The sequence below is a fragment of the Streptomyces kunmingensis genome, assembly GCF_039533535.1.
Classification (GTDB): domain Bacteria; phylum Actinomycetota; class Actinomycetes; order Streptomycetales; family Streptomycetaceae; genus Streptomyces; species Streptomyces kunmingensis.
In genome coordinates this window covers 1-56,393 of the sequence record NZ_BAAATS010000010.1, presented here as the reverse complement: position 1 = coordinate 56,393, position 56,393 = coordinate 1, and the positions used below count along the sequence as shown (strand labels likewise).

Genomic DNA, 56,393 nt, shown 5'->3' with positions numbered 1-56,393 from the left:
GAGACTTCACATCGACACACCCTCTACACTGATCGCCATGGAGGACGAGGTCGACCGTCTGGTCGCAGCGTGGCGCCGGGAGCGCCCCGACCTCGACGTGGAGCCCCTCGAGGTGCTCAGTCGGGTCAGCAGGCTCGCGCGCCATCTCGACCGCGCCCGCCGCCTCGCGTTCGCCGAGCATCAGCTGGAGCCGTGGGAGTTCGACGTCCTCACGTCGCTGCGCCGCGCCGGGGAGCCGTATCAGCTCTCACCCGGGCAGCTCCTCACGCAGACGCTGGTGACGTCAGGCACGATGACCAACCGTATCGACCGCCTCACCAAGAAGGGCCTCGTCGAGCGGCTGCCGGATCCCAGTGACCGGCGTGGTGTCCTGGTGCGGCTGACCCCCGAGGGGCGGGACCGGGCGGATCAGGCGCTGGCGGGGCTGCTCGCGCAGGAGCGGGCGATTCTGGCGGAGCTCTCTCGCTCCGAGCGGGGGGAACTGGCGTCTCTGCTCCGCCAGTTGACGGCCCCGTTCGACAACATCCCGGGTTGACGGGCCCCGCCCCGGCGCCACGGGTGCGCGGCTGCGGGCCGGTGGGGGCTTCTCGCGCAGTTCCCCGCGCCCCTGATAGTTCTCCGGCTGCGGGCCGGTGTGGGCTGGTCGCGCAGTTCCCCGCGCCCCTGCGAGGCGCACTTCGTGCGCCGTCTTCAGGGGCGCGTGCGACGCGCCCTCCTGGGGCTGCGGCGAAGCCGCATGCTTCAGGGGCGCGGGGAACTGCGCGAGCAACCGCGACGAGCGCGCAGCCACGAACAGTCCGCCACCCCTACGGCGCGTAGCTCTCAGGGGCGCGGGGGCTGCGCGAGAAGCCCCACCGGGCCGCACCCATCAACACGAACCGCACCCCGCAGGGCCTAGCTGGCCGCCTCCAGATCGACCGGCCCCACACCCGCCCGCCGCGCAAGCGCAACCGCGGCCAGCGTGGAGTGCACACCCAGCTTCCCGAGCACGTTCTGCATATGCGTCCGCACCGTATGCGGCGACAGGAACAACCGCTCGGCCACAGCCTTACGGCCGAGCCCCGCCACCATGCACCGCAGAACCTCCCGCTCGCGCGGGGTGAGCGACTCGACGAGCCGCTCGGACTCGGTGCGGTGCTTGCGGGCCGCGGTCAACTCCCGCAGTACGCCCGTCAGCAGCGCCGGAGGCAGATGCGTCTCGTCGCGCAGCACCCCTCGTATGACGGTCAACAGGCGCGAGAGGGAGCAGTCCTTGGCGACCCAGCCGGAGGCACCCGCCTGGAGCGCGAGCGCCGCGCGGCGCGGATCGTCCCGCTCGGCGAGCACGACCGTACGCACGGCCGGCTGGCCCGAACGGACGCCCGCCACCAGCGAGATGCCGTCGACGAGCCCTTCCTGCGCGGGACCGTCCGGCACGACGGTCGGTGGACGCATGCCCTGCATGGACGCCGCGCCCAGGTCGGCGTCGACAAGCAGCACATCGAATCTGCGCCCCTCGGCGGCCCCCCGGTCGAGGCAGCGCAGGGCGGCCGGGCCGCTGCCCGCGGCCGACACGTCGACGTCCGGCTCGGCGGCGAGCGCCGCGGCCAGGGACTCGGCGAAGATGCGATGGTCGTCGACGACCAGAACCCGGATACGAACCACGTGATAACCCCCTTCCCCACACTCTCGCTGAGTGCGGGGGTACCCCATCGTCGGGAGATGGATCAACGCGGGTACGGCGCCCGGGGTGCGGGTCACCGCGGCCGCACGGCCGCCGCCGTGCCGGAACCGCTACCCCCACTCCGGGCGTCGTACCCGGCTGTCTCGCCCCCTGATCAACACCGGCCCCCACCGGTGTTGTCCCTCAGAGTAGGGCCGCGGGCCATGAGGGGAAGCCAATTCACAGAACTGGTTACCCGTTGGCCGGTCGACGACTGTCCGGCGCGTTTATGGTGAGACACATGTTTCGTATCGAGACAGAAGTCGACAAAGAGCGCGGCCTTCTGCTCCGGTCGCTGCTTCAGGACGCCAACCGGGCGGCGTCCCCCGCCCTGCGCGACCTGCGCGGCACCGCGGCCGAGCGCGAAACCCCGTTACAGGTGTGGGCGCTCGCCGAAGACGGCTCCCTCGCCGCGGGCCTCGACGGCCACACCTGGGCGACCTGGCTGCATGTGAACCTGCTCTGGGTCGCCGACCAGCACCGCGGCGCGGGCCTCGGCTCGCGGCTGCTCGCGGAGGCGGAGCGCGTCGCCCTCGAGGAGCGCGGCTGCGTCAACTCCCGTGTGGAGACCTGGGACTTCCAGGCCCCCGGTTTCTACCGGCAGCACGGCTACGACGTGGTCGCCGTCGTGCCGGACTACCCACCGGGGGTCAAAGAATTCACGCTGACGAAGCGATTGGGCTGAACCCGCTCGGTTCAGGCCACCCGGTGAGCGCCCGGCGACGGCACCGCGGGGAACACGCGCGGGGCCGTGTAACCGGCCTCCTGGAAGGCCGACAGGACCGACTTGGTGACGGCGTCCGCGTCGGCGCTCTCCACCAGGACGACCGCCGAGCCGCCGAAGCCGCCGCCGGTCATCCGGGCGCCGAGCGCGCCGGAAGCGTTGGCCGTGGCGACGACGAGATCCAGCTCCGGGCAGGAGATGCGCAGGTCGTCACGGAGCGAGGTGTGGCCCTCGGTGAGGATCGGGCCGATGGCGCGTACGTCGGAGGACCGGCCGGTGTCGAGGAGGTCGATGACCTGCTCCACACGGTGGTCGTCGGAGACGACGTGCCGGACGTAGCGGACGACCTTCTCGTCCACCCCCGACTCCTCCAACTTGCCCAGCGCGTCGGCCAGTTCGGCGTACGCGACATCGCGCAGGTGCGAGACGCCGAGGACGCGGGCGCCCTCCTCGCAGCCCGCGCGCCGCTCCGCGTACGCACCGTCGCCCAGCTCGTGCTTGACGCGGGTGTCGACGACGAGGAGCTGGAGGCCCTGCGCCGACAGGTCGAACGGGACCTGGCGGATCGACAGGTCGCGGCAGTCCAGGTGCAGCGCGTGGCCCTCGGTCGCGCACGCGGACGCCATCTGGTCCATGACGCCGCACGGGACACCGACGAAGACGTTCTCGGCGCGCTGCGCGAGGACCGCCAACTCCGGTCCACTCAGGCCCAGTTCGAAGAGTTCGTTCAGCGCGTACGCCGTCACGACCTCCAGGGCGGCCGAGGACGACAGGCCCGCCCCGGTCGGCACCGTGGACGCGAGGTGCAGGTCCGCGCCGGTGATCGTGTGGCCCGCGTCGCGCAGCGCCCACACGACGCCCGCCGGGTAGGCGGCCCAGCCGCCCTGCCCGTACTTCGACAGCGGGGTCAGCTCGTCGACGCGCAGTTCGGCGACGGGGGCGTCGATGTCGGCGGAGTGCAGACGCAGTACGCCGTCCGTCCGCCTGGCCACCGCCGCGACCGCGGTGTGCGGCAGCGCGAGCGGCATGACGAAGCCCTCGTTGAAGTCGGTGTACTCGCCGATGAGGTTGACGCGGCCGGGGGCCGCCCACACCCCCGCGGGCTCGTACCCGTACAGATCACTGAACTGTGCGGCGACAGACATGCCTTGACTACCTACCCCTGCTACGAGTGACGACTACTGCCGGACGGCTACGGCCGTGCCTGGGCGAACTGCCAGGCGTCGGCGACGATTCCCGCGAGGTCCGCGCGGGACGGGTTCCAGCCGAGGCGCTCGCGCGCGGTGGCGGCGGAGGCCACGAGGACCGCCGGGTCGCCGCCCCGGCGCGCGGCGCTGACCTCGGGGATCGGGTGCCCGGTGACCTGGCGGACGGTCTCGATGACCTCGCGGACGGAGAAGCCGTTGCCGTTGCCGAGGTTGCAGATGAGGTGCTCGGCCGGGCGGGCCGCGTCGACCGCGAGGAGGTGGGCCTCGGCCAGGTCCGCGACGTGGATGTAGTCGCGCACGCAGGTGCCGTCGGGCGTCGGGTAGTCGTCGCCGTAGACGGAGATGGCGTCGCGGCGGCCCTGGGCGACCTGGAGGACGAGCGGGATGAGGTGCGACTCGGGGTCGTGCCGCTCACCGCAACTGCCGTACGCGCCCGCCACGTTGAAGTAGCGCAGCGACACGGCGGCCAGGCCGTGCGCGGTCGCCTCGCCGCTGATCATGTGGTCGACGGCGAGCTTCGAGGCGCCGTAGGGGGAGGTGGGCGCGGTGGGGTCGGTCTCCGTGATGGGGGTGGAGACGGGCTCGCCGTACGTGGCCGCGGTGGAGGAGAAGACGAGCTTGCGCACGCCCGCCTCGCGCATGGCGGCAAGCAGCGCCATCGTGCCGCCGACGTTGTTGTCCCAGTACTTCTCGGGCTTCACGACGGACTCGCCGACCTGGGAGAACGCGGCGAAGTGCAGCACCGCGTCGTAGGAGGCGTCGAGCCACTTGCCGGCGTCGCGGATGTCGCCCTCGACGAAGACCGCGCCCGCGGGCACGCCCTCGCGAAAGCCCGTGGAGAGGTTGTCGAGGACCGTGACGTCGTGGCCCGCTTCGATCAGGTGCTGGGCGACGACGCTGCCGACATATCCCGCACCACCCGTGACCATGTACTTCTTAGGAACGGCCTTGCCCATTACTTGCTCGCTACCTCTCGCAGTCGCTCGGCCGCGGTCTCCGGCGGCACATCGTTGATGAACACGCTCATGCCGGATTCGGAACCCGCGAGGAACTTCAGCTTGCCGGAAGTGCGGCGGATGGTGAAAAGCTCGAGGTGCAGCGCGAAGTCGTCACGGTTGACGCCCTCGAACTCGTCCAGCGTGCCGAAGGGAGCCTGGTGCCACGCCGCGATGTACGGCGTCGGCGGCTCGCCCTCTCCGAAGATCCGGTCGAAGCGCTTCAAGAGTTCCAGATAAACCTGGGGGAACTCTGTGCGCGCGGCGTCGTCGAGCCCGAGCAGGTCCGGGACCTGCCGCTTCGGATACAGGTGCACCTCGTAGGGCCAGTGCGCCGCGTACGGCACGAAGGCCACCCAGTGCTCGGCGTCGATGACGATGCGCTCGCCGTCCGCGAGCTCCTTCTCGACCACGTCCGCGAAGAGGTTGCGGCCGCCGGTCTGCTCCTTGTGCTGCGCGACGGAGCGGAGCATCAGGGCGGTGCGCGGGGTGGTGAAGGGGTAGCCGTAGATCTGGCCGTGCGGGTGGCCGAGGGTCACGCCGATCTCGGCGCCCCGGTTCTCGAAGCAGAAGACCTGCTCGACGGAGTCCAGGTGGGAGAGCTCGGCGGTCCGGTCGGTCCACGCCTCCAGGACGAGCCCCGCCTGCTCCTCGCTGAGGTCGGCGAAGGACTTGTCGTGGTCGGAGGTGAAGCACACGACCTCGCAGCGGCCGGAGTCACCGGCGAGCGAGGGGAAGCGGTTCTCGAAGACGGCCACGTCGTACGAGGAGTCCGGGACCTCGCTGAGCCGGTCGCCCTCGGTCGGGCAGAGCGGGCACTGGTCGGCCGGCGGGTGGTAGGTGCGTCCCTGGCGGTGCGAGGCGATCGCGACCGCGTCGCCGAGCAGCGGGTCGCGGCGCACCTCGGAGGTGGTGACGGTGCGGTCGAGGGGGCGACGGTCGACCGCCTCCCGCACGACGTCGTCGCGCGAGTCGTAGTAGATGAGCTCGCGCCCATCAGCCAGCCGGGTCGACGTCTTCTTCACGTCCGACACTCCTCATCGCACCAAACAAACAGAACCGAACACAACAAAGCATAAGCCAACAGGGCCGTCAAGGGAACGGCACTGTCCGGAGTGTCCGGGCCACTCCGGGGTACTTCGAGCTACTCCGGAGTACTCCCGATCACAATCAAACAAAGAACATCAAGGTAAGTGTTCACTTATTGAACGCTGAGGCGTAGGTTCCGGTCTGATTCAGTTCGCGCAACGAAGCGAGTTCCCATGCAGTCCCCCACACTGTCTGCCTCCACAACCCTGGCCGAAGGGCTACGGCTGCCCACCAACGGCCTCGACTACGCGATCCTCGCGATCTACTTCGTCGTCGTCCTCGGCATCGGCTTCATGGCCCGCCGCTCGGTGAAGACGAGCCTCGACTTCTTCCTCTCCGGGCGCTCCCTGCCCGCCTGGGTCACGGGTCTCGCCTTCGTCGCCGCCAACCTGGGCGCCACCGAGATCCTCGGTATGGCCGCGACCGGCGCACAGTACGGCGTCGCCGTCGTCCACTGGTACTGGATCGGTGCCATCCCGGCCATGGTCTTCCTGGGCCTGGTCATGATGCCGTTCTACTACCGCTCGAAGGTGCGCTCGGTCCCGGAGTTCCTGCTCCAGAGGTTCGACAAGTCCGCACACCTGCTCAGTTCGATCCTGTTCGCCTTCGCGGCCATCCTGATCGCGGGCGTCAACCTGTACGCCCTGTCGATCGTCGTCGAGGCGCTGCTCGGCTGGCCGCAGTGGGTGGCCATCGTGGTCGCGGGTGCCTTCGTCCTCGCGTACATCACCATCGGCGGCCTCTCCTCCGCGATCTACAACGAGGTCCTCCAGTTCTTCGTGATCCTGGCGGCCCTCATCCCCATCTGCATCATCGGCCTCAAGCGGGTCGGCGGCTGGGGCGGCATGAGCGACGCACTGACCGCCCAGCACGGCGACAACTTCATGTCGGCCTGGGGCGGCACGGGTATCGGTGACGCCAACCCGCTCGGCGCGAACTGGCTCACGATCATCCTCGGCCTGGGCTTCGTGCTCTCCTTCGGCTACTGGACGACGAACTTCGCCGAGGTGCAGCGCGCCCTGTCCGCCAAGAACCTCTCGGCGGCCCAGCGCACCCCGCTGATCGCCGCGTTCCCGAAGATCTTCATCGTCTTCCTGGTGATGATCCCGGGCATGGTCGCCGCGGTGCTCGTCCCGAAGATCGGCGGCCCCGGCTCGGACCTCACCTACAACGACGCGATCCCGTACCTGATGCAGGAGCTGCTGCCGAACGGTGTGCTCGGCATCGCGGTGACCGGCCTGCTCGCCGCCTTCATGGCGGGCATGGCGGCGAACGTCTCGTCCTTCAACACCGTGTTCACGTACGACATCTGGGCCAAGTACGTGAAGACCGACAAGCCGGACGGGTACTACCTGAAGTTCGGCCGTCTGATCACGGCGATCGGTGTGGTGGCGTCGGTCGGTACGGCGTTCATCGCGTCGTCGTTCTCGAACATCATGGGCTACCTGCAGACCCTGTTCTCCTTCTTCAACGTCCCGATGTTCGTCGTCTTCATCATCGGCATGTTCTGGAAGCGCGCGTCCATGAAGTCGGGCGTCTGGGGCCTGCTCGCGGGCACGACGGCCGCGATGGTCAACTACTTCTACATCTACAAGCAGGGTGTCATCGACATCCCGACCGACCAGGGCGCCAACTTCGTCTCGGCGATCGTCGGTTTCGTCGCGGGCGCCGTCGTCATGGTGGTCGTCACCCTCTTCACGGCTCCCAAGCCGGAGGCGGAGCTGGCAGGCCTGGTGTACGGCACGACGGCCCCGGGCCTGGAGGAGCCGCCCGCCGAGGGCGACGACGCCTGGTACCGCAAGCCGGCCCTGCTGGGCTGGGGTGCCATCGTCGTGGCCGCGCTCTGCTACCTCCCCTACTCCCTCTGATCGGAGGCTCACCTCACCATGTCTGAACTCCAGAACGAAGTCTCCGAGTTGGAGGCCAAGTCGGCGACGGCGGCCCGCCTCTTCGACATCCGGCGCATCATCGGCGGCCTGTTCGTCCTGTACGGCGTGATCGTCACCATCGCCGGCATCACGGCCTCGGACGCCGACCTCAAGAAGGCCGAGGACATCAACATCAACCTGTGGACGGGCCTCGGCATGCTCGCCCTGGGGCTGTTCTTCCTGGTCTGGCTCAAGCTGCGTCCCACGGCGCCGCCCACGCCGGACGAGGCCGAGTAGCTCCTCCTCCACGGGCTGTACAGGGCCGGAGTGCATCGCCGACGGGCGACGCACTCCGGCCCTTGCCGTTTCCTCGCTGCCTCAACTGCCCCGCGATAGCGGCGCGTTAGCGGCCGGGCGACAGGACGCCAACGGGTCCCGGCAGAGTGGTGGTCGTACCGAGGGAACAACGACACCGACCGCCTCAGGGGGACCCGAAATGCGTACCGCCACCACCACCGCCCGCACCGCCCGCCGCCGCAGCCTGCGGATCGCCGCCGCGACCCTGACCGCGGTCGCGGGGCTGACCCTGACCGCCTGCTCCGGCTCGGACACCGGCGCGAAGTCCGAGGGCCGCGCGGACCTCGGCATGGCCGCCGACCAGGCCGCCGACCGGTCCGCCGACTCCGGGTCCCAGGCGCAGGGTTCCGACGCCCGGGCGAGCGGCACCGGCACCGGCACCGGCACAGACAGCGCCCACTCCGCCGGCAAGCAGGCGAACAGCCCCCAGACCGGCGGGAAGACGAAGGCGAGCATCGAGCGCTGCCACACCTCCGGCCTCAAGGCGTCCTTCAACACCGGCGGCGACGCGGTCCCGGACCCGGACGCGGACGGCGCGACGACCACCAGCGTGCTGCTGACCAACAAGGGCAGCGCCGCCTGCACGATCGGCGGCTTCCCGGGTGTGGACCTCGCGACGGAGAACGGCGTGGACCCCGCCACGGGCGGTGAGGGCGGCCGCTGGTCGCTGGCCCGCTCGTCGGCCAAGTACAGCAAGATCACCCTGCAGCCGGGCGACAGCACCGACTTCACCATCAACGTCGCCCTGACCGACGACGACGAAGGCTTCTGGGCGCCCGCCTACGCGCTCATCACGCCGCCCGACGAGACCACGTCGATCACCCTGGCCTGGCCCTGGAGCCCGCTCGTCGACCAGCGCGGCGCGACCCGCCCGGCCACCTTCGTCAACCCCATCGGCTGAGACCCTGTCCATGAGCAAGGCGCGACGGTGGGAAACGCACAAGTCCCGTACCGCTCAGGAGCGGTACGGGACTTGGGATGGAGCGCTGGGCAGGCCTTGCACCTGCATTTCCCCGCAGGAAGCGGGGCGTCCTTCCTTGGACGACCAACGCACTGTCCGGCGACCGCAGTTGCGGCGACCAACAAGATCAACTATAGCTCAGGAATCCGGATCTGGCGAGTCCGGGGATGTGGAGGAGGACGAGGACGTGGCGACGGGCCCCGCCCGGTCCAGCAGCCCCGTACGCGCGGCCAGCGCGGCCGCCTCCAGTCGGGAGCCGACACCCAGCTTCATCAGCACCCGCTGGACGTGCGTGCGCGCCGTGGACGGGGCGATGCCCATGCCCGCCGCGATCAGCCGCGTATCCTCACCGTCCGCGACCCGGACCAGGACCTCGACCTCACGCGGCGTCAGCATCTGGAGCAGCCGCTGGCCCTCGTCGTCGGGCTGGGCCACCGGGTTCAGAAGTTCACTGAACGCGCCCTGGAGCAGGGCGGGAGCCACCGCCGCCTCGCCCGCCCTGGCCTTCATCAGGGCGCGCTCGACGCCCTCGATGCGCTCGTCGTGCCGTACGTAACCGGAGGCGCCGGCCGCGAACGCCGCGGCGATGCCCCGCGGCGACGGGACGGGGCCGAGGACCACGACCGCCACCTGCGGCCGCTCCCGTTTGATCCGGATCACCGGGTCGAACGTGCCCGGTTCCGCCGGGGTCGCCGTGCCGATGAGGCAGACTTCGGGCGCCCGGGAGATGACCAGTTCGGCGGCGCCCGCGGCGGGCGCGGCCGCGGCGAGCACCCGGTGCCCGCGCAGCTTCAGGGCCGAGGCGAGTGCCTCGGCGAGCAATCGGTGGTCGTCGACCACCATGAGCCGCACACCCATTGAGCCAACCCCCCAAATCGCCCCAGAAGCAGCTTTGGACTCCCGGGCCCCCCACGGACAGGCGAGCCCCCCGACTCCCCGTCCCCTTTTATCCCCCGGAAGCTACACGCTTGTTCGACGTTGCGCGCCCCCTACCGGAGAGAAGCGGCCCGCAATGCTGAAATCCCCGTCTTTCAGGGGCGATGGCGGGTACAGGAGCGCATATGACGACGGCCCCGCCCCGTCACCGGGAGCGGGGCCGTCGACCGGCTCTGCGGGCAGCCTACTTGGCGGTGAAACCGATCGCCGCGTACTGCTTGTCGTCCGCCGAGTACGGCTCGCTGATCAGGGCCTTGCCCAGGAACAGCCGGCCGTTGGAGTACAGCATCTCGGAGGACCTGGGCACCATCCGGCTCAGCACGCTGCGCACGGTCTGCGTCCCGGGCGTCTCCAGGAGCATGGTCTGCTTGCCGCCCTCGGGATCGATGGTGACGACCTGGGCGCCCTTGTCGTACGGGCCGTCCTTGTACGCCAGCACGTTGCCGCCGTCCATGCGCAGCGGGAAGATCTCGTAGTCCGCGCCGCTGTCGAAGCGGTCACCGGTGATCTTTCCGTCGGCCAGGGAGAACGACACGATCTCGTTGACCTGGTCGGTGCCGCTGCCGTCGTGCTGCTCCGAGGGCAGGTACAGACGGTCGTTGCCGACGACGACGCCCTTGCAGCCGTGCACCTCGCCGACCTCGCAGTCGACGTCGTACTTGTCCGGATCGATGGTGATCTTGGCGCGCAGCTTGTTGCCGGTGTCGTCGAGCGAGAACGCGTCGGTGTACTTGACCTCTTCGCCGAGCGCGACACCGAAGGTGACCGGCTTGGAGGAGAACACCGAGAGCAGGTTGACGCTGCCGGGCTGGCCGGGGACCTTGTACGTCGATCTGGGCTTGCCCGAGGCCGGGTCGAGGACCTGGACCTCGTACGTCTCCGCGTCGAAGTCACCGCACTTGCGGACCGCGACGAGCTGCTCGCCGCCGCGGTAGCCGACGTCCTCGCAGCTGCCCTGCTGCGGCTTCCACAGCGACTTGCCGGACGTGATGTCGAAGGCCGCGCCACCGTCGTAGCCGCCGCCGACCGCCAGCGTGGTGCCGCTGATGGACAGCTCCTTGAACGCGATCTTCTGCCCGCTGAGCTCGACGCTGTCCGACCACACCTTTTTCCCGGTGTTCACGTCGAACACCGTGACCTCGGTGCACTTGAAGTAGTCCTTGTCCTTCTTGCGCTTGCCGTCCTCGGAGAGCACGGCGGCCAGACCCTCCTCGGTCACCTCCGGCGAGGCGCCGCAGGTCTGCCCGGACAGCGGCAGGGTCCACTTCTTGGTGCCCGAGTCCGGCTCGTAGCCGATGAGCTGGTCGAGGTCCGCCTTGGCGTACGTGGAGTCGGTCAGCCAGGAACCCGCCACGCTCCACACGGCGTCCTTGGCCACCTCGGGCGCGGGCAGCTGGAAGGCGATGCTCGCCGAGGTGCTGGCCGGGGCCTTCTCCTCGCCCGCGCCGCCGAGGCCGCCGTCCTTGCCGTTGCCGCCGTCCTTGTCGCCGTCGGCGGAGTTCTTCTTGTCGTCCTTGCCGTCGTCGGAGGAGCTCGCGTAGAAGATCCCGGCGCCGACGATCAGGGCGATCACCACGACGGCCGCGGTGATGATCCAGGCGATCGGCGAGGGCTTCTTGCCGCCACCGCCGCCCGGCGCGGCCATCGGCGTGGTGGGCGGCTGCGGGTAGCCGTACTGCTGCTGCCCGTACTGCGGCTGCTGGCCGTACTGCGGCTGTCCGTAAGGCTGCTGGCCGTACGCGGGCGGCTGCTGCGGAGCCTGCGGCGGCTGCTGCTGCGGCGGCTGGCCCGGGTAGCCGTAGCCCGGCGCGCCCTGCGGCGGCGGGGGCGGTGTCTGCGGGTAGCCGTATCCGGGGCCGTCCTGCGGCGGCGGGGGCGGGGTCGGGGCGCCGAAGCCGCCGGGCGGAGGCGGGGTGGGCGCGCCGAAACCACCGGCGGGCGGCCCGGCCGGAGGCTGGGGCTGGGGCTGGGGCTGGGGCTGGGGCTGGGGAGCCTGCGGGGACTCGGGCTGCTTGCGCATCGGGTCCTGCGGCGGCTCGTTCGGCGGCTGCTGCGGGGGCGGGGGCGGCTGCGTCATGACGTGGGTACCTCGGGGTGCCTGAAGACGGGGACGGAGAGTTGCGGGAGGTGCGCGGGGCGCGTGACGTCAGTCGCCGTACGCCAGCATCAGCTTCTGCTGGCCCTTGGCGCTGCCGGACAGGTTGGTGGCGGAGAGGTAGAAGCGCCCGTCGACCCAGGCGACGTCCTTCGAGTAGAAGCCGCTCTCGATCTCGGCCGCGCCCGCCGGGTTCTGCATCAGCGTCTTCGGCGTGTGCGAACCGGAGACCGGGATGGACACCACGCGGCCCGGGTCGCCGCCGTACGACGCCTCCATGTACGCGACCACGGCGCCGTTCTCGACCTTCAGCGGCAGCAGCGACTGGTCCTCGGGCGACTTGGCGCGCCAGCGCTCCTTGCCGCTGGTGAGGCTGATCGCGACGACCTCGTTCGCGCCGCCCGTCTTGCCCTTGGTCGGGATGTAGAGCGTGGAGGCGTCCGCGGTCACCCCCTGGCAGCCGTCCAGGTTCCGGGTGAGGAAGGAGAAGCTGGCGCCGCAGGCGGTGTCGAGGCCGTCGACGCCGAGGCTCTGCGCGGCGGAGCTGTTGTCCTTGTACCCGGAGATGTCGTACACCTTTTTGTCGTCGTTCTGCGCGTAGACGACCAGCGGGCTCACGGAGTAGACGTGGGAGATCGACCAGTCCTTGGGGTACTTCTTCGTCCACAGGGCCTTGCCGGTGTCCGGGTCGAGCTGGCGCAGCTCCTCGTGCGCCTTGTCGCCGCCCGCGCCGCAGGACGCCACCGAGAGCAGCTTGTCCTTGTTGCCGGTGTAGGCCTTGGGGAAGCAGTCGGTGCCGTACTGCTCGACGGCGAACTTCTTCTTCGCGCCGGTCTTGGCGTCCAGGGCGAGCCCCGACATCGAGCGGCCGACCATCAGGGTGTCGCCGCCGACGTAGGTCAGCGAGATGCTGTTGCCGGTGCCGTCGAAGTAGTCGTCCTTGCTCTCCCGCTCGGGGATCTTCGCCGTCCAGCCCTTCGCGCCGGTGGCCAGGTCGATCTCCTGGACCTGGTTGCAGTTGGCGCGGGAACTCGTGCCGCTCATGTACGCGACGACGATCTTCCCGGCGTCGGACGGGGTCTTCGTGACGGAGCAGATCTTCTGCGGCAGCGTGATCGCGGGCCAGCTGACCTTGCCGTCCGCGATGTCGTACCCCAGGACCTCCTTGTACGCGGCCTTGACCGCGACCTTGTCGGTGATCCACATGCCGGGGGCGTTGGCACCGTCGCTGCTCACCTTGGGGGCCGTCTTGTACCAGAGGACCTTGGACTCGCCGTCCTGGCGGCCCGCGTTGAGGTCCTCCTCGCCGCCGTGGCCGTCTCCCTGGCCGTCGCCCGGGTCGACCGGCGCGGACGCGGACGTCTTGGGGTCCTTGTTCTTGCCGGCGGTGTCCTTCTTGCCGTCCTCGTCGTCGTTGCTGCCGACCACGGCGAAGACGACGGCGCCCGCGACGACCACCAGGGCCACGGCCGCGGCCGCGATCACCCAGGTCCTGCGCTTGACGCCGTTGCCGTTGCCGCCCGGCGGGGGCGGCGGCTGCTGCGGCGGGTAGCCGTACTGCGGCTGCTGCCCGTAGGGGCCGGGCTGCTGGGCGTACGGGCCCGGCTGCTGGGGGTAGCCGTACGGGCCGGGCTGCTGCTGCGGCTGGCCGTAGGGGCCCGGCTGCTGCGGCGGCTGGTTGTACGGTCCCGGCTGCTGCGGCTGGCCGTACGGGCCGGGCTGCTGCTGGCCGTAGGGGCCGGGCTGCTGTTCCTGGGGGTAGCCGTAACCGGGCTGCGGCGGCGGAGGCGTCTGCGGCGGACCGGCCGGCGGAGGCGTCTGCGGCGGACCGGCCGGTGGCGCGGCCGGCGGAGGTGGCGTCGGGGCCGGCTGTGAGCCCGGCGACGACGGCTGAGAGTTCCGTGGATCCTGTGGATTCTGTGGATCTTGTGGTGCTCCGAAGCCACCGGACGGCGGCTGGCTGGGCGGCTGAGTCATCAGCGCTCCCCCCTTGTCACTGCTGATGTACCGGCACGCCTGGGTGGTTTCCGGACTTTCTCAGGTCGGTCACGGGTGCGCTCAGGCCGCCCCCAGCCGCCCTTTCTATCACTCTGGACACCCATGCGAAGGGCCGGTCGAGCCCCTGTTCCCAAGGGTGGACCGGCCCGTGATGCGTCCGTTACGCGCCTACACGAGGCCTTCACGCATCGTCGGCCAGTTCCAGCCAGCGCATTTCCAAGTCCTCGCGCTCGGCCACCAGTTCCCGCAGCTCGGCGTCGAGCCCGGCGACCTTGCCGAAGTCCGTGGCGTTCTCGGCGATCTGCGCGTGCAGCTTGCTCTCCTTGGCGGAGACCTTGTCCATCTGCCGCTCGATCTTCTGCAGTTCCTTCTTGGCGGCACGGGAGTCGGCGGCGGAGGGGCCGGACTTCGCGGCGCCCGCGGGGGCCGCGGCCGGTGCCGGGGAGGCGGCGTCGATCATCCGCTGCCTGCGCTCCAGGTACTCCTCGATGCCGCGCGGCAGCATCCTCAGGGTGGCGTCGCCGAGCAGCGCGTACGTGTTGTCGGTGGTGCGCTCGATGAAGAACCGGTCGTGGGAGATCACGACCATGGAGCCCGGCCAGCCGTCGAGCAGGTCCTCCAGCTGCGTCAGGGTCTCGATGTCGAGGTCGTTCGTCGGCTCGTCGAGGAAGAGGACGTTCGGCTCGTCCATGAGAAGACGCAGCAGCTGGAGGCGGCGCCGCTCACCACCGGACAGGTCCCCCACGGGAGTCCACTGCTTCTCCTTGCTGAACCCGAACTGCTCGCACAGCTGGCCCGCGGTCATCTCGCGGCCCTTGCCCAGGTCGACGCGGTCACGGATCTGCTGGACGGCTTCCAGGACCCGCAGCGAGGCGGGCAGTTCGGTCACGTCCTGCGACAGATAGGCGAGCCGGACCGTCTTGCCGACGACGATCTTCCCGGCGACGGGCTGCTCCTCGCCCCGCGTGCGGGCGGCGTCGGCGAGGGCGCGCAGCAGGGACGTCTTGCCCGCTCCGTTCACCCCGACCAGGCCGACGCGGTCGCCGGGGCCGAGGTGCCAGGTGAGGTGCTTGAGCAGCACCTTCGGGCCGGCCTGGACGGTCACGTCCTCCAGGTCGAAGACGGTCTTGCCGAGCCGGGCGTTCGCGAACTTCATCAGCTCGCTGGTGTCGCGCGGCGGCGGGACGTCGGCGATGAGTTCGTTGGCGGCCTCGATGCGGTAGCGGGGCTTGGAGGTGCGGGCGGGGGCGCCGCGGCGCAGCCAGGCCAGCTCCTTGCGCATCAGGTTCTGCCGCTTGGTCTCTTCGGTCGCGGCGATCCGCTCGCGCTCGGCGCGGGCGAACACGTAGTCCGAGTAGCCGCCCTCGTACTCGTAGACGTCGCCCTTCTGCACGTCCCACATGCGGGTGCAGACCTGGTCGAGGAACCAGCGGTCGTGCGTGACGCAGACGAGCGCGGAGCGGCGGGCCTGGAGGTGGCGGGCGAGCCAGGAGATGCCCTCCACGTCGAGGTGGTTGGTGGGCTCGTCGAGGATGAGCAGGTCGGGGTCGTCGATGAGCAGCTTCGCCAGCGCGATACGGCGCCGCTCGCCGCCGGAGAGCGGGCCGATGACCGTGTCGAGGCCCTGCTCGAAGCCCGGCATGTCGAGGCCGCCGAAGAGTCCGGTCAGCACGTCGCGGATCTTGGCGTTGCCCGCCCACTCGTGGTCGGCGAGGTCGCCGATCACCTCGTGCCGGACGGTCGCCGCCGGGTCGAGGGAGTCGTGCTGCGTGAGTACGCCCAGGCGCAGGCCGCCGCTGTGCGTGACCCGTCCGGTGTCGGCCTCCTCCAGCTTGGCGAGCATCCGGATCAGGGTCGTCTTCCCGTCCCCGTTCCGGCCGACCACACCGATCCGGTCGCCTTCCGAAACGCCGAGGGAGACGCCGTCGAGCAGGGCCCGTGTGCCGAAGACCTTCGTGACGTTCTCGACGTTGACCAGATTGACTGCCATTTCGCTCCTGCCGCGGGGGTACCTGTACTCCAGCGTAGTCGGGGTCTTGGGGTGGGCTTCGCGCCGTGGGGGTCGCGGGTGCGTTGCCGGGTGCGGGCCGGCGGGGGCTGGTCGCGCAGTTCCCCGCGCCCCTGAGATGCGCACTGCGTGCGCCATCTCGTGGGGCAGCGCGAGACACGCGCCCTCCTGGGGCTGTGGCGAAGCCGTATGCCTCAGGGGCGCGGAACTGCGCGAGAAGCCCCACCGGCCGTGACCGGCCGCGGAGCTGCTACGGCCGGTCACGGCGGTGGCGCACCCGCCCCGAAACTCCCCGCACCAGCGGAGCGACCTCGCGGGGCCGCGCGATCCGGCCCTGGCCGAGGGCGGGCGGCGGGAGCGGGTGGCCGCGGGAGGCCATGGCGGCGTGCAGGCCGAACAGGGCGACCGTGCCGAGGGGAAGCGCGGCGCGGCGCAGACGGCGGCGGCGCCGTCCCGCGGGCGGGCGGGTGTTCTTCATGAACGGCAGCGTCGCGCGCCCGGCGCCCACCGCGACAGCGTCCGGCTACTCAGGTCCGGGGTGAGTACGCGGGGGGAGGCCGGGACCTCGCTAGAAGGCCTCGAAAACGCGGGCGGCGCCCGGCGCGGGCGAAGGAGCCACCCGTGCCGTCCGGCAGGTTCCGGAGGTGGCCAGTGCGTCGGCGATCCGATGCGCGGCCGCCTCGTCCGCCGCCAGGAAGGCGGTCGTCGGGCCCGAGCCCGAGACCAGGGCCGCCAGAGCGCCGCCGGACGTGCCCGCGTCGAGGGTTGCCTGCAGGGACGGGAAGAGGGACAGGGCGGCGGGCTGGAGGTCGTTGGTGACGGTCGCGGCCAGGGCCCGTACGTCGCCGGTGCGCAGGGCGTCCAGGAGGGCGGGGGACGCGACGGGGTCCGGGGCCCGGGGGGTCAGCCGGTCGAACTCCCGGTACACCGCGGGTGTGGACAGGCCACCGTCCGCCACGGCGAAGACCCACCAGAACTGCCCGCCCACGTCGAGGAGTTGCAGCTTCTCGCCGCGTCCGGTGCCGAGCGCCGCCCCGCCGACCAGACTGAACGGCACGTCGCTGCCCAACTCGGCGCAGATGTCGAGGAGTTCCTCGCGCGAGGCCCGGGTCCCCCAGAGCGCGTCACAGGCCACGAGCGCGCCCGCCGCGTCCGCGGAGCCGCCCGCCATGCCGCCCGCGACGGGGATGCCCTTGGCGATGTGGATACGGACCTTCGGGTCGCCGAGCCCGTGCCGCTCGGCAAGGGCGATCGCCGCGCGCGCGGCCAGGTTCGTACGGTCGAGGGGGACCTGGTCGGACCCCGGACCCGTGCAGGTCAGGGTCAGGGAGTCCGCGGGCTCGACCGTCACGTCGTCGTACAGGCCGACGGCGAGGAAGACGTTGGCCAGGTCGTGGAAGCCGTCGGGGCGGGCGGCGCCCACCGCGAGCTGGACATTGACCTTGGCGGGGACGCGTACGGTCACCGATGTCACTGCTTGGCCTCCGCGATCCGCGCGAACTCCTCGACCGTCAGGGCCTCGCCGCGCGCCTGCGGCGACACTCCGGCCGCGACGAGCGCCGCCTCGGCCGCGGCGGCCGAACCGGCCCATCCGGCGAGCGCCGCGCGCAGCGTCTTGCGGCGCTGGGCGAACGCGGCGTCGACGACGGCGAAGACCTCTTCCTTGGACGCGGTCGTGGCGACCGGCTCGTCCCGGCGGACCAGGGCGACGAGGCCGCTGTCGACGTTGGGCGCGGGCCAGAACACGTTGCGCCCGATGCTGCCCGCGCGCTTGACCTGCGCGTACCAGTTGGCCTTGACGGACGGGACGCCGTAGACGCGCGAGCCGGGGCCGGCGGCGAGCCGGTCGGCGACCTCGGCCTGGACCATGACGAGGGTGCGCTCGATGGTCGGGAAGCTGTCGAGCATGTGGAGGAGGACGGGGACCGCGACGTTGTACGGGAGGTTCGCGACGAGGGCGGTCGGGGCCGGGCCCGGGAGCGCGGTCACCTGCATCGCGTCCATGTTGACCAGGTCGAAGGCGTCCTTCTTGGCTGGGAGGCGGGCCGCGATCGTGGCGGGCAGCGCGGCGGCGAGCGTGTCGTCGATCTCTACGGCGGTCACGTGCCGGGCCGCGTCGAGCAGCGCGAGGGTGAGCGAGCCGAGGCCCGGGCCGACCTCGACGACCACGTCGTCCGCGGTGACTTCCGCGGTGCGGACGATCCGGCGGACCGTGTTGGCGTCGATGACGAAGTTCTGGCCGCGTTGCTTCGTGGGGCGGACGCCGAGGGCGGCGGCCAGCTCGCGGATGTCGGCGGCGCCGAACAGGGGGCCTTGGGGGTCAGGGGTGCTCACCGTTCAAGGGTACGGGGCGCCTTCGCCCCGGGGTCACCCGTGCGGCCCGGAGCGCCCGTGCGGCCGGCAGCACCCGTACGGCCCGGGTCAGCCGTGCAGCCGGGGCCCGCAGTGCGGCCAGGGGCTCGCTCCGCGCCGCACGTACAGCTTCTTCGCCCGGTACGTCTGCTCGGCGGCCGGGGCGTCCTGGGGGCGGCCCGAGCCGCCGAGGCTCTGCCAGGTCTGCGTGTCGAACTGGTAGAGGCCGCCGTAGGTGCCGGTCGCGTCGGTGGCGGCGGGACGGCCGCCGGACTCGCAGGAGGCCAGCGAGGACCAGTTCAGGGTGTCGGTGCCCGCGACGGAGGTGGGCATCGGCCGTGTCCCGACCCGGATCAGCTGGGTCCGCGGTTCGCGCACCGTCTCGGACTTCACGAGGCGCGGCTTCTGCCGGACGCCGTTGACGGTGCGCACCGCGTACGTGACGCGCCGCATGCCGGGTTCGCCGGCCTGGGTGACGATCTCCGTGCCCTGGAACGACGCGGGGTCCTCGGTGCGCTCGGTCGCGTACGGGATGGGTTCCTCGCGTACTTCCTTCGTGCCGGTCACCCGCATCACGGTGATCGTCTGCCCATCGCGCGGGAAGCTCGTCGCGGGCGCGGAGGTGGTGTCCTGGCCGTGCAGCGTGATGCCGGCCTCGTCGACGGCCTCGCGCACGGTGGCCGCGTTCGTGCGCAGGGTGCGGCGCCGTCCGTCGGCCATGACGGTGACGCTGCGCTCGGTGCGGACGTCGAGGTCGAGGCCGTGCCGCTCGATGCGGTGGGAGCGGGAGGTGGAGACGTACGCGCCCTCGGCCCGCACGCCGAGCTGTCTGAGCGCCCCGTCGACGGTGTGCGCGGTCGTCCACACCTGGCGGCGCTGTCCGTCGAGGGTGAGGCGTACGGGGCGGCCGTAGCGGATGGCGACCTCGTCGCCGCTGGCCAGCGCGGCGGCGCGGCCGGGCGCCACGATGTCGTGCGCGCCGACGTCGACGCCCTCTTCGGTGAGGAGTTCCGTCACGTCGTCGGCGAAGGTGTGCAGCGTGCGCTCCTTGCCGTCGACGCTGAGCCGGATCGCCTTGTCGTCGGCGACGAACGCGGAGGTGCCGCCCGCGAGGAACGCGACGACGAGGGCCTGCGGAAGCAGCCGGCGCAGCGTCTCGGGGCGCTGGTCGGACTTCTTGCGGCGCGCGGCCCGTCGGGCGGCGGCGCGCCCCGCCGGCCGGTCCGGGGACTGGTCCGCGGAATGGTCGGGCAGCGTGCGCGCGCCCCCGGGCGGCCGGACGCCGCCCCCTGGCGTCTGGTGCGGCAGCCGTGGCTCGGTGACGGCTTCGGCCCGCTCGTACTCGTAGGCGGGCCGGTAGGTGTCGAAGGCGGGCCGAGGCGTGTCGAAGGCGCCGGCGGCCTCGTACGGGCCCTGCGCGTTCGGCTCGGTCGCCGCGTCATCACCGGCGTAGGGCCGGTACGTCCCGTACGTGTCCTCGTACATGTCCTCGTACGTCTCGTACGGCGTATTGCTCACGACGACGCTCCAGGCGCTCCAGGGGTCCGCCCCCGGGCGGGGGCGGAGCAAGCGAGCAGAACCTAGCGGAGCGCCGGTCACTCTCCAAAGCAACGCGACTACGCAGTGTCGCGATGCCGCCCGAAGGCCGAAGGCGTGCGGGCCGAAGCCGTTATCGGTCAGTAACCGAAGGCGCGGGCCGTGTTGGCGGAGACCGCTGTCGCGAGGGCTTCCTCGGTGACGTCCTTGACCGCCGCCATCGCGCGCAGCGTGACCGGAATGAGATACGGCGCGTTAGGCCGACCGCGGTACGGGGCCGGGGTCAGGAACGGCGCGTCGGTCTCGACGAGGACCAGTTCGAGGGGCGCCACGGCGAGGGCGTCGCGCAGCGGCTGCGCGTTCTTGAACGTCATGTTGCCCGCGAAGGACATGAAGTAGCCGTTCTCCGCGCAGACTTGGGCCATGGCGGCGTCGCCGGAGTAGCAGTGGAAGACGGTGCGCTCGGGGGCGCCCTCCTCCTTCAGGACGCGTAGCACATCGTCGTGGGCGTCGCGGTCGTGGATGACGAGCGCCTTGCCGTGCCGCTTGGCGATCTCGATGTGGGCCCGGAAGGACCGCTCCTGGGCGGCCTTGCCCTCGGGTCCGGTGCGGAAGTAGTCGAGGCCGGTCTCGCCGACGCCCTTGACCTGCGGGAGCGCGGCGAGCCGGTCGATCTCGGCGAGCGCCTCGTCGAGCCCGGCGTCACCGAGCGGCTGCCGGGCGCCCTGCCGCGACCATCCGTCGGGATCGCCATGGACGATGCGGGGAGCCTCGTTCGGGTGCAGGGCCACGGTCGCGTGCACGCTCGCGTGTGCCTTCGCCACCTCGGCCGCCCAGCGGGAACCGGCCAGGTCGCAGCCGACCTGGACCACGGTCGTCACGCCCACCGATGCCGCCTTGGCGAGGCCCTCCTCCACGGTGCCCGCCTGCATGTCCAGGTGGGTGTGCGAGTCGGCGACCTCGACCGCGAGAGGTGCGGGCAGCGGCGGCGGGGTGACGTCCTTGGAACGCTCGGGGCTCATGCCCCGATCCTACGAAGCCGTGCTCACGCCTCCTTCTTGTGGTGCCCGAAGGGGTGCAGCAGGTCGGACAGGTGCCAGTGGTGGCGCTCCCCGGCCGGGACCGTGACCCCGGGCTCGGGTGCCTCCACCGGCCCGGCGGCCGGCGCCTGATGGTGCTGCGGGTGCATCACGTCGAGCACTGAGGACACCCGGCCGGCCCGCATGATCCGTACGACGTTGCCGCCGCAGTTCAGGCAGGTGGGCCGGGTCAGCGGCGACGGCACACGCTCGCCGTTCGCCACGTACTTCACGAACTCCGCACCGTCACCGTCGACGTGGTGCTCTATCTCGTACGACTGCTCCCAGCCGTGCCCGCACCGCATGCAGGCGAACGAATACGACTCGTGAACGACGGATATCGCCGTGCCGCGACTCGGAACAGGGGGCCTCTCAGCACCGGTGGCCGTCTTGGAGACTGCGAACTCGCTCATGCCGGCTCTCCTTGTCCGCTGGACAAGCGCTGCCCGCGGGCAGCGTGGGGACGGGTACGTCCCTTCGACCAGTGGACGCCTCCGCCGGACCGAGCGCAAAAGACCTGTCGACTGTTGGAGCCGATTTGGCATTTCCCTGCCGAAACGGCCGTGGCACCCGGTCTTCGCTTTGCCTTCCAGGCTAGTCCTTTACGCGCTTATGGGGCGCCCGCAGCCGCGTTCTTTGCCGCGACCACGGCATCGAATACCTCCCGCTTGGGCAGCCCCGCGTCCGCGGCGACGGCGGCGATCGCCTCCTTGCGCCGCTCCCCCGCCTCCTCGCGCACCCGCACCCTGCGCACCAGTTCCTCGGGGGTGAGGTCGTCGCCCGACTTCTCCGGGGCGCCCTCCACGACGACGGTGATCTCGCCGCGTACGCCCTCGGCGGCCCATTCGGCGAGCTCCTTGAGAGGCCCGCGCTTCACTTCCTCGTACGTCTTGGTCAGCTCCCGGCAGACCGCCGCCCGGCGCTCCTCGCCGAAGGCCTCCGCCATCGCGGCGAGGGTGTCGTCGAGGCGGTGCGGGGCCTCGAAGTAGACGAGGGTGCGGCGCTCGTCGGCGACGTCCTTCAGGCGGGTCAGGCGCTCGCCCGCCTTGCGCGGCAGGAACCCCTCGAAGCAGAACCGGTCGACGGGCAGCCCGGACAGCGCAAGGGCGGTCAGCACGGCGGACGGGCCCGGCACGGCCGTGACCCGGATGTCGCGCTCGACCGCGGCGGCGACCAGCCGGTACCCGGGGTCGGAGACGGACGGCATGCCCGCGTCGGTCACGAGCAGCACGCGCGCGCCGCCCGCCAACGCCTCGACCAGCTCCGGCGTACGCGCGGCCTCGTTGCCCTCGAAGTACGACACGACGCGCCCGCCGACCTGTACGCCGAGCGACTGCGTGAGCCGCTTCAGGCGCCGGGTGTCCTCGGCGGCGACGACATCGGCGCCGGCCAGCTCCTGGGCGAGCCGCGGCGGGGCGTCGGCGACGTCACCGATGGGCGTACCGGCGAGCACGAGCGTTCCGGCGGACTCGGGGGCCCGGTCGGGCCGCGTCCGGGCGGGCTGCGTCTTGGCGGACTGGGGGGAATCAGGGCTTCCTGTCACGGTTCCATCCTCGCAGGGACGCGGCGGCGGCCGAGTCGGGCCCGTGCACGGGACTCGCACAGCCCGGTTCCCTACGATGGCGCGGTGACCAGTACCGCGTCGTCGTCCCACCCGACCCCGACCAGCGCCCCGCCCGAGCGGGCCCCCGCCGGGGAGCGCAAGCCCTCGGCGTGGCTGCGCGGCCTGCGCCGGTTCGGGTACCGGGCGCAGGAGAGCAGCGGTGATGTCCGCGCGCACCTCGTGCCGCCGCATCCCGCGCCGTCCTCACGGCTGTGGGCGTCGTTCGGCCTGAGCCGGTTCACGGCCGGGCAGGCGAACAGAATCCTCGGCTGGGCGGGGCCGCTCCTCGTCACGCTCGTCGCCGGTCTGCTGCGGTTCTGGAATCTCGGCAGCCCGAAGGCGGTGATATTCGACGAGACGTATTACGCCAAGGACGCGTGGGCGCTCATCCACCGCGGGTACGAGGTGAACTGGGCCAAGAACGCCAATGACCTGATCCTGGAGAAGAACGGCCACGTCGCCATTCCGACGGACGCGTCGTACGTCGTGCATCCACCGGTCGGCAAGTACGTCATCGGGATCGGTGAGTGGCTGTTCGGGTTCAACCCGTTCGGCTGGCGGTTCATGACGGCGGTCCTCGGGACGCTGTGCGTGCTGATGGTGTGCCGGATCGGCCGGCGCCTGTTCCGCTCGACGTTCCTCGGCTGTCTGGCCGGGGCGCTGCTCATGGTGGACGGCCTCGCGTTCGTGATGAGCCGCACCGCGCTGCTCGACTCGGTCCTTGTCTTCTTCGTCGTGGCGGCGTTCGGCTGCCTCGTCGTGGACCGCGACAGAAGCCGCGAACGGCTCGCGGCGGCGCTCCCCGTCGACGAACACGGCCTGGTCCGCCCGGACGCGCACATCGCCGAGACCCTGCGCCTGGGTTGGCGCCCCTGGCGGCTCCTGGCCGGCCTCTGCCTGGGCCTGGCGGCGGGCACGAAGTGGAACGGCTTCATCTACCTGGCCGCGTTCGCCCTGATGTCGGTCCTGTGGGACGTCGGTTCGCGGCGCGTGGCCGGGGCGCGTCGCCCCTATCTCGCGGTCCTGAAACGGGACGTCGTCCCCGCCTTCGTCTCCACGGTCCCGGTCGCCGTCGCCACATACGTCCTCTCCTGGCTGGGCTGGATCCTCTCCCCCACCGACGGCACCGGCGGCTACTTCCGCAACTGGGCGGCGACCGCGGGCAAGGGCGGCCACTTCACCTGGCTGCCGGACTGGGTGCGCAGCATGTGGCACTACGAGCACGAGGTCTGGGAGTTCAACACCAACCTCAGCTCGCCGCACACCTACCAGTCCAACCCCTGGAGCTGGATGGTCGACGGCCGCCCGGTCTCGTACTTCTACGAGTCCCCGTCGGCGGGCCGGGACGGCTGCCCGGCGGACGCGGCGGACAAGTGCGCCCGCGAGGTCCTGGCCCTCGGCACCCCGCTCCTGTGGTGGGCGGCCTGCTTCGCGCTCCTCTTCGTCCTGTGGCGCTGGTTCTTCCGCCGTGACTGGCGGGCGGGCGCGATCGTCTGCGGCGTCGTCGCGGGCTACGCCCCCTGGTTCCAGTACCAGGAGCGGACGATCTTCTACTTCTACGCGGTCGTCTTCGCCCCGTTCCTGTGCCTGGCCCTGGCGATGGTCCTGGGCGCGATCATCGGCAGGCCGGGCTCGAGCGAACGCCGCCGGGTGATCGGCGCGGCGTCGGCCGGGGTGCTGGTTCTTTTGATCGCCTGGAATTTCATCTACTTCTGGCCGATCTATACGGGGACGGCGGTCCCGATCGACTCTTGGCGGTCGCGGATGTGGCTGGATACGTGGGTGTAGCTGGGCGAACGTAGGTGAGGGGCGCGGCTGGTGCTGCGCCCCTCTTGGTGTTGGTCGTTGTTGATGGGCCTGGGCCGCACTCGGACGGGCCGAGTACGGGATACCTGGGCGAGGGTGCGGACGCGTCACTATCGCTCGCGGGAGCCTGCTGCCAGTCTCGGCCAGTTCTTCAGACGCCGCCCCCTGTCGCGGGCCAGGACATAGGCAGCATGGCTGGTAGTGGGAGCTCGTTATCTACGCATTACAGGTTGTCCGATCTTGATCCAGGAACGTCCACGGGAGTCCCCTCACGTCTCGACGCCTGATCGCCAGCTCGCCTGATGTTGACGGTTGGAGGCACACCACCACGGAGGGGCCTCGAAGCGCGACCGCGACTGAGACCACAGGCGCGCCGGGTTCATTTAGCGCGGATCTCGCTGAGAGACCACCAACGGAGTACTCCAACATCTAACCTCGTAGCGTTGAACTAACGCTGGGAGGGGTTGCATGAGCAAGTACCACAAGGGCTCTTTTACCAACGGATACGAAGGATACCGGAGGAGGGACCGCAAGGACGTCGAGCATGCCATCAAAAGCAGCACCATCGTGCTGGACACTAACGCCCTCCTAAGCCTTTACAGAATGGACGAATCCGCCCGACTTGAGTATTTCGACGTCCTGGATGCACTAGCCGTCAGAATCTGGATCCCGCGACAGGTAACTGACGAATTTCACCGCAATCGCATCTCTTCACTTGACGCACACTTGAATGCCTTACGCAAAAAATCAGAAGCAGTCGAAACGTCTATTGGCGAGCTAAGGGGAAGCCTTCGCGACTTCGCCAAATTGCGCTCGCTCGCCGGACCGCAAATCAAGGAGTACATGCGCCCATTCGACGACGCTCTCGCCGATATCAGCTCACGCTTGGCGAATGACCTTTCAAATTTCGACCTGACAGCCGGCAGGCTCGCATCTCATGACCCAGTGCTAGAAAAACTATCCATTCTACTCGATGGAAAGGTTGGAGAGGAACCAGACGAAGCGAAGAGATTGGCCTTTGAGGCCGAAGCACGTCACAGAGGTGAAGCAGAAATCCCTCCCGGATACAAGGATTACAAGAACAAGGGCGACGCGGGGCTTGGAGATTGCCTAATCTGGCTGCAGATGGTTGAGCATGCATCAGCCAACAAGCGATCGATACTCTTCGTCTCAACCGACGTCAAGGAAGATTGGATTAGACATCAATGCGGGTTGACTATCGGCCCACGACCGGAGCTACTGGAGGATATGCGCTCTAGAGCGGGCGTCGACTATCACCATATAACTCTTTCCGAGCTGCTATCGCTATCCGGAAAGGTGCTCGAGGTAGCCGTCAGCCAGAACACCATCAACCAAGCCTTGGTAAGACAGCAGGCGCAGGTGCGCCTTCGAGAATTGAAGAATCAGCGTGCGACCATTGCAGGCGAGCTTGATCGAGTGACGAAGGAGATGGCAGCCGGCAAGGAACTCATACAGATGCAGGACACTGAGGCTTCGAAGATTACCAAGCGAGTTGAGATGTTGACGGAAAAAATGGAGAGTGCATCGGGCAACGACAAGGCAGCCCTTCTACATGCACTCAATAACGCATCTCTCGGACTTTCGGCCAACTCCGCCGATGCCGAAGACATAGCTCGCCAAATCCGAAAGCTCGCAGAAAAGGAGATTCGCCTCTTCAACCAACTGCGGAACTTGGATAGCGTTTTGGAAGATAGTAATTGAGTAGTCCGAAGGTGCGGTTACGGGCGGGGCTTCTGTGAGAATTGTGTCGCAGAGCTGATGCGCATGCCAATACAGGCAGACCGTTTCATGAGTTTATCGACAGACGCTGCTTCGGCGCGTTTACCGCTCCAGCGAACCTACGAGTCCCGTAACGAACCCGGCCCACACCCCGGGTTCGAAGCAAAGCGCGTTGCCGTGCGGGTCTTTGCTGTCTCGTATCGCTATGCCGTGGGGCAGGTCGGCGATCTCGACACAGTCGCCGCCGCCTGATCCGCCTCCGCTGTAGGTGCTCCTGCGCCAGGTGACGCGGTCGAGTTCAGGGGCAAGTTCGGGGGCAAGTTCGGGGGCAAGCATCGTTCCTACCTCGGCTTCCTGTCCGTTACAGCTCATGCCTGACCTGCTGGATGAGGTCACGGCTGGCTGCTGGGCTCAGTGCCAGGGACCTCAGCGAGTCGAAGGCGAGCGTATAGGAGCGGATTTCCCCCGGCGTCTCCATATGTAGGGTCCCCGTGACGTGCTCCACGCGCACAACGTCGGAGAAGGCCGGTGTGGGGAAGCCGAACATCACGAACGCTCCGATGAGTCCCATGTGAGCGCCGCTGTTGCACGGGAGCACCTGGATCTCGATGTTCGGAGACTCGGCGGCCTCCAGTAGGCGATCAAGTTGCGGTGCCATCACCTTCGGCCCGCCAACGCTGTTGCGAAGCGCGACCTCTCCCTCGATGACGCACAGCCGCGGCGCCTCGTCCCGCACCAGGACTTCCTGTCGCTGCATGCGGGTGTCCACGTACTGGTCCACCTGCTCGCGGGTGAGCATCTCGGGGTTGGCGCGGTAGAGCGCCCGCGCGTAGTCGGGAGTCTGCAGCAGGCCGGCGACCAACAGGGGCTGGAACGACCGGATGTAGTCAGCCGTCTGCTCGTAGTCGATGTGGTCCGCGTACGACGGGAGCGTCGCTCCGAGATGGCGAGCCCATCCGCGCTCCCCTCCCCGCCTGGCCAGGTTCACCAACTGCTCCACGTACGCGCTGTCCTCCACGCCGTAGAAGGCGAGCAGGTCCCTCAACTCGCCCAGGGAGATACCGAGACGGGCGTTCTCAATACGACTGATCTTGGTTTTGTGACAGCCGATCCGCTCCGCTGCCTCCTCCATCGACTTGCCTGCGCCTTCACGAAGTTCGACAAGCAGCGAGGCGAGACGTCGGCGGCGGACGGTGGGTCGCGGCTGGTTCATGTGGCCCCCTTGCGCTGTGCGTTGCGCCTCAAGAGTAGGCAGGAGGAGGGCCGACGGGGTTCTTGGAAATGTTTCCAAACGGTTCGGTTGCGGTTCGAATCCATTCCAGTGCACTCTGGGTGGTGGTCGCTCAGTGCGACCGGATGGTCACCATCAGGTGATCTGTGGGGCTCGCGTCGGACGCACAGAAGACCCCCGCGATCGGTGCAAGCGATCCGGGGGCGCGGCCGGCGCTGACTAGGAGCGTCGACACATGCACACTATCGTCCGCCTCTTCGAACCGCTGCTGCGGTTTTTGTTGCCCCCGACCGGGCGACATCGGCTCGCGTCGATGGGCTCGAACCGGGCACTACCGGACTGTGGTTGCCTGCTACCGCTGTGCACGGAGTACATCCCAACCGCCCGCGCCTACCTCATGACCGACGAGCTCCGCCTCCAGCGCCATCGGCGCCGAGCTCTATGGCTCGCAGTGCATGGCGTCGACGTGGGCGCGCGCCGCATCCACGGAGTGAAGGTGGCGCGCTGATGGACGGCATCAATACCTGCCTCAGCCCAGTGACGTTCCGGTGGGACCACCATCCGCGATCAGTTGGTCTGGCCCGACGCGCCTTGTGCGCGACCTTGAGCGACTGGGGTCTCGTCACCGCCGAGGACGCTGCCCTCGTCGTCCTCTCCGAGCTGCTCAGCAACGCCGTGGTCCACGCTCAAGTACCACCGGGTGCGCAAGTTGAGACCAGGTTCGTGCGAGGAGCGGACGAAGTGCGGATCGAGGTGCATGATGCGTCGCCCGAGCCTCCGAAGGCAGTCAATGCCGATGGACTGGATTGTGGCGGGCGGGGCCTTCACCTCGTCGAGGTACTCGCGAAGTCTTGGGGGACGAGCTTCCGGGACGGGCCGGGCAAAGTCGTGTGGGCCGAGGTGTCGGCCACGCGCTGATGCGAAGGCGCGCAACTCCCACAACCTGCAACCGGGTTGGAGGTGATCTCGGGGTCCATCCCCGAGTAGCGTCGAGTCCATGACACGTTTCGAGGGATACGCGGCACTGGTCACCGGCGCGGGACGCGGAATCGGCGCCGCGGTCGCCCGCCGGCTCGCCTCCGAGGGCGCCCAGGTCCTGGTCACCGACATCGACCTGGCCGCCGCGGAGAAGACGGCCGGGGAGATCCGGGAGCGGGGCGGTGCGGCCGCCGCGTGCGTGTGCGACGTGGGCGACCGGAGGTCCGTGGAGGCCGCCGTCGCCGAGGCCGTCGAGAGCTTCGGGCGGCTCGACGTCCTCGTCAACAACGCCTACGCCTGCCACCCCGACGCCGCTCTCTTCGAGGACGAGGACGACGAGGCGTGGGCCCGTGACCTGGACCTCTCGCTCACCGGTGCCTACCGCTGCTGCAAGGCGGCCCTGCCGCACCTCGCCGCGTCCGGCCGTGGCGCGATCGTCAGCATCGGTTCCGTCAACGGCCTCCAGGACTTCGGCTGTCACGCCTACAGCGCGGCCAAGGCGGGCCTGATCTCCCTGACCCGCACCCTCGCGGGCCACGCGGGCCCGCGCGGCGTCCGCGTCAACCTCGTAGCCCCGGGGACGGTGCGCACCCCCGCCTGGACGGACCAGGGCCGCGACCCGGACGTCATGCGGGAGCTGTATCCGCTGGGCCGCGTCGGAGAGCCCGAGGACATCGCGGCGGCGGTGGCGTTCCTCGCGTCCAGCGACGCGGCGTGGGTGACGGGGGTGACGCTGCCCGTGGACGGCGGCATCACGGCGGTGAACTCGGGGTTCAAGCACGCAGCTCCGTAGGCCCCTTCCGAAGGCCTCACCCCGCGTGCAGCATCAGCCCGATCCCCGCCACCATCACGCCGGCGGCGAGGATCCGCGGCAGCCCGAACCGCTCCTTGAAGAACACCGCCCCGATCGCCGCTCCGACGATGATGGACGACTCCCGCAGCGCGGAGATCGGGGCGAGGTCCGCCCGCGTCTGGGCCCACAGCACCAGGCCGTACGCCGCCACGGACAGCGCGGCGCCGAGCAGCCCGCGCAGCGCGAACGGCCGCAGCCGGTCCGCCAGTTCGCCGCGCCAGCGGTACGCCGCGTACGCCGGAATCGCGATCCCCTCGCAGATCATCAGCCACGCGATGTACCCCGTCGCCGAGCCGGAGGCCCGTACTCCGAGACCGTCCACCACCGTGTACGCGGCGATGGACACGCCGGTCGCGAGCGCCGCCCCGATCGCCCGCCAGTCGGGCCGCCGCCCTGAACCCCGTAGCCCCCACACCGCGAGCCCGGTCAGGCCCGCGCACGACACCGCGACGCCCGCCGCCTGCCAGCCGCCCGGCACCTCGCCCGCGAAGACGGCCGCGAGCAGCGTCACCACGAGCGGCGCCGTGCCGCGCGCGATCGGGTACGCCTGGCCGAAGTCGCCCAGCTTGAACGACGTCATCAGCAGCACGTAGTAGGCGATGTGGATGACCGCCGACAGGATCAGGTACGGCCACGCCCCCGCAGCCGGGAACGGCGCGAACGGCGCCATGACGAGGCCGATGAGCGCGCCGCCGCCGGAGATGAGCGTGAACCCGACGAGCTTGTCGGTGATGTGGTGGGCCAGCGCGTTCCAGGACGCGTGCGTGACCGCGGCCAGCAGGACCGCGGCGGCGACTATCGGGGGCATCGGCGGGCCGGGGTCAGCCGGCGCCGTTCAGCAGCATCTCGCGGACGACCGGGCCCGCCGAGTCGCCGCCGTGGCCGCCCTGCTGCACCACCGCCGCCGAGGCGAGGTCACCGCGCCAGGCCGTGAACCAGCCGTTGGGCTCCTTCTGCCCGTCGACCTCCGCCGAACCGGTCTTCGCGCCCATGTCGGAGCCGAGCCCCGCCATCGGCTTCACGGCCGTGCCCGCGATCGCCGTGTAGTGCATCAGCTCGCGCAGCGACGCGACGGTCCCGGCCGACATGGTCCGCGACGCCTTCGCGAGGGTGCGGTGGTCGACGTCGGGCGAGACCAGGTAGGGCTGGTGGAAGGTGCCGGACTTCACGGTCGCCGCGACCGACGCCATGTTCAGCGGGTTCATCCGCACCCCGCCCTGCCCGATCAGCGAGGCCGCCATCTGCGCCTCCGACTGCACGGGCACCGAACCGTCGAAACTCGGCACTCCGATCGCCCAGTTGTCGAGGCCGAGCCCGAAGACCTGCTGCGCCTGCTTGGTCAGCGAGTCGTTCTCAAGGTCGGGGGCCTGGCTGATGAAGGCGGTGTTGCAGGACCTGGCGAAACTCGCCTTGAACGTGCCGTCCTTGATCTCGAACTTGTCGTCGTTCTGGAACTTCCAGTGCCCGTACGTGAAGTACTTCGGGCACGGGTGCTTCTTGTCGACGCCCGCGAGGTCCTTCTCCAGGAGCAGCGACGACGTGATGACCTTCATCGTGGAGCCGGGCGCGAGCGAGCCCTGGAACGCCGTGTTGAAGCCGGGGCTGGAGTTGGCCACGCCGAGGATCTCGCCGGTCGAGGGCCGCAGCACGACGACGGAGGCCCGCTCGCGCGAGGCGACCTGCTTCTCGGCCGCCGCCTGGACGCTGGGACTGATCGTCGTCTTGACGGTGCCCGGAGTGCCCTCGGTGAGGGTGAGCAGCGTCTTGTCGGGCACGGCGTTCTTCTCCGCCTTGCCGGCCGCGGCCTTGCGCACGACGCGCAGTTCGACGCCCGCGGTGCCGCCCGCCTTCTTGCCGTACTTCTCGCGCAGCCCGTCGATGACGGTGCCGAGCGACGGGTACTTCTTCGCGGTCAGCTCGCCGCCCGCCCGGTCCACCGCCTTGATCGGCGGGTCACCGGCCTCCCCGGTGACGAGCCGGTCGCCGTCCTTCAGCTCCGGGTGCACGACGGACGCCTGCCAGCCGACGAGGACCTTCCCGTCGCTCTTGCGGCGCACCGCCGTCAGCGAGGAGTCGTACGCGTACGGCTTGCTGAACCCGGGCCCGCCGGCCTTCTCCTCGTACGAGACCATCGCGATGACGTGGAAGGGGACCTTGGCGCCCGCGCGGGTGCCCGGCGCGACCTTCATGTCGGTGAAGCGGGCGTCCTTGGCCAGACCGGTGAGCGCGGCCTGCGCGGTGGTCGCGTCGTCCGTGTACGCGGCGGCCTTCGCCACGTCGCCGGACTGCCAGGCGGTGAGGAACCCGGCGGACACCGTCTTGATCTCGGCGGCGCTCGGCGGACCCGAGGGGACCGCGGGTTTGCCGTCCACCGACGCGGAGGACGTCGCACCGCTGTCCATCAGGGCGTACGCGCCGACGCCTGCCCCCACGACGACGACGGCCGCGGCCGCGCCGATCACCAAGGTGCTGGTGTTACGGCGCGCGGGCTCGTCCTTGCGCTTGCCTCTGGTGCCCAACGTCGTCCTCCGGTGTTCTGCGGGTGGCCAAGATTACGGGGTGGCCCAAGTCGCCTGCGCCGTAGGACAGAACGCCTTACAACGCCCCGCGGTTTCGTTACGATCCGGCCCGCAATACGGATGCCACGATCGGGCCCGCCGCGTCGCCGCCGTGGCCGCCGCCCTCCGCCATCGCCGCGGCGGCGACATCGCCCCGGTATCCGGTGAACCAGGAGTTGGCCACGGACTGCCCGTCGACCTCCGCCGAGCCCGTCTTCGCCCCGATGTCACCGGTGAGCCCGGACATCGCGTTGGTGGCGGTGCCGATGGACGAGGTCGCGGTCAGCCGCATCATCTGCTTGAGCTGGGACACCGTCGAGGAGGGGAGGCCGTTCGCGGTGGCGAGTTGACGGTCGCCGAGCTTGGGCGCGACCAGGACCGGCTGGTGGAAGGTCCCGGTGATCGCGGTCGCCGTCACCGACGCCATGTTCAGCGGGTTCATCAGCACCTTGCCCTGGCCGATCATCCCGGCCGGGTCGTCCGAGTTCCCGTTGACCGGCACGGAACCGTCGTACGAGACGACTCCGGTCTGCCAGTCCTTGCCGAGCCCGAACCGGTTCTGGGCCTCGGCGGCGAACTTGTCCGCGCCGAGGTCGTCGGAGAGCTTGATGAAGGCGGTGTTGCAGGAGCGCTGGAAGCTGTTGGACAGCGTCGCGCCCTCGTTGGGCTGCATGCCCGTGAGGTTGTGGAAGGTCTGGCTCAGCGCGGGAGCCGCGTCCGGGCAGGGCGCCGGGCCCGTCATCGAGGTGACACCGTTGTCGATCAACGCGGCCGCCGTGATGATCTTCATCGTGGAGCCGGGGGCGAGCCGCCCCTCGAACGCGGCGTTGAACTCGCCGTACCCGTGGTTGGCGACCGCGAGTACCTCACCCGTCGACGGCTTGACCGCCACCACGGCCGACTTGGAGAACTTCGTCACCGACTGCTCGGCCGCCGCCTGCGCGCTCGCGCTGATCGTCGTGTGCAGCGTGCCCGGCTTGCCCTTGGCGAGGGTGAGCAGCGTCTTCGCGGTGGTGGTCCCCTCGGCGCTCTCGCGCTGGATGAACGTCTCGACGCCCGGCGAACCACCCACGTCGTTGCCGTACTTGGCGCGCAGTGTCTCCAGGACGGGCCCGAGCGAGGGGTACTTGTCCTTCGTCAGCACGGTGCCGTTGCGGTCCACAGCCTCGATGGGCGGCGCCGCGGACTCGCCGGTGACGAGCGTGTCGCCCTCGCGCATCTCCGGGTGCAGGACGGACGGCCGCCACTGCACGAGGGGCCGGCCCGTGGTCTCGCCGCGCACGATCGTCAGCGACGAGTCGTACGTCGTCGTCCGCTTCTGGCCCTTGAACGACACCGTCGCCTTCACCTTGAAGGGGACCTTCGCCCCGGCCGGTGTGCCCGCCGTCAGGACGGTGTGCGTGATGTGCGCGTCGTCGTGCCAGCCCTCCAGGGCGGGCCCCGCGTTCTCCGCGAAGTTCGTGTAGGACGCCGCCCCCGACGCGTCGCCCTTCGCCCACGCCGCCAGGAACTTCGCCGACGTCTCCTTGATCTCGTCGCTCGTCGGCGGCCCGCTCCGGCGCGCCCCGGGCGCACCCGCGGACGACGAACCGCCGTCCCCCGACACCGTCGTGACGATGTTGTAGGCGCCGTAACCGGCACCGCCCACCATCGCGGTGAACACCCCGCCGACGATGGCGACCTTGACCCCCTTGCGCATGCGCGCCCCTCCCCAAGTTGACGAAGGGACTCTAGGCACGTGGGGAGCCTGGTGCGCCGGGTGTTTTCCAGATGGTGTCCGAAGGTGTCCGAAGAGTGATCAGAATGACGGCCGAAACCAACCCAGAGTGGACGCCCGGCCGCATCGGTGACCTGCGCTCCCTCCCACACCCAGCTCTTCGGACCTCTCGGTGGCCTACGCGTCGCCGTGGCGCGGCTCCACGACAACCTCGCGCACAGCCCGCACCAACGCCTGCGCCCGCGGATCCGCGGTGACTCCCGCGCTCATCCCGTTGGTGACGTACCCGAACGCGATGCCCGTCTCCGGGTCCGCGAAGCCGAGGGCGCCGCCGCGGCCGGGGTGGCCGAAGGAGTGCGGGGTCAGGAGCGGGGAGGCGATGCCGTGCAGCATGTAGCCGAGGCCGAAGCGGGAGGGGACGGCGAGGACGCGGTCGGGGCCGGAGGAGGCTTCCGTGCGGGCGAGCCGGACCGTTTCCGGTGTGAACAGCCGTGTCCCGCCGTCGACTTCGCCGATCAGGGCCGCGTAGAAGCGGGCCAGGCCGTCCGCGGTGCCGATCCCGTTGGAGCCCGGGAGTTCGGCGGCGCGGTAGTCCGGGTCGTTCTCGTCCGGCGCCGGGGTGATCGAGTCGAAGGCGCGCCGGGTCAGGGACTCCGGGTTCGTGTACGCCTCGACGAGGGCCCGCTTGGGGCGGGAGCGCGGGGCGCCGGACGCGGCCGGGGCCTCGGCGGGCCCGACGCGTCCGGCGCGGTGGGCCTCGGCCGCCGGCAGCCCGATCCACACGTCGGCGCGGGCCGGTCCGGCGATCTCCTCGGCGACGAACGCGCCGAGGGAGCGTCCGGTGACCCGGCGCACGAGCTCACCGGTCAGCCAGCTGTACGTCTGCGCGTGGTAGCCGTGATCGGTGCCGGGTGCCCAGAACGGGGCCTGCGCGGCGACCGCCGCGGCGCCGCGCTCCGGGTCGGCGGCCTCGGCCGGGGTCAGCGGCCGGTCCAGGGCCGGTACCCCGGCGCGGTGCGCGAGGACGTGCCGGACCAGCGCGTCCTCCTTGCCGTGTGCCTTGAACTCGGGCCAGTACGCCCCGACCGGCGCATCCAGATCGAGTTCGCCGCGCTGGTGCAGCAGGAGCAGTGCGGCGGCGGCGAGTCCCTTGGTGGCCGACCGCAGGACCTGCCCGGTGCCGGGCGTCCACGCCGCCTGCCCGTCGATGTCCCGCGTTCCCGCGTACAGATCGACGATTCTGCGCCCGTCCCGGTAGACGACGACACCGGCGCCCCGCTCGCCGCGCTCCTCGAAGTTCTGGGCGAAGGCGGACCTGACGCCTTCGAATCCGGGGGCGACCGTGCCGTTCACTGCTGTATCCACGGTCCGTGCAACAGCCAATGATTCGGATCGATTCCGCCGAAGAGCGGCTCTCAGGGCTCAAGGACGGGCTCTCAGGCCCCGCTCGCCCTGTCCGCGACCGACCTCGGGTCGAAGCCGAAGGGGAGTTCCAGGCGGTGGGCGCGCATCAGGTCCCCGTCCATGAGCAGGTCGCCGGTCGCGCCGTCCGCCGCGATGACGCCCTCGCTGAGGATCACGGCTCTCGGGCAGAGCTCCAGGGCGTAGGGCAGGTCGTGCGTGACCATCAGGACCGTCACGTCCAACGAGCGCAGGATGTCGGCGAGTTCGCGGCGCGAGGCGGGGTCGAGGTTGGAGGACGGCTCGTCCAGGACGAGGATCTCCGGTTCCATCGCGAGGACCGTGGCGACGGCGACGCGGCGGCGCTGGCCGAAGGAGAGGTGGTGCGGGGGCCGGTCCGCGTACTCCTCCATGCCGACCGAGGCGAGCGCCTTGCGGACCCGCGCCTCCAGTTCGGGGCCCTTCATGCCGGACGCGGCCGGGCCGAACGCGACGTCCTCGCGGACCGTCGGCATGAACAGCTGGTCGTCCGGGTCCTGGAAGACGATGCCGACCTTGCGCCGGATCTCCGCCATGTTGCGCTTGTCCACGGGTAGCCCGGCGACCGTCACCGTGCCCGCGCCGCCGGTCAGGATGCCGTTCAGATGCAGGACGAGGGTCGTCTTGCCGGCGCCGTTCGGGCCGAGCAGCGCGACCCTCTCGCCCTTGTCGACCGTCAGGTCGACTCCGAAGAGCGCCTGATGCCCGTCGGGGTAGGCGTAGGCAAGTCCGGCTACTTCCAAAGATGCAGTCACAGCGTCCATCCCAGCAGACACACCACGAGCGCCGCACCCGGCAGGGCCAGCGCGGACGACCACTGCGTCCGGGAGGCCGTCACCTCGTCGATGACCGGCATCGAACCCGCGTACCCCCGGCTGACCATCGCCAGATGTACGCGCTCTCCCCGCTCGTAGGAGCGGATGAACAGTGCCCCGGCCGATTTGGCGAGGACGCCCCAGTGCCGCACGCCGCTCGCCTCGAAGCCGCGCGACTCCCGTGCGATCTTCATGCGGCGCATCTCGTCCGTGATGACGTCGCCGTAGCGGATCATGAACGACGCGATCTGGACGAGGAGGGGCGGCAGCTTCAGGCGTTGCAGGCCAAGCAGCAACTCCCTCAGTTCCGTCGTCGACGCCAACAGAACCGATGCGGCGACGCCCAGGGTGCCCTTGGCCAGTACGTTCCACGCGCCCCACAGGCCGCTCTCGCTCAGGGAGAGACCGAGCACCTGCACCCGTTCGCCCTCGGCGACGAACGGCATGAGGACCGCGAAAGCGACGAAGGGGACCTCGATGAGGAGCCGCTTCAGCAGATAGCCCGCCGGTACGCGCGCCACGTACGCCACGGTGCCGAGCAGCATCGCGTACAGCGCGAACGCCCACATCGCCTCGCGCGGCGTGGAGACGACGACCACGACGAAGCCGAAGACGGCGGCGAGCTTGGTGTGCGGCGGCAGCGCGTGCACGGGCGAGTGCCCGGCACGGTAGAGGCGGTGGGCGTGTCCGGCGCCCATGTCAGACGGACTCGCCCGCGGTGACCTCGGTGGAGGCCGCGTCGCTCGTACGCCGCCTGCGCAGCGCCCAGAAGATCCCGGATCCGGCGACGACGGTCACGCCGACGCCGATGATCCCGGCGAGGCCGCCGGAGAGCCGGGCGTCGGTGACGTCCTTGACGCCGTAGTCGGCGAGCGGCGAGTCGGCGGAGGCGTGCTCCTCCGTCTTGCTGTCGATGCCCTTGTCGTGGGCGACCTTCTCCAGGCCGTCGGGGTCGGCCGAGGCGTAGAAGGAGACGAACCCGGCGAGTACGAGCGAGGTGACGAGGCCGGTGATCCAGATCTTGCGGTGCGAGCGCGCGGCCACCGGGGCGGGCGCGGCGGCCGGGGCGTCGACCAGTTCGCCGCCCACCTTCAGCCTGAGCGGCGCCCGGAGGCCGCGGGCGCCGTACACGAGGTCCGGCCGGACGGCCACGACGGCGCCGACGGTGAGGGCGGTGATCACGGCCTCGCCGATGCCGATGAGGACGTGCACTCCGATCATCGCGGTGGCGACCTTGCCGATGGAGACGTCGGTCGTCCCCCCGATGGCGTAGATCAGGGTGAAGACGACGGCGGCGGCCGGGACGGAGAGCACGGCCGCGACGAAGGCCGCGACGGTGATGGAGCGGCGGCCGCGCGGCAGCACCTTCACGAGGCCGCGGAAGACGAGGTAGGCGACGACGGTGGTGGTGATCGCCATGTCCGTGATGTTCACGCCCAGCGCGGTCAGGCCGCCGTCCGCGAACAGCACGCCCTGCATCAGGAGCACCACGGACACACAGAGGACCCCTGTATAGGGGCCCACCAATATCGCGGCGAGCGCGCCGCCCAGGAGGTGGCCGCTGGTGCCCGCCGCGACGGGGAAGTTGAGCATCTGCACGGCGAAGATGAACGCCGCGACCAAACCGGCGAGCGGCGCGGTGCGCTCGTCCAGTTCACGGCGGGCGCCGCGGAGGCTGACGGCGACGGCGCCCGCGGCGACGACACCGGCGGCCGCCGACACAGGTGCATTGATGAATCCGTCGGGTACATGCATGGCAGGGCACTCCGGCGCTCGGGCAGATGGTTAACCGTTCGATGATAGTGCTTTGTTGCGAACGGCTTGCAAGAGCGTCTCGGCACCAATTGACCCCGGTCCGTACACCCGGACACTGGCCCACTCATTCAGACATATGGGACATTAGAAGACATGACCGCCGGCATAGAGCATTACGTGGAGCAGTACGCCCGGGCCCATGTCGTCACCGACTCCCCCGACGCGCCCCGGGCCGTCCCGGCCGTGCTGCGCTACGACGGCCGGGTCCGCGTCACCCTGCCGGACGTCGGCGAGTGGATCTTCCCGCGCGAGCTGCTCGAGAGCGGCCTGCGGGCCCCGGTCCGCGGCGACTCCATCCGGATCTGGCCGTGCGGGCGGGTCCAGGCGGTCATCGAGTTCCACTCGTCCGTGCCCGGACAGCCGAACGGGGTGACGGTCGTGCAGTTCGACGTCAAAGCGCTGATCCGCTTCCTGCGTCGGACGTACACGGCCCTCACCCCGGCGACGGTCACACCCTGATCACCGTCACGCACTGATCACCGTCACGCACTGATCATCCGGTCAGTTCACGCGTCGACGAGCTCCTTCTCCCCGGGACGCCCGGCGGCCTCGGCCGCGTTCAGCTTCTCGCCCTCGACGTCCACGTCGGGCAGCGCGCGGTCCAGCCACTTCGGCAGCCACCAGGCCCTCTTGCCGAGCAGCGCGAGCACGGCGGGCACGATCGCCATCCGGACCACGAACGCGTCGAGGAAGACGGCGATCGCCAGGCCGAAGCCGATCATCTTCACCATCTGCTCCGAGGAGCCGATGAAGCCCGCGAACACCGCGATCATGATGATCGCCGCGGCCGTGACCACCCGGGCCCCGTGCCGGAACCCGGTGACGATGGCCTGCGCGGGCCGCTCCCCGTGGACGTACGCCTCGCGCATCCGGGTCACGAGGAAAACCTCGTAGTCCATCGCGAGACCGAAGACCACGCCCACCATGAAGATCGGCATCATCGACATGATCGGGGTCGTCTGGTCCACGCCGAAGACCGAGCCGAGCCAGCCCCACTGGAAGACGGCGACGACGGCGCCGAGCGCGGCGAGCACCGAGAGCAGGAAGCCGAGCGCCGCCTTGAGCGGGACGAGGATCGAGCGGAAGACGACCATCAGGAGCAGGAACGCCAGGCCGACGACGAGCGCCAGATAGGGCACGAGCGCGTCGTTGAGCTTCTGCGAGACGTCGATGTTCATGGCCGTGGAGCCGGTGACCGCGAGCTCGGCGCCGGTGTCGGCCTTGATGTCCTTGCCCGCGTCACGAATGGCGTGGACGACGTCCTCGGTCTCGACGGAGGAGGGCTGGTACTTGGAGATGACGCTGATGATCGCGGTGTCGCCGGCCTTGTTGAACGTGGCCGGGGCGACGACCGCGACGCCGTCCGTCTTCTTGATCGTGGAGACGACCTCGTCGACGGCGGCCTTCGGGTCGTCCGCGCCCTTGGCGTCGACGACCGTCATGAGCGGGCCGTTGAAGCCGGGCCCGAAGCCCTCGGAGAGCAGGTCGTATGCCTTGCGCTGGGTGGTGTCCGTGGGCTGGACGCCGTCGTCGGGCAGGCCGAGCTCGAGCGAGGAGACCGGGATCGCCATCGCGCCGAGGCCGATGACACCCGCGACGAGGACCATGACCGGGCGGCGCAGCACGAAGCGGGCCCAGCGGGTGCCCATGTTGGCCTTGGGCTCGGCGGCGGCCTTGTCTGGCTCCTGCGCCTTGCGGGCCTTGCGGCCGTGGACGCGCTTGCCCGCGTAGCCGAGGAGCGCCGGAATGAGGGTGAGCGCGATGAGGACCGCGATGGCGACCGTGCCGGCGGCGGCGATGCCCATCTTCGTCAGCATCGGGATGTTGACGACGGCGAGGCCGACCAGGGCGATGACCACGGTCAGACCGGCGAAGACGACGGCCGATCCCGCGGTGCCGACGGCCCGTCCGGCGGCCTCCTCGCGTTCGCGGCCCTCGGCGAGTTCGGCGCGGTAGCGGGAGACGATGAACAGGGCGTAGTCGATGCCGACCGCGAGCCCGATCATCATCGCGAGGATGGAGGTGGTGGAGCCGAGGTCCAGCGCGTTGGCAAGGGCGGTGATCGTGGAGACGCCGATGCCGACACCGATGAGCGCGGTCAGCAGCGGGAGCCCGGCCGCGATCAGCGAGCCGAACGTGATGATGAGGACCACGGCCGCGACCGCGATGCCGATGACCTCGGTGGCGCCGGTCTCCGGCACGGCCTGGAGCGCGTCACCGCCGACCTCGACGGTCAGACCGGTCTTCTGCGCCTCGTCGATGACCTTCTGCAGCGCATCCCGGTCGTCGTCGGTCAGCTCCATCCCGGAGACCTTGTACGTGGCCGAGGTGTAGGCGATCGTGCCGTCCTTGCTCACCGTCTTGGCGGCGAACGGGTCGGCGACCGAGGCGACCTGCTTCGAGCTGGACTTCAGGGCGGCGACGGTGTCCTGGACGTCCGCCTTGTTCGCGGCGCCGGTCAGCTTCTCGCCGTCCGGGGCCTTGAAGACGACGCGGGCGGTGGCGCCGTCGGCAGCCGAGCCGGGGAAGCGCTGGTCGAGCAGGTCGAAGGCCTTCTGGGCCTCGGTGCCGGGGATCGAGAAGGAGCTGGAGGCGGCGGTCGGCGCGGAGGCGGCGCCCACGCCCGCGAGCGTGAGCAGCGCCACCCATATCAGGGCGACGAAGTGCCGTCGGCGGAAGGCGAGCTTGCCGAGTTTGTAGAGGAATGTGGCCACGGAGGCGTACTCCCGGTCAGGTCGTGGGGTCCAGATGGGCAGGGAAGATCAGCCCGACGACGTGAGCGGTCGCGTCAGGTGCGGGGGTTCGGGTCGGATCAGGCGCTGAGGGCGGGGAGGACGACAGCGTCGATGTACGAGGTGAGATAGGCCTGGGTGGGTGGCTTCTCGTCGATGAGCGTGCGGGTGGCGAACGCGCCGATGATCATGTGCAGCACATAGCCGAGCGCCGGGTTGTCGGCCCGGATCTCGCCGCGGTCCACGGCTCTCTCGAGCAGCCGGTCGAGACCCGACAGCTCGGGCGCGACGATCCATTCCCGGAAGGCTTCGAGCAGATCGGGGTTGGCGTGCACGGCCACCATCAGGCCGCGCATCAGGGCGCTGTTCTGCTCCATGTGGCAGTCGTCGTCCCGGGCGGCCATCGCGTGCAGGTCACCGCGGAGCGAGCCGGTGTCGATCTCGTCGAAGTGCGGTTTCTGCTGGCGCAGCGCTTTGACGACCAGCTCGGCCTTGCCGCCCCACTGGCGGTAGAGCGTCGCCTTGCTGGCCCGGGTACGGGCGGCCACGGCGTCCATCGTCAGGCCGTCGTAACCGACCTCGCGGAGCAGGTCGAGCACGGCCCCGTACAGCTCGGCCTCGCGCTCGGGCGTGATCCGGCTGCGGCGCGCCGTTGCTTCCGCGACCATGATCGCCACCTCTCCTCGGATCTCGTACGTCCTGAACATACCCCGGCCCCTAACGAAACGAAACCGTTTCGTACGTGGGGTCCGCCACACCCATAAGGGCCACGTGAGGACCCCGGCCCGGTTGCCGGAGCCCCCACGACGGAAAAGCATGAGGGAGTGACCGAGGAAGACACGCCCCAGGCCTATCTACGATTCCCGCACCTGAGCGGCGAGCGACTGTGCTTCGTCGTCGAGGACGACCTGTGGGTCGCGCCCGTCGACGGCTCGGCGCGGGCCTGGCGGGTCACCGTCGACCGCACCAAGGTCAGCCACCCGCGCTTCTCCCCCGACGGCAGCCAGATCGCGTACACGACATGGCGCAGTCTCGACCCGGAGATCTACCTGGCCCCGGTGGACGGCGGCTCCGCGCGCCGGCTCACCTACTGGGGCAGCGTGGACACCCAGGTGCGCGGCTGGACGCCCGACGGGGACATCCTCGCGGTGGCCTCGCACGGCGAACCGTTCTCCTACTTCACCTTCGCCTACAGCGTGCCGACCGACGCCTCCCCCGGCGGCAAACTGCCCTGGGGACCGGTCTCCGACATCCAGGTCGCCGACATCGACGGCGAGCGCCAGACCCTGCTCCTGACCGGTACACCACCGCACGAACCCGCCGCCTGGAAGCGCTACCGGGGCGGCGCCCAGGGCCGCCTGTGGGTGTACGGGTATGGGGCCTCCCCCGCTCGAGCGGATTCGAGAGCTTGGGGACGCATCCTCGCCGACCTGGACGGACACCTCGACGACCCGATGTTCGTCGACGGCCGCATCGCGTTCCTCTCCGACCACGAAGGCATCGGCAACGTCTACTCGTGCCTGCCCGACGGCTCCGACCTGACCCGGCACACCGACCACGCCGAGTTCTACGCCCGGCACGCCTCCTCCGACGGCAACCGCGTCGTCTACCAGTGCGCGGGCGAACTCTGGCTGCTCGACTCGCTACGCCCCGACTCCGTGCCGCGCAGGCTCCACGTCCGGCTGGGCGGCCCGCGCGCCGGACGCCGCAGCTACCAGGTACCGGCCGCCCTGCACATCGACGCCCTCTCCGTCGACGACACCGGCCGGGCGAGCGCGGTCGTCGTCCGCGGCAGCCTGTACTGGCTGACCCACCGCGACGGGCCGGCCCGCACCATCGCCGACACCCCGGGGGTGCGCGTCCGGCTGCCCGAGATGCTCGGCTCCGGCGGACAGGTCGCCTACGTCACCGACGCGGAGGGCGACGACGCCATCGAGATCGCCTACCTGCCGCGCGCCGCCGGCGACCGCGCGCCGCACCGGCTCGCCTGCGGCGACCTGGGCCGCGTACAGGAACTGGTCAGCGATCCCGACGGCAGACGCCTGGCCATCGCGTCGAACGACGGGCGGCTGCTGCTCGTCACCGTGCCGGAGAAGGCGGACACCGTCACGCGGATCGAGGAGGCACTGGAGACCGGGGAGGACTCGGACGCCGCGGAGTCCGGGGACGTCGAGGAGACCGGAAGCGAGGTCACCGAGCTGATCCGGTCGACGAACGGGCCCGTCCGCGATCTCGCCTTCTCTCCCGACGGCGCCTGGCTGACCTGGTCGCATCCGGGCATCGGCCGCTCCCTGCGGCAGATCAAGATGGCCCGCATCAAGGACCGCACCATCGTCGACGTCACCAACGGCCGCTTCGAGGACGAGAACCCGGTCTTCACCCGCGACGGCCGCTACCTGGCGTTCCTGTCCTGGCGCGGCTTCGACCCGGTCTACGACGTGCACACCGGCGACCTGTCCTTCCCGCTGGGCTGCCGCCCCTACCTCGTACCGCTGTCGTCGGCCACGGCCTCGCCGTTCGCGCTCTCCCCCGACGGGCGCACGGCGGCCGGCGGACTCGATCCCGCCGAGGAGGTCGGTTCGGGTCTCACCCAGGCCGCGCCGACCGTGGAGATCGAGGGCCTCGCCAGCCGTGTGGTCCCCTTCCCCGTCTCCGCCTCCAAGTACTCGGGACTGCACCCCGTCTCCGGCGGCGGCCTGGTCTGGCTGCGCTGGCCGATCTCGGGCGCGCTCGGCGAGACGTTCGCCAACCCCGCCGACACCTCCTCCCAGCCCACCCTCGAACACTTCTCCCTCGCCAAGTGCAGGAAGACCCAGCTCGTCGACCACATGGACTGGTTCGCGGTCAGCGGCGACGGCACCCGGCTCGTCGTCGGCGACGAGGGCGAGCTGCGCGCCGTGCCCTCCACCGAGGCGGGCGACAACGACTCCACCGTCTGGATCGACCTGCGCCGCATCCTGCACGAGGTGGACCCGGCCGCCGAGTGGCGCGGCGCCTTCGAGGAAGCGGGCCGGATCATCCGCGCCTACTTCTGGGAACCCCGGATGTGCGGCATCGACTGGTCCGCGGTGCTCGACCAGTACCGGCCGCTCGTCGAACGGGTCGCGTCCCCCGACGAGTTCGCCGACCTGCTGCGCGAGGTCCTCGGCGAACTGGGCACCTCCCACGCCTACGTCTCCGCGGCCCGCCGCAACGAGGGCCCGGCCCACTACCAGCGCGCCCAGGGCCTGCTCGGCGCCAACCTCGTGTGCCGGGACGACCAGTGGACGGTGTGCCGGATCCTGCCCGGCGAGTCCTCCGACTCCAAGGCCCGCTCCCCGCTGGCCGGCACCGGCATCCGCGAGGGCGCCGTCCTCACCCATGTCGACGGCCGCCCGGTCGACCCCCTCACGGGTCCCTTCCCGCTCCTGGCCGGCGCGGGCGGCACCACCGTCGAGCTGACCTTCGCCCGGGCCGGGGGCGGCGGTCGCGCGCGCCGTGTCGCGGTGGTCCCGCTCGTCGACGAACGGCCGCTGCGCTACCAGGACTGGGTGGCCAAACGCCGCGAGTACGTACGGGAGTTGAGCAACGACAAGTGCGGCTATCTGCACATCCCCGACATGGGCGGCTCCGGCTGGGCCCAGTTCAACCGGGATCTGCGCCAGCAGGTCTCCCGGCCCGCGCTCATCGTCGACGTCCGCGGCAACGCGGGCGGCCACATCAGCGAGCTGGTCGTCGAGAAACTCACCCGGAAGATCATCGGCTGGGACCTGACCCGCAACGCCGAGGCGGTCTCCTACGCCTCGAACGCGCCCCGGGGCCCGGTCGTCGCCCTCGCCGACGAGGCGACCTCCTCCGACGGCGACATGATCACCGCGGCCTTCAAGCTGCTCGGCCTCGGCCCCGTCGTGGGCCAGCGCACCTGGGGCGGCGTCGTCGGCATGACGGGGCGGCACAAGCTCGGCGACGGCACCGTGATCACGGTGCCGATGAACGCGGCCTGGTTCCCCGAGTACGGCTGGTCCGTCGAGAACCGCGGCGTCGACCCCGACATCGAGGTGCTGCGTACCCCGCTCGACTGGGCGGAGGGCCGGCACGCGCAGCTCGACGACGCGGTGTATCTCGCCCTCGACCTGCTGAAGGAGCAGGGCGCGAAGAACCCGCCGGACCACTCGGACGTCCCGGACCGGCGCAGGCCCCCGCTGCCGCCGCGCTAGCCCGAGGGCAGAGCGCTAGCCCGAGGGCACAAGGAGTGGGCCCCACCCGGCGTCCCGGGTGGGGCCCACTTCGCTCAGGAAAGAGCGTCAGGAGTGCTACCGGTCGAACTTGTCCCGCTGCTCCTGGGCGGCGTCCTGGGCGTCGTCCCGGCCCTGCGAGCCACGCTCGCGAAGCTGGTCCTGACCCTGCCGGCCGCGCTCGCCCGCCTCGTCCTTGGCACCGCTCGCGCGGTCCTTGGCCTTGTTGGAGAGCTCTTCGCCCTTGTCCTTGAACTGGTCCATGATGCCCATGCTGTGTTCACTCCCGATGTGGGTTGGGGGGGTGGGGCTCGACCAGACTGACACGCCGGGACATCACGCGCATTTCGATCAATAACGGACCGTATGCGTCCGAGGAAGCCGCAGGTCAGCGCCCTCGTACGGTTTCGTCGGCGGCGCCGCCCGCACCCACCAGGCCCCGCGACACGCTGCCGAGCCGCGGCTCGAAGCGCCGCATCTCGCGCTGGCCCACGGAACCGATGATCGCGGGCAGGTAGCCGCGGATGCCCTGCATGCCACGCAGCCACCACTGCGCGTACACGTGCGAGGACCGCCGCTCGATGCCGTCCACGAGCCGGTCGACGGCCGGGCCCAGCGGATACGTCTTGTTCGACGGCCAGGGCAGCCGCTGGCGCAGCTCGCGCATCACGTCGTCCTGGTCGGCGCCGCGCACCATGTCGGTGTCGGTCCAGGACAGATAGCCGACGCCGACCCGTACGCCCTTGTAGCCGACCTCGGCGCGCAGGCTGTGCGCGTACGCCTCCACACCCGACTTCGACGCGCAGTACGCGGACATCATCGGCGCGGGCGTGATCGCGGCGAGCGAGGCGATCTGCAGCAGATAGCCGCGCGACTCCATCAGGACGGGCAGGAAGGCGCGGCCCGTCACGGCGGAACCGATGAGGTTGACCTCGATGACGCGGCGCCAGGCGACCGGGTCGGAGTCCACGAGGGGACCGCCCGTGGCCACACCCGCGTTCGCGACGACGATGTCGACCTTCCCGAACCGCTCCTTCACCTCCTCGGCGACCCGCGCCATCGCCACGTGGTCCGTGACATCGGCGTGCCACCAGTCGGCGTCGGCGTGCAGCCGGCCCGCGACCTGCTTCAGCTCGTCCGGCTCCAGGCCGACCAGCGCGATCTTCGCGCCGCGCGCGGACAGCTTGCGCGCGAGCAGTTCACCGACTCCGCGCGCCGCGCCCGTGACGACCGCGACCTGACCCTCAAGGCTGACCCTGCTCATGCGGCATCCGCCCCCTTCTCCGACTGTTCCTGCACTGGCGATTCCAGGTAGGTGGCGGCCAGTTCACGGATCTTCTCCGTGACGGCCTCCGGCGCCTCGATGGGCGTCATGTGGCCGAGCCCGGGCAGCTCGGTCAGGCCCACGCACTGCGGCAGCGCGGCGGCGATCCGCCGGGCGTGCACGATGGGCGTGAGCCGGTCCACGGTGCCGCCGAGCACGGCCACCGGCAGCGTCAGCTCGCTGAGCGCCTCGTCCATGGAGAGCGTCTCCAGGACGTGCGACCAGCCATGGCGCACCCCGCGCGGACAGGCGTGCACGATGTGCGCGCAGGCCTCGACCTTGCCGGGCGAGGCCCCCGGGCCCATCGTCGCGAACTTCAGGATCCGCTTGCCCAGCGGTGTGACCGGCCCGAGCGGCGCCTTCGACCCGAGGATCGCGCGGGTCACCCGCGTCCGCGCCGCACCCGCGACGAGCAGCGGCACCACGGTCGCCTCCGCGACAAGGCGCGAACTGCCGGTGCTGCACAGCAGAACGGCGGCGGCGTGCTCCTTGAACCCGGCCCGCCCGGCCGCGGCCATCATCGTCATGCCGCCCATGGAGTGCCCGGCGAGCACCGCCCGTTCCCCGGGAGCCAGCGTCGCGTCGAGCACGGCCTCCAGGTCGTCCGCCAACATGTCGGCGGTGTACGGGAGTTGTGTGGCGGCGGGCGAACGACCGTGCCCGCGCTGGTCGTACACGATCACCCGGTGGTCCGTGGCGAGGGCGCGGATCTGCGCGGCCCAGAACGCCGTCGAACAGGTCCAGCCGTGCGAGAGCACCACGGCGGGCGCGTGCTCGGGGCCGTGCACCTCGATGTGCAGCCGCGACCCGTCCGCCGAGACGGCGGTCAGTTCACGGTCGGCTGCGGGCGGCGCGAACGGCCCGGTCCTCATGTGCGTCAGCCGGCTCATGCGGCGCTCGCCTCCTTGTTCTTCGATCCCTTGCCCGTACGGGCCTCCGGCGACTCTGCGGGGGCGCGGACCACCTCGTACTCCCCCACGTCCACATGGCGCGTGGCCTGCCGGAACTCGGTCGTGGTGCCGGGCCACACGGTCGTGTTGACCCCGTTCTCGTCGAGGTACCAGCTGTTGCAGCCACCGGTGTTCCACACGGTCCGCTTCATCCGGTCCTGTACGCGGTTGTTCCAGCCGGCGACGGCGCTCGCGCGGGGGGTGAGGGCGACCCGGCCGCCCAGCACGTTCAGCTGCCGCAGATAGTCGGCCAGATAGTTCAGCTGGGCCTCGATCATCAGGATCATCGAGGAGTTCCCGAGCCCGGTGTTCGGCCCGATGACCGTCATGAAGTTCGGGAAGCCGGCGGCGGTGGCCCCGCGCAGGGCGGCCATCCCGCCCTTCCAGCTCTCGGCCAGGCTGACCCCGTCCGCGCCGATGACGCGCTGCGCGATCGGCATGTCGGTGACGTGGAACCCGGTGCCGAAGACGATCGCGTCCACCTCGGCCTCGGTGCCGTCGGCGGCCACGAGGGTGTTGCCCCGGATCTCGCTGAGTCCGGACGCCACGACGTCGACGTTCGGCTGGGCGAGCGCCGGGTAGTACGTGTTGGACAGCAGGATCCGCTTGCAGCCGATGCGGTAGTCCGGGGTGAGCTTGGCGCGCAGGGCCGGGTCCTTGATCGCCCGGTACATGTTGCGCTTGGCGAGCTGCTCGACCAGGCCCAGCTCGTTCGGCCGCTTCGTGAACGCCTGGACCTGCAACTCCCGGATGCCCCACAGGAGTCCGCGTCGCGCCTGCGTCGTGAAGGGCAGCCGGCGGTGCACCCAGCGCTCGGCCTTGGAGATGGCGCGGTCGGCGCGCGGCATGACCCAGGGAGGCGTGCGCTGGAAGAGGGTCAGTTTCCCGACCTCTTTCTGGATCGCCGGCACGATCTGGATGGCCGAGGCGCCCGTACCGATCATGGCGACGCGCTTGCCGCGCAGGTCGTAGTCGTGGTCCCAGCGCGCGGAGTGGAAGACCTTGCCGGGGAAGGTGTCGATCCCGGGGATGTCCGGCGTCTTGGGGTCGGAGAGCGGCCCGGTGGCGGAGACGACGACATCGGCGGTGAGCGTCCCACTCGCCGTATCGATCTCCCACCACAGCCGCTCGTCGTCCCAACGCAGCTCCTGCACCTCGGAGTTGAGCCGGATGTGCGGTCGCAGCCGGAAGACGTCGGCCACGTGCTCCAGGTACTCCCGGATGCGTCCCTGCCCCGAGAAGGTGCGCGGCCAGTGCGGGTTCGGCGCGAACGAGAACGAGTACAGGTGGGACGGCACGTCGCAGGCGCAGCCCGGGTAACTGTTGTCGCGCCAGGTGCCGCCGACCGCGTCGGCCCGCTCGAGCACCACGAAGTCGGTGACGCCCTCGCGGCGCAGTCTGACCGCCGCGCCGAGGCCGCCGAAGCCGGATCCGATCACCGCCACCCGTACGTGCTCGTGCTCCCGCTCGGTCATCCCGGCGCCTCCCTTGCCGCGCGACTCTGCCAGTGAACACTGGCGTGATTGGGAGCGTAAGGCAGGACCGTACTGATGGGTAGGGGTCGGGGCCAGGAAAGTTACCGGCAGTACACCCACCCGTCGCCTGACCACCGCCCCTCACCGAGCCCCTCCGGGCCGCAGTACTTGTCATAGGGTTTCCGTCGTGGCAGAAGAGGCGGCGGACCCGGACATCAGGAACGACAAGGACGACGAACACCCCAAAAACAGCGCATACGGCGCATCCGGCGAGATCGCCGAGTACCGCATGGCGGAGCTGGCCAAAGCCGCCGGCATCACGGTCCGAACCGTCCGCTTCTACCGCGAGCGCGGCCTCATCAAGCCGCCCCGCCGCCAGGGCCGCATCGCCTGGTACGACGAGACGCACCTCACGCGCCTGCGCACGATCGCCGCGCTCCTGGACCGCGGCCACACCCTCAACGGCATCGCCGAACTCTCCGAGGCCTTCGACCGGGGCCGCGACGTCGGCGAACTCCTCGGCCTCGGCGAACCCACCGAGGAGACCCCGGTCCGCCTCACCCCCGAGGAACTGGCCGACCACTTCGCCGGCGAGGACACCCCCGAGAACCTCCAGGCCGCCCTGGACCTCGGCTATCTGGGCACCGACGGCGAGGAGATCGTGCACGTCAGCCGCCGCCTCCTGGAGGTCTCGGCGGCGCTGGTCCGCGAAGGCATCCCGCTGGCCGAGGTCCTCGCCGCGGCGAGCCGCGTGCGCGAGCACGCCGAGGCCATGGCGACCCTCTTCACCGAGATGGTCCTCGCGCACGGCACCGAGAAGGACGTCCAGCGCCTGCGCCCGCTGGCCAAGTCGGTCGTCGAGGCCGAACTCTCGATGGCCCTGGACCGCAAGCTCGGCTCACGTGGGTAGCCACCACCGCGCCTTGTAGATCCCGCCGCCGACCAGCTTGTACGCGCCCTGCGGCCGGTGCACGCTCACGGTCGTCGTCCACCACGCCTCCCCGAGCCCCGCCTCCGGCACGGTCGTCACCACCCGGCCGGTACGCGGATCGTTCCCCACGCACTTCACGCTTCTACGGACGATCTCCGCGGCGCCCGCGAAGTCCTGCACGAAGGTCCGCCCGCGCTTCTCGTACTGGAAGACCGACGCACCGGTCGTCACCCACATCCGCCCCGGCCGCCCCGCGACGGGGAACAGATCGTGCCCGCCCGCCGACTTCCCCGGCGTCGCGACCGGCAGCGGATCGGCGGACCTGCGCACGAGCCGTGGCCGCGCCGCCGTCCCCGCCACCTCGTACGCCACCAGCTCGTCGTCGCCCATCGCCCACAGCACCCGCCGCCCCCGGTCCCAGTGCAGCCCGTGCGCGCCCTTGAGTTCGGCCTCCGTGAACCGCGTGGCGCCGGGCCCGAGCGACGCGGCGTACAGCCGCACCCTGGCCCCGGTGCTGCACGCGACGGCGACGTTCCCGTCCGGCAGGAGTTCCGCGGTGTGCGGATTGCACAGATCGTCCCCGGGGCCGATGGCCGTACCCCAGTACCGCCGCCCGCCCGGCCACTCCACCACGCCGACGAACCCGAACGACGCCGTGGTCAGCAGGAACGTCCGCCCCCGGTGGCGCCGGACCTTCGCCTCGCTCGGGTAGACCCAGCTGACCTCGGGCTTCAGATCCCGGTACCGCTCGTCGCCGAGCGGCGAGAACGCCCACCGCACCACACCCGGCTCGGCCGCCGGGTCCCAGGGGGCCGCCGCCGGATCGAGCACCAGGATCCGCCGGCTCGCCTGCTCGGTGACCACGACCGGCGGCAACCGGACACCCGCCGCCTGTCCCGGCCCCGCCACCCCGAGAGCGACCCCGGCCCCGGCCCCCGCGGCACAGGACAACAGCCCGCGCCGGGACGGACCACGCGACGCCTCAGACATGAAATCCCCCCGTACGACGAAACAGCCGACCCGGACGCATCATGTACGCGCCCAGAATCTGCCATGCCGCACGAGGGGACGTAAGCCCTACGACGAAGTCTGTGACTACGTGGCTACTCGAAGACCACCGTCACCGGAGCATGGTCGGACCACCGCAACTCGTGCGTGGCGGCACGCTCGACGTACGCCTTCACCGCCCTGGCCGCCAGCCCCGGAGTCGACACCAGCAAGTCGATCCTCCAACCCGTGTCATTGTCGAAGGCCCGCCCCCGGTACGACCACCACGAGTACGGGCCCTCGGTCTCCGGGTGCAGCGCGCGCACGACGTCGACATAGCCGCCGTCGGCCGCGTCGAAGACCTGGCTCAGCCACTCCCGCTCCTCGGGGAGGAAGCCGGAGTTCTTCTTGTTGCCCCGCCAGTTCTTGAGGTCGGCCTCGGCGTGGGCGATGTTCCAGTCGCCGCAGACGACGACCTCGCGGCCGTCGGCGGCGGCCCGCACGCGCAGACCCTTCAGGTACTCCAGGAACTCGGCCATGAAGCGGATCTTCTCGTCCTGCCGCTCCGTCCCGACCTCGCCCGAGGGCAGGTAGAGGCTGGCGACGACGACGCCCGGGAGGTCGACCTCCACGTACCGGCCACTGGCGTCGAACTCGGCGGACCCGAAGCCGATCTGTACCCGCTCCGGCGCGCGCCGCGTGTAGAGGGAGACTCCGGCCCGCCCCTTGGCGGCGGCCGGGGCGTGCACGACGTGCCAGCCCTCGGGGTCGCGTACCTCTGCGGGCAGTTGCTCCGGCTCGGCGCGCACTTCCTGGAGGCACAGCACGTCGGCGGTGGTCCCGGCGAGCCACTCCACGAAGCCCTTCTTGGCGGCGGCGCGGAGCCCATTCACGTTCACGGTGGTCACTGTCAGCACCGGCCCACCGTACCGGCACACTTGCCAGGTACACCGTATCCTCGAGCATAGAGATACGATCACGCGCATGACTATCCAATCCGTGCCCGCCGCCGCGCCCGCCCTGCGCCGCGTCTCCTTCGACCACCCCGACGCGAGAGCCCTGAACGACCGCGTCCAGCTGGAATACGCGGAGCGCTACGGCGATGAGGGCGATGTCACACCCCTGGACCCGACAATGTTCACCCCGCCCCAGGGCCTGTACCTGATCGCTTACGACGCGGCGGGCACGCCTCTGGCGACCGGCGGCTGGCGCGGCCAGGACGCGAACGACGAGGGGTATGCGGACGGCGACGCCGAACTGAAGCGGATGTACGTCACCCCGGAGGCCCGCGGCCTGGGCCTGGCCCGGAAGATCCTCGCGGACCTCGAGGCGGACGCCCGCGCGGCGGGCCGCACCCGCATGGTCCTGGAGACCGGCACGAAGCAGCCGGAGGCGATAGCCCTCTACCTCTCCAGCGGCTACGAACCGTGCGCCAAGCTCGGCCTCTACCGCTTCGAGGAGCTGAGCCGCTGCTACGCCAAGCAGCTGTAGCAGCCGTGCGGCCCTTCGGGGCGGCACACAAGGCAAGAGGCAAAGCAAGAACCCCGCCGGTTACCCGGCGGGGTTCTCAATTGCGGTGGACCTGTGGGGATTTGAACCCCAGACCCCCTCGATGCGAACGAGGTGCGCTACCAGACTGCGCCACAGGCCCTTGCAACGAGTGAAACTCTAGCATCCCGATCGGGGTGCTTGGAAATCCGTTCCCTGGCAGGTCAGCCGGGTCACTCGTTGGCGGCCCGGGGCCGCCCGTCGCCGTCGGCCGCGTCACCGTCGTACTGATCGAACAGCGGCGTGCGGCCACGCTCGCGGGAGCGGCGCGCGGAGGCGGCACGGCGGGCGTCGCTGCGTCCGTCGTCGACGACGGGCTCCTGCTCCGGCTGCCGTTCGGGCTCGGCCTGTTCGGCCGCGGACGAGCGGGCCGCGCTCCAGGTCTCGGGGGCGCCGTAGTCGATGCCACCGCCGGCCCGGGGGGCGACGGGCGCCGTCACGTACGTGGGCAACGGCACCGGTACGGGGTCCCAGCTCTCGCCGGGCCCGGGGCGGCGCTGCCGCTCGCGCTGCTGGTCGACCCACTCCGCGTGGTCGGTCTGCTCGACGAGCGCGCGCCGGTCGGCGGCGAGCGCGTCGAGTCCGGCCCCGGTGGCCACCTCGGTATCTGGGCCTTCCTCCAGGTCATCGGCGGCGCTGCCACGCCGGGCGGCCGTCTGCCGCCTGCGCGGCTGCCGCTCCCGCAGGCGCTGCGCGGCGATCTCGGCGCGGCGGCGGTCCATGACGTAGGCGAAGCGGCGTCGCTCCTGGGCCCGCAGATAGACGATGTAGGTGCTGAGCAGCAGGGCGGGCGCGGCGGGTGCCCACAGGAACGCGACGCCGCCGACTCCGGCCACGACCGCGCCGACGCTGAAGGCGACGAAGAGCATCACGGTGGTGCGGCGCCGGCGCGCGAGGACCTTGGTGCGCCGGGCGCGGGCCTGCTCCTCGGCGGTGAGGGTGCGCGGCCGACGGGTCTTGGCGGGGGCCGCCGCGGGAGGTGCCGTGGGGGCCGCCGCGGGTTCGGGCGCCGGTTCGGGCTCGGGTGCGCGGGCGGGCTCCGGGCGCTGCCGCTCGGCGGGCGGGGGCACGACGGGGACCCGGACGTCCACCGCGTGGGTGGCCGTGTCCGGGTCGGCCGGGGTGCCGCGCCGCTCTTCCGTCTCCGGCGAGCGCGCCTGCAGGTCCTTGGCGTACCGGCGCTCCATGCCCGCCCGTCCGGACAGAAGTCGGATGGCGGTGCTGAAGCGTTCCGTCGGACGGGCTTCGTTCAGCTCGTCCTGCCTACGGAGCCACATCGGCACCAAGTAGGCGGCCCAGGCCCCGACGATGACTGCGTAGATGAGGCCGCTGCTGCTCACGCCTCACACCGTAGAGGGGTTTGCGGGAAGCCATCCGCCAATTGGGCCGGTGTGTCGCACGATCTGGCTGATATTTCGAGCTTTTTTTGCGACTGGTGCGATCAACTGGCCGTCATCGGTGGGAATTTAATGGCTCCCCCGGTCGTTCGCCGATCAATTTCGAACATTTATTTTATTTCGAAGGGGCGCCGGGATCGATGGCGCTGGAAGCCCCCGGACCTGCGGTGTTGCCGCGCCGACCGCGCCGCCAGCGCCTCAGGAGCCCGTCGGGGACCTCCTCGGCGGTGAGTGCGAAGACGAGATGGTCCCGCCAGCCGCCGTCGATGTGGAGATACCGTGGGCGCAGGCCCTCCTCGCGGAATCCGAGTTTCTCCACGACCCGCCGGCTCGGCCCGTTCTCCGGGCGAATGCAGACCTCGATGCGGTGCAGGCCCACCGTGCGGAAGCAGTGGTCGACGGCGAGCGCGACGGCCGTGGGCATCACCCCGCGCCCGGCCACGCCCTGGTCCACCCAGTAGCCGACGTGACCCGAGCACATCGAACCCCAGGTGATCCCGGCGACCGTCAACTGGCCCACGAGACGGCCCTGGTACTCGATGACGAAGGGCAGCATCCGGCCCGCGTTCGCCTCCGCGCGCAGGTGCCGGACCATCTGCCGGTAGGTCGGGCGGTGCGCGATCGGGCCGCTCGGGGTGGGCGGCGGGATGGTCGCCTCCCAGGGGCGCAGCCAGTCGCGGTTGCGGCGGTTGACGTCGCGCCAGGCGCCCTGGTCGCGCAGCTTTATGGGCCGCAGGACGACATCGCCCTCCGCCAGGACGACGGGCCAGGACGGGCTGTTCAGTGCGCACCCCCGGCGGCTGCGTCGGGCCTGGGGTGGTCGCCGCCGCGGAGCTGGTCGACGGCGTGGGTGAGCAGCGGCTCCAGGACGGCGAGGCCGTCTTTCACCCCGCCGCTCGAACCCGGCAGGTTCACGATCAGGGTGCGCCCGGCGACTCCGGCAAGGCCGCGTGAGAGCGCCGCGGTGGGCACGTGCTGCCTGCCGTACGCGCGGATCGCCTCGGGGATGCCCGGCACGGCGTGGTCGAGGACGCGGGCCGTCGCCTCGGGGGTGCGGTCGGTGGGCGAGATGCCGGTGCCGCCGGTGGTGACGACGACGTCGTACGCCGCCTCGACCGCGGCCCGCAGCGCGGCCTCCACGGGGTCGCCGTCCGGTACGACCTGGGGGCCCTCGACGTCGAAGCCCAGCTTCCGCAGTCCCGCGGCGATCAGGGGGCCGCCCTTGTCCTCGTAGACGCCCGCGGCGGCCCGGTTGGAGGCGGTGACGACGAGGGCGCGGTAAGCCGCGGTCATGCCCGGTCCTCGCGCTGCCAGGTGCCGGACTTGCCGCCCGTCTTCTCCTCGACGCGGATGTCCGTGATGACCGCTCCCTTGTCGACCGCCTTGACCATGTCGACGACGGTGAGCGCGGCGACCGAGACCGCTGTGAGGGCCTCCATCTCGACGCCCGTACGGTCCGTCGTCTTCACGGTGGCGAGGATCTCCACCGCGTCGTCGGTCACGGACAGGTCCAGCTTCACGCCGGAGACGGCCAGCGGGTGGCAGAGCGGGATCAGGTCGGGGGTGCGCTTGGCTCCCATGATCCCGGCGATACGGGCTGTCGCGAGGGCGTCGCCCTTGGGCATGCCCTCGCCGCGCAGCAGCTCGACCACGCGCGGCGAGACGAGGACGCGGCCGCCGGCGCGGGCGGTGCGCGCGGTGACGTCCTTGTCCGACACGTCGACCATGCGGGCGGCGCCCGCCTCGTCGATGTGGGTTAGTCGGTCCTGCGAAGTGCTCATGGTGCTGTGGCGCTCCCGATCCGAGCCGTGCGCGGTGCGGCGCGCCGGACTGTTGTGCGCGACACGGTATCGCGCACTCTCAGGGCGTGTCCGGTCAGGCCAGGCGGATGACGTCCACCTCCGTGCCTGGCTCCACCGACGTCACGTCCTCGTCCACGACGATCAGCGCGTCCGCCTGGGCGAGCGCCGCGATCAGGTGTGAGCCGGAGCCGCCGACGGGGGTGACCTCGCCCGCCTCGGCGTCGTGGACGCCGCGCAGGAACTGGCGGCGGCCGTCCGGTGAGGTCAGTGCCTTGTCGGCGGTGAGCACCGCGCGGGTGGTGGGGCGGCGCAGGGTGTCGGCGGGCAGGCCCATCAGGGCGCGGATCGCCGGGCGGACGAACAGCTCGAAGGAGACGTAGCTGGAGACCGGGTTGCCCGGCAGGGCGAGCAGCGGGGTGTGGTCGGGGCCGACGGAGCCGAAGCCCTGCGGCTTGCCGGGCTGCATGGCGAGCTTGCGGAACTCGACGCCGCTGCCCGCGCCGATGCCGTCCTCCTCGTCCGGGTCGCCGACCGAGGAGAGGGCTTCCTTGACGACGTCGTACGCTCCGACGCTGACGCCGCCCGTCGTGACGACGAGGTCGGCGCGGATCAGCTGGTCCTCGATGGTGGAGCGGAGCGTCTCGGCGTCGTCGGAGACCGCGCCGACCCGGTAGGCGATGGCTCCGGCGTCGCGGGCCGCGGCCGTGAGGGCGAAGCTGTTGGAGTCGAAGATCTGGCCGTGGCTCAACGACTCGCCGGGCTGTACGAGTTCGCTGCCGGTGGAGACGACGACCACGCGCGGGCGCGGGCGCACCCGAACGGTGCCGCGGCCGATGGCGGCGAGCAGGGCGATCTGCGGCGGGCCGAGGACGGTGCCCGTCGTCAGGGCGCGGTCGCCGGCCTGGACGTCGCTGCCCTGTGCGCGTACGTGCGCGCGTGCTTCGGCGGGGCGGTGCACGCGGACCTCTCCGGAGGCGCCCTCGGGGGCGCTGGAGTGGGCGGGCATCGAGGAGACGGGGCCGGCGCCGAGCCCTCCGTCGGTCCACTCCACGGGGACGACGGCCTCGGCGCCGGGCGGCAGCGGGGCGCCGGTCATGATGCGGGCGGCCTGGCCGGGGCCGACGGTGAGCTGTTCGGCCTGGCCCGCGGCGACGTCCCCGATCACCGTGAGCACGGCGGGGTACTCCTCGCTCGCTCCGGTGACGTCGGCGACGCGCACCGCGTACCCGTCCATCGAGCTGTTGTCGAACGGGGGCAGCGAGACCGGGACCGTCACGTCCTCGACGAGCACACAGCCCTGGGCGTCGAGGATCTGCAGCTCGATGGGGTCGAGCGGCTGGACGGTGCTGAGGATGTCCTCCAGGTGCTCGTCCACCGACCACAGGTGCGGTCGGCCGGCGGTGGACGAGGTGGTCGCGCTGCTCAAGGTGCTACATCTCCTCGGTGACGTAACTGCGAAGCCAGGCGCGGAAGTCCGGGCCCAGGTCTTCACGTTCGCATGCGAGTCTGACAATGGCACGCAGATAGTCGCCGCGGTCGCCGGTGTCATAGCGCCGGCCCTTGAAGACG

General features: G+C 70.7%; 50 protein-coding genes, 1 tRNA gene and 1 pseudogene. 13 read left to right on the top strand and 39 right to left on the bottom strand.

Going from position 1 to position 56,393, the window contains the following annotated elements:
* The first annotated feature begins 37 nt into the window (after positions 1–37).
* Positions 38–535: a MarR family winged helix-turn-helix transcriptional regulator gene (locus ABD366_RS13895; protein WP_324771373.1), complete on the top strand. Its 498-nt coding sequence runs from the start codon at positions 38–40 to the stop codon at positions 533–535.
* A gap of 359 nt (positions 536–894) precedes the next feature.
* On the opposite strand, the gene ABD366_RS13890 is transcribed toward ABD366_RS13895, so the two are convergent.
* Positions 895–1,644, bottom strand: coding sequence for a response regulator transcription factor (locus ABD366_RS13890; RefSeq protein WP_324771374.1), 750 nt, complete (start codon positions 1,642–1,644; stop codon positions 895–897).
* A 299-nt stretch (positions 1,645–1,943) separates the two neighbouring features.
* Between ABD366_RS13890 and ABD366_RS13885 the strand changes: the two genes are divergently transcribed.
* Complete coding sequence (locus ABD366_RS13885) at positions 1,944–2,387, top strand: GNAT family N-acetyltransferase (protein WP_324771375.1); 444 nt, start codon at positions 1,944–1,946, stop codon at positions 2,385–2,387.
* Positions 2,388–2,398: 11 nt separating this feature from the next.
* Here the strand turns inward: ABD366_RS13885 and galK are convergent, their stop codons facing one another.
* Genes galK through galT form a run of 3 tightly spaced genes read right to left on the bottom strand, consistent with a single transcriptional unit; the run spans position 2,399 to position 5,654 of the window.
* Complete coding sequence (gene galK, locus ABD366_RS13880; RefSeq protein ID WP_324771376.1) at positions 2,399–3,571, bottom strand: galactokinase; 1,173 nt, start codon at positions 3,569–3,571, stop codon at positions 2,399–2,401.
* A 47-nt stretch (positions 3,572–3,618) separates the two neighbouring features.
* Entirely contained in the window at positions 3,619–4,590 is a 972-nt protein-coding gene (galE, locus tag ABD366_RS13875; RefSeq protein ID WP_324771377.1) for a UDP-glucose 4-epimerase GalE, read from the bottom strand.
* Entirely contained in the window at positions 4,590–5,654 is a 1,065-nt protein-coding gene (gene galT / locus ABD366_RS13870) for a galactose-1-phosphate uridylyltransferase (protein ID WP_324771378.1), read from the bottom strand. The genes galE and galT overlap by 1 nt, the downstream gene beginning before the upstream one ends.
* A 237-nt stretch (positions 5,655–5,891) precedes the next feature.
* Between galT and ABD366_RS13865 the strand changes: the two genes are divergently transcribed.
* The 3 genes from ABD366_RS13865 (at position 5,892) to ABD366_RS13855 (ending at position 8,844) form a co-directional block, all read left to right on the top strand.
* Complete coding sequence (locus ABD366_RS13865) at positions 5,892–7,586, top strand: sodium:solute symporter family protein (protein ID WP_324771379.1); 1,695 nt, start codon at positions 5,892–5,894, stop codon at positions 7,584–7,586.
* A gap of 18 nt (positions 7,587–7,604) precedes the next feature.
* On the top strand, positions 7,605–7,883 hold the full coding sequence (locus ABD366_RS13860) for a hypothetical protein (RefSeq protein ID WP_324771380.1): 279 nt from the start codon (positions 7,605–7,607) through the stop codon (positions 7,881–7,883).
* 199 nt (positions 7,884–8,082) lie between these two features.
* A complete protein-coding gene (locus tag ABD366_RS13855) occupies positions 8,083–8,844 on the top strand; it encodes a DUF4232 domain-containing protein (RefSeq protein WP_324771381.1) in 762 nt (253 codons plus the stop codon).
* A gap of 198 nt (positions 8,845–9,042) precedes the next feature.
* Here the strand turns inward: ABD366_RS13855 and ABD366_RS13850 are convergent, their stop codons facing one another.
* From ABD366_RS13850 to rsmI, 11 genes are all read right to left on the bottom strand, one after another.
* A complete protein-coding gene (locus ABD366_RS13850; protein ID WP_324771382.1) occupies positions 9,043–9,762 on the bottom strand; it encodes a helix-turn-helix transcriptional regulator in 720 nt (239 codons plus the stop codon).
* A 262-nt stretch (positions 9,763–10,024) separates the two neighbouring features.
* The gene (locus tag ABD366_RS13845; RefSeq protein WP_324771384.1) at positions 10,025–11,917 is read right to left on the bottom strand and encodes an outer membrane protein assembly factor BamB family protein; all 1,893 of its coding nucleotides are present in this window, start codon (positions 11,915–11,917) and stop codon (positions 10,025–10,027) included.
* Positions 11,918–11,986: 69 nt separating this feature from the next.
* Positions 11,987–13,912 (bottom strand): outer membrane protein assembly factor BamB family protein, encoded by a 1,926-nt coding sequence (locus tag ABD366_RS13840; protein WP_324771385.1) that lies wholly within the window; start codon positions 13,910–13,912, stop codon positions 11,987–11,989.
* 202 nt (positions 13,913–14,114) lie between these two features.
* The gene (locus ABD366_RS13835; RefSeq protein ID WP_324771386.1) at positions 14,115–15,923 is read right to left on the bottom strand and encodes an ABC-F family ATP-binding cassette domain-containing protein; all 1,809 of its coding nucleotides are present in this window, start codon (positions 15,921–15,923) and stop codon (positions 14,115–14,117) included.
* A gap of 268 nt (positions 15,924–16,191) precedes the next feature.
* A complete protein-coding gene (locus ABD366_RS13830) occupies positions 16,192–16,419 on the bottom strand; it encodes a hypothetical protein (protein ID WP_324771387.1) in 228 nt (75 codons plus the stop codon).
* Between the two features lie 90 nt (positions 16,420–16,509).
* Positions 16,510–17,415 carry a 4-(cytidine 5'-diphospho)-2-C-methyl-D-erythritol kinase gene (locus ABD366_RS13825; RefSeq protein WP_324771388.1) on the bottom strand — a complete coding sequence of 302 codons (906 nt, stop codon included), beginning with the start codon at positions 17,413–17,415 and terminating at the stop codon, positions 16,510–16,512.
* Entirely contained in the window at positions 17,412–18,275 is an 864-nt protein-coding gene (rsmA, locus tag ABD366_RS13820) for a 16S rRNA (adenine(1518)-N(6)/adenine(1519)-N(6))-dimethyltransferase RsmA (RefSeq protein ID WP_324771389.1), read from the bottom strand. The genes ABD366_RS13825 and rsmA overlap by 4 nt, the downstream gene beginning before the upstream one ends.
* Positions 18,276–18,362: 87 nt before the next feature.
* Positions 18,363–19,811 carry a resuscitation-promoting factor gene (locus tag ABD366_RS13815; RefSeq protein ID WP_324771390.1) on the bottom strand — a complete coding sequence of 483 codons (1,449 nt, stop codon included), beginning with the start codon at positions 19,809–19,811 and terminating at the stop codon, positions 18,363–18,365.
* 158 nt (positions 19,812–19,969) lie between these two features.
* A complete protein-coding gene (locus tag ABD366_RS13810) occupies positions 19,970–20,851 on the bottom strand; it encodes a TatD family hydrolase (RefSeq protein WP_324771391.1) in 882 nt (293 codons plus the stop codon).
* A 23-nt stretch (positions 20,852–20,874) separates the two neighbouring features.
* Entirely contained in the window at positions 20,875–21,321 is a 447-nt protein-coding gene (locus tag ABD366_RS13805; RefSeq protein WP_324771392.1) for a hypothetical protein, read from the bottom strand.
* Positions 21,322–21,518: 197 nt separating this feature from the next.
* Positions 21,519–22,361 (bottom strand): 16S rRNA (cytidine(1402)-2'-O)-methyltransferase, encoded by an 843-nt coding sequence (rsmI, locus tag ABD366_RS13800; RefSeq protein ID WP_324771418.1) that lies wholly within the window; start codon positions 22,359–22,361, stop codon positions 21,519–21,521.
* Positions 22,362–22,535: 174 nt separating this feature from the next.
* On the opposite strand from rsmI, the gene ABD366_RS13795 reads away from it, so the two are divergent.
* On the top strand, positions 22,536–24,299 hold the full coding sequence (locus tag ABD366_RS13795; RefSeq protein WP_324771393.1) for a dolichyl-phosphate-mannose--protein mannosyltransferase: 1,764 nt from the start codon (positions 22,536–22,538) through the stop codon (positions 24,297–24,299).
* Positions 24,300–24,785: 486 nt separating this feature from the next.
* Positions 24,786–26,039 carry a PIN domain-containing protein gene (locus ABD366_RS13790; protein ID WP_324771394.1) on the top strand — a complete coding sequence of 418 codons (1,254 nt, stop codon included), beginning with the start codon at positions 24,786–24,788 and terminating at the stop codon, positions 26,037–26,039.
* Between the two features lie 120 nt (positions 26,040–26,159).
* Here ABD366_RS13790 and ABD366_RS13785 read toward each other — a convergent pair whose 3' ends face one another.
* Entirely contained in the window at positions 26,160–26,393 is a 234-nt protein-coding gene (locus ABD366_RS13785; RefSeq protein ID WP_324771419.1) for a DUF397 domain-containing protein, read from the bottom strand.
* 25 nt (positions 26,394–26,418) lie between these two features.
* Positions 26,419–27,270 (bottom strand): helix-turn-helix domain-containing protein, encoded by an 852-nt coding sequence (locus ABD366_RS13780; RefSeq protein ID WP_324771395.1) that lies wholly within the window; start codon positions 27,268–27,270, stop codon positions 26,419–26,421.
* A 525-nt stretch (positions 27,271–27,795) separates the two neighbouring features.
* Here ABD366_RS13780 and ABD366_RS13775 point away from each other — a divergent pair.
* Both ABD366_RS13775 and ABD366_RS13770 read left to right on the top strand, forming a co-directional pair.
* Positions 27,796–28,206, top strand: a complete 411-nt coding sequence (locus ABD366_RS13775; RefSeq protein ID WP_324771396.1) for an ATP-binding protein — start codon at positions 27,796–27,798, stop codon at positions 28,204–28,206.
* 79 nt (positions 28,207–28,285) lie between these two features.
* The gene (locus ABD366_RS13770) at positions 28,286–29,059 is read left to right on the top strand and encodes an SDR family NAD(P)-dependent oxidoreductase (RefSeq protein ID WP_324771397.1); all 774 of its coding nucleotides are present in this window, start codon (positions 28,286–28,288) and stop codon (positions 29,057–29,059) included.
* A 16-nt stretch (positions 29,060–29,075) separates the two neighbouring features.
* On the opposite strand, the gene ABD366_RS13765 is transcribed toward ABD366_RS13770, so the two are convergent.
* The 7 genes from ABD366_RS13765 to ABD366_RS13735 all read right to left on the bottom strand — a co-directional run bounded on the left by ABD366_RS13765 (position 29,076) and on the right by ABD366_RS13735 (position 37,404).
* Positions 29,076–29,927, bottom strand: a complete 852-nt coding sequence (locus ABD366_RS13765; protein ID WP_324771398.1) for a DMT family transporter — start codon at positions 29,925–29,927, stop codon at positions 29,076–29,078.
* Positions 29,928–29,940: 13 nt separating this feature from the next.
* Entirely contained in the window at positions 29,941–31,581 is a 1,641-nt protein-coding gene (locus ABD366_RS13760; protein WP_411293777.1) for a penicillin-binding transpeptidase domain-containing protein, read from the bottom strand.
* Between the two features lie 154 nt (positions 31,582–31,735).
* Positions 31,736–33,376: a penicillin-binding transpeptidase domain-containing protein gene (locus ABD366_RS13755; protein WP_324771399.1), complete on the bottom strand. Its 1,641-nt coding sequence runs from the start codon at positions 33,374–33,376 to the stop codon at positions 31,736–31,738.
* Positions 33,377–33,571: 195 nt separating this feature from the next.
* Complete coding sequence (locus tag ABD366_RS13750; protein WP_344441772.1) at positions 33,572–34,759, bottom strand: serine hydrolase domain-containing protein; 1,188 nt, start codon at positions 34,757–34,759, stop codon at positions 33,572–33,574.
* 71 nt (positions 34,760–34,830) lie between these two features.
* Entirely contained in the window at positions 34,831–35,598 is a 768-nt protein-coding gene (locus tag ABD366_RS13745; protein WP_324771401.1) for an energy-coupling factor ABC transporter ATP-binding protein, read from the bottom strand.
* Entirely contained in the window at positions 35,586–36,347 is a 762-nt protein-coding gene (cbiQ, locus tag ABD366_RS13740; RefSeq protein WP_324771402.1) for a cobalt ECF transporter T component CbiQ, read from the bottom strand. Before cbiQ ends, ABD366_RS13745 begins: the two co-directional genes overlap by 13 nt.
* A gap of 1 nt (position 36,348) precedes the next feature.
* A complete protein-coding gene (locus tag ABD366_RS13735; RefSeq protein WP_324771403.1) occupies positions 36,349–37,404 on the bottom strand; it encodes an energy-coupling factor ABC transporter permease in 1,056 nt (351 codons plus the stop codon).
* Positions 37,405–37,557: 153 nt separating this feature from the next.
* On the opposite strand from ABD366_RS13735, the gene ABD366_RS13730 reads away from it, so the two are divergent.
* Positions 37,558–37,923, top strand: coding sequence for an SsgA family sporulation/cell division regulator (locus ABD366_RS13730; protein ID WP_324771404.1), 366 nt, complete (start codon positions 37,558–37,560; stop codon positions 37,921–37,923).
* 47 nt (positions 37,924–37,970) lie between these two features.
* On the opposite strand, the gene ABD366_RS13725 is transcribed toward ABD366_RS13730, so the two are convergent.
* Positions 37,971–40,178, bottom strand: coding sequence for an MMPL family transporter (locus ABD366_RS13725; protein WP_324771405.1), 2,208 nt, complete (start codon positions 40,176–40,178; stop codon positions 37,971–37,973).
* A gap of 98 nt (positions 40,179–40,276) precedes the next feature.
* The gene (locus ABD366_RS13720; protein WP_324771421.1) at positions 40,277–40,864 is read right to left on the bottom strand and encodes a TetR/AcrR family transcriptional regulator; all 588 of its coding nucleotides are present in this window, start codon (positions 40,862–40,864) and stop codon (positions 40,277–40,279) included.
* Between the two features lie 156 nt (positions 40,865–41,020).
* On the opposite strand from ABD366_RS13720, the gene ABD366_RS13715 reads away from it, so the two are divergent.
* A complete protein-coding gene (locus tag ABD366_RS13715; RefSeq protein WP_324771406.1) occupies positions 41,021–44,392 on the top strand; it encodes a S41 family peptidase in 3,372 nt (1,123 codons plus the stop codon).
* A 96-nt stretch (positions 44,393–44,488) separates the two neighbouring features.
* On the opposite strand, the gene ABD366_RS13710 is transcribed toward ABD366_RS13715, so the two are convergent.
* The 4 genes from ABD366_RS13710 to ABD366_RS13695 form a co-directional block, all read right to left on the bottom strand.
* Positions 44,489–44,674 (bottom strand): hypothetical protein, encoded by a 186-nt coding sequence (locus ABD366_RS13710; RefSeq protein ID WP_324771407.1) that lies wholly within the window; start codon positions 44,672–44,674, stop codon positions 44,489–44,491.
* 124 nt (positions 44,675–44,798) lie between these two features.
* The gene (locus ABD366_RS13705) at positions 44,799–45,674 is read right to left on the bottom strand and encodes an SDR family oxidoreductase (RefSeq protein ID WP_324771408.1); all 876 of its coding nucleotides are present in this window, start codon (positions 45,672–45,674) and stop codon (positions 44,799–44,801) included.
* Complete coding sequence (locus ABD366_RS13700; protein WP_324771409.1) at positions 45,671–46,624, bottom strand: alpha/beta fold hydrolase; 954 nt, start codon at positions 46,622–46,624, stop codon at positions 45,671–45,673. The genes ABD366_RS13705 and ABD366_RS13700 overlap by 4 nt, the downstream gene beginning before the upstream one ends.
* Complete coding sequence (locus ABD366_RS13695; RefSeq protein ID WP_324771410.1) at positions 46,621–48,159, bottom strand: flavin-containing monooxygenase; 1,539 nt, start codon at positions 48,157–48,159, stop codon at positions 46,621–46,623. The genes ABD366_RS13700 and ABD366_RS13695 overlap by 4 nt, the downstream gene beginning before the upstream one ends.
* A 289-nt stretch (positions 48,160–48,448) precedes the next feature.
* Here ABD366_RS13695 and ABD366_RS13690 point away from each other — a divergent pair, with 289 nt between their 5' ends.
* Entirely contained in the window at positions 48,449–49,069 is a 621-nt protein-coding gene (locus ABD366_RS13690; RefSeq protein WP_324771422.1) for a MerR family transcriptional regulator, read from the top strand.
* Here the strand turns inward: ABD366_RS13690 and ABD366_RS13685 are convergent.
* Positions 49,058–50,080 (bottom strand): DUF6528 family protein, encoded by a 1,023-nt coding sequence (locus ABD366_RS13685; protein WP_324771411.1) that lies wholly within the window; start codon positions 50,078–50,080, stop codon positions 49,058–49,060. The two genes, ABD366_RS13690 and ABD366_RS13685, sit on opposite strands and share 12 nt — an antisense overlap.
* A gap of 113 nt (positions 50,081–50,193) precedes the next feature.
* On the bottom strand, positions 50,194–51,015 hold the full coding sequence (locus ABD366_RS13680; protein ID WP_324771412.1) for an exodeoxyribonuclease III: 822 nt from the start codon (positions 51,013–51,015) through the stop codon (positions 50,194–50,196).
* A gap of 46 nt (positions 51,016–51,061) precedes the next feature.
* Between ABD366_RS13680 and ABD366_RS13675 the strand changes: the two genes are divergently transcribed.
* Complete coding sequence (locus ABD366_RS13675; RefSeq protein ID WP_324771413.1) at positions 51,062–51,568, top strand: GNAT family N-acetyltransferase; 507 nt, start codon at positions 51,062–51,064, stop codon at positions 51,566–51,568.
* An 86-nt stretch (positions 51,569–51,654) separates the two neighbouring features.
* Here the strand turns inward: ABD366_RS13675 and ABD366_RS13670 are convergent.
* The 7 genes and pseudogenes from ABD366_RS13670 to ABD366_RS13640 all read right to left on the bottom strand — a co-directional run.
* A tRNA-Ala gene (locus ABD366_RS13670) sits at positions 51,655–51,728 on the bottom strand.
* 70 nt (positions 51,729–51,798) lie between these two features.
* Positions 51,799–52,965: a divisome protein SepX/GlpR gene (gene sepX / locus ABD366_RS13665; protein ID WP_324771414.1), complete on the bottom strand. Its 1,167-nt coding sequence runs from the start codon at positions 52,963–52,965 to the stop codon at positions 51,799–51,801.
* Positions 52,966–53,137: 172 nt separating this feature from the next.
* Complete coding sequence (locus tag ABD366_RS13660; protein WP_324771423.1) at positions 53,138–53,806, bottom strand: GNAT family N-acetyltransferase; 669 nt, start codon at positions 53,804–53,806, stop codon at positions 53,138–53,140.
* Positions 53,803–54,315, bottom strand: a complete 513-nt coding sequence (locus ABD366_RS13655) for a MogA/MoaB family molybdenum cofactor biosynthesis protein (RefSeq protein ID WP_324771415.1) — start codon at positions 54,313–54,315, stop codon at positions 53,803–53,805. The genes ABD366_RS13660 and ABD366_RS13655 overlap by 4 nt, the downstream gene beginning before the upstream one ends.
* The gene (gene moaC, locus ABD366_RS13650; RefSeq protein WP_324771416.1) at positions 54,312–54,803 is read right to left on the bottom strand and encodes a cyclic pyranopterin monophosphate synthase MoaC; all 492 of its coding nucleotides are present in this window, start codon (positions 54,801–54,803) and stop codon (positions 54,312–54,314) included. The genes ABD366_RS13655 and moaC overlap by 4 nt, the downstream gene beginning before the upstream one ends.
* 94 nt (positions 54,804–54,897) lie before the next feature.
* Positions 54,898–56,250: a molybdotransferase-like divisome protein Glp gene (gene glp, locus ABD366_RS13645; protein ID WP_324771417.1), complete on the bottom strand. Its 1,353-nt coding sequence runs from the start codon at positions 56,248–56,250 to the stop codon at positions 54,898–54,900.
* A 4-nt stretch (positions 56,251–56,254) separates the two neighbouring features.
* Positions 56,255–56,393 (bottom strand): annotated as a pseudogene (locus tag ABD366_RS13640) (UTP--glucose-1-phosphate uridylyltransferase); the annotation flags it as partial.

What these genes read in the sequence shown, in the direction of transcription:
- ABD366_RS13865 (WP_324771379.1), top strand. Translation starts at nt 5,892, where the DNA reads ATGCAGTCCCCCACACTGTCTGCCTCCACAACCCTGGCCGAAGGGCTA.
- ABD366_RS13775 (WP_324771396.1), top strand. Translation starts at nt 27,796, where the DNA reads ATGGACGGCATCAATACCTGCCTCAGCCCAGTGACGTTCCGGTGGGAC.
- ABD366_RS13885 (WP_324771375.1), top strand. Translation starts at nt 1,944, where the DNA reads ATGTTTCGTATCGAGACAGAAGTCGACAAAGAGCGCGGCCTTCTGCTC.
- ABD366_RS13710 (WP_324771407.1), bottom strand. Translation starts at nt 44,674, where the DNA reads ATGGACCAGTTCAAGGACAAGGGCGAAGAGCTCTCCAACAAGGCCAAG.
- ABD366_RS13845 (WP_324771384.1), bottom strand. Translation starts at nt 11,917, where the DNA reads ATGACGCAGCCGCCCCCGCCCCCGCAGCAGCCGCCGAACGAGCCGCCG.
- galK (WP_324771376.1), bottom strand. Translation starts at nt 3,571, where the DNA reads ATGTCTGTCGCCGCACAGTTCAGTGATCTGTACGGGTACGAGCCCGCG.
- ABD366_RS13805 (WP_324771392.1), bottom strand. Translation starts at nt 21,321, where the DNA reads ATGAGCGAGTTCGCAGTCTCCAAGACGGCCACCGGTGCTGAGAGGCCC.
- ABD366_RS13840 (WP_324771385.1), bottom strand. Translation starts at nt 13,912, where the DNA reads ATGACTCAGCCGCCCAGCCAGCCGCCGTCCGGTGGCTTCGGAGCACCA.
- ABD366_RS13810 (WP_324771391.1), bottom strand. Translation starts at nt 20,851, where the DNA reads ATGAGCCCCGAGCGTTCCAAGGACGTCACCCCGCCGCCGCTGCCCGCA.
- ABD366_RS13675 (WP_324771413.1), top strand. Translation starts at nt 51,062, where the DNA reads ATGACTATCCAATCCGTGCCCGCCGCCGCGCCCGCCCTGCGCCGCGTC.
- ABD366_RS13700 (WP_324771409.1), bottom strand. Translation starts at nt 46,624, where the DNA reads ATGAGCCGGCTGACGCACATGAGGACCGGGCCGTTCGCGCCGCCCGCA.
- ABD366_RS13850 (WP_324771382.1), bottom strand. Translation starts at nt 9,762, where the DNA reads ATGGGTGTGCGGCTCATGGTGGTCGACGACCACCGATTGCTCGCCGAG.
- ABD366_RS13860 (WP_324771380.1), top strand. Translation starts at nt 7,605, where the DNA reads ATGTCTGAACTCCAGAACGAAGTCTCCGAGTTGGAGGCCAAGTCGGCG.
- ABD366_RS13685 (WP_324771411.1), bottom strand. Translation starts at nt 50,080, where the DNA reads ATGTCTGAGGCGTCGCGTGGTCCGTCCCGGCGCGGGCTGTTGTCCTGT.
- ABD366_RS13765 (WP_324771398.1), bottom strand. Translation starts at nt 29,927, where the DNA reads ATGCCCCCGATAGTCGCCGCCGCGGTCCTGCTGGCCGCGGTCACGCAC.
- ABD366_RS13720 (WP_324771421.1), bottom strand. Translation starts at nt 40,864, where the DNA reads ATGGTCGCGGAAGCAACGGCGCGCCGCAGCCGGATCACGCCCGAGCGC.
- ABD366_RS13695 (WP_324771410.1), bottom strand. Translation starts at nt 48,159, where the DNA reads ATGACCGAGCGGGAGCACGAGCACGTACGGGTGGCGGTGATCGGATCC.
- ABD366_RS13790 (WP_324771394.1), top strand. Translation starts at nt 24,786, where the DNA reads ATGAGCAAGTACCACAAGGGCTCTTTTACCAACGGATACGAAGGATAC.
- ABD366_RS13730 (WP_324771404.1), top strand. Translation starts at nt 37,558, where the DNA reads ATGACCGCCGGCATAGAGCATTACGTGGAGCAGTACGCCCGGGCCCAT.
- ABD366_RS13835 (WP_324771386.1), bottom strand. Translation starts at nt 15,923, where the DNA reads ATGGCAGTCAATCTGGTCAACGTCGAGAACGTCACGAAGGTCTTCGGC.
- ABD366_RS13780 (WP_324771395.1), bottom strand. Translation starts at nt 27,270, where the DNA reads ATGAACCAGCCGCGACCCACCGTCCGCCGCCGACGTCTCGCCTCGCTG.
- ABD366_RS13705 (WP_324771408.1), bottom strand. Translation starts at nt 45,674, where the DNA reads ATGAGCAGGGTCAGCCTTGAGGGTCAGGTCGCGGTCGTCACGGGCGCG.
- galE (WP_324771377.1), bottom strand. Translation starts at nt 4,590, where the DNA reads ATGGGCAAGGCCGTTCCTAAGAAGTACATGGTCACGGGTGGTGCGGGA.
- ABD366_RS13735 (WP_324771403.1), bottom strand. Translation starts at nt 37,404, where the DNA reads ATGCATGTACCCGACGGATTCATCAATGCACCTGTGTCGGCGGCCGCC.
- ABD366_RS13690 (WP_324771422.1), top strand. Translation starts at nt 48,449, where the DNA reads ATGGCGGAGCTGGCCAAAGCCGCCGGCATCACGGTCCGAACCGTCCGC.
- ABD366_RS13770 (WP_324771397.1), top strand. Translation starts at nt 28,286, where the DNA reads ATGACACGTTTCGAGGGATACGCGGCACTGGTCACCGGCGCGGGACGC.
- moaC (WP_324771416.1), bottom strand. Translation starts at nt 54,803, where the DNA reads ATGAGCACTTCGCAGGACCGACTAACCCACATCGACGAGGCGGGCGCC.
- ABD366_RS13830 (WP_324771387.1), bottom strand. Translation starts at nt 16,419, where the DNA reads ATGAAGAACACCCGCCCGCCCGCGGGACGGCGCCGCCGCCGTCTGCGC.
- ABD366_RS13655 (WP_324771415.1), bottom strand. Translation starts at nt 54,315, where the DNA reads ATGACCGCGGCTTACCGCGCCCTCGTCGTCACCGCCTCCAACCGGGCC.
- ABD366_RS13745 (WP_324771401.1), bottom strand. Translation starts at nt 35,598, where the DNA reads ATGGACGCTGTGACTGCATCTTTGGAAGTAGCCGGACTTGCCTACGCC.
- ABD366_RS13855 (WP_324771381.1), top strand. Translation starts at nt 8,083, where the DNA reads ATGCGTACCGCCACCACCACCGCCCGCACCGCCCGCCGCCGCAGCCTG.
- ABD366_RS13895 (WP_324771373.1), top strand. Translation starts at nt 38, where the DNA reads ATGGAGGACGAGGTCGACCGTCTGGTCGCAGCGTGGCGCCGGGAGCGC.
- ABD366_RS13785 (WP_324771419.1), bottom strand. Translation starts at nt 26,393, where the DNA reads ATGCTTGCCCCCGAACTTGCCCCCGAACTTGCCCCTGAACTCGACCGC.
- ABD366_RS13755 (WP_324771399.1), bottom strand. Translation starts at nt 33,376, where the DNA reads ATGCGCAAGGGGGTCAAGGTCGCCATCGTCGGCGGGGTGTTCACCGCG.
- cbiQ (WP_324771402.1), bottom strand. Translation starts at nt 36,347, where the DNA reads ATGGGCGCCGGACACGCCCACCGCCTCTACCGTGCCGGGCACTCGCCC.